The sequence below is a fragment of the Allobosea sp. GW822-FHT05A11 genome, assembly GCF_058800455.1.
In genome coordinates this window covers 611,196-653,850 of record NZ_JBXAMI010000004.1, presented here as the reverse complement: position 1 = coordinate 653,850, position 42,655 = coordinate 611,196, and the positions used below count along the sequence as shown (strand labels likewise).

Here is a 42,655-nt window from a genome sequence, read left to right as displayed (position 1 = left end):
CCGTCGAGCGCGACGGAACGCGCGGAACCGGCGCGGAAGCGATCGTTGAAGATCTCCAGCGAGAGCACGCCGTCATAACCGGTCGCGGCCAGCGCCCGCATGAAGCCGGAGAGGTTGAGGTCGCCCTGGCCGGGCAGGCAGCGCCAGTGCCGGCTCCAGGAGAGCGGGTCCATCTGCAGGAGCGGCGCATCAGCCATCTGCACCATCGCGATCTTGTCGCGCGGAATCGTGCCGATCGCCGAGAGGTCGAGCCCGCGCGCCAGGATGTGGAAGGAATCGAGGATGATCCCAACCTCCGGCCGGTTGGCACGGCGCACGATCTCCCAGGCGTCGCGATAGTCGAAGACATGCCGGCCCCAGGCCAGCGCCTCGTAGCCGACGCGAAGGCCGCGCCGGCTGGCCCGCTCCCCGAGCTCGGCGAAATCGGCGGCGAGCCGGTCGATGCCCGGAAGCGCCTCCGGCGAGACGCTGGAGCAGACGAAGAGCAGGTCCGTTCCCAGTTCCTGCAAGAGATCGAACTTGCGCTCGGCCCGGTCGAAGACGCGTTGGCGGCGCCCCTCCGGCATGCCCTCGAAATCGCGGAAGGGCTGGCAGGTCACGATGGTCAGGCCGAGATCGCCGCAGATGCGCCGGACCTCGGTCGGAGAGCCGGGGAAGGCGATCAGGTCGTTCTCGAAGATCTCCACCGCCTTGAAGCCGGCGGCGGCGATGGCCTCGAGCTTCTCCTGGAGCGTGCCCGAAACGCACACGGTGGCGATCGATGGAATCACGGTGTGCCTCCTCTCAGCCCAGTCGCGCGACGGCGCGCAAATCCTCGGCCGTGGTCGAAGGCAGGCCGAAGAATTCCAGATAGGCGGGTATCTGTTCGAACAGCATGTCGGTGCCGACCTGCACGGCGCAGCCGCGTGCGCGCGCAACCGCGAGGAACGGCGTGATCTCCTGCGCCATCACGACTTCGCCGACGAAGGCGGAAGCGGGCAGGCGGGAGATATCAACCGGCAACGGATCGCCGGGCTTCATGCCAAGAGGAGTCGCATTGACGACGAGGTCGAAGCCATCAGGGTCATTCGAGCCGGTCGTGACGCGAAGGGCAGGGTAGTGCGCGACCAGCCGCTGCCCGAGTTCCGCGGCTGCGGGAGCATGTTTGTCGAACAGACCCAGCTCCGCGACGCCGGCCTTCGCCAGCGAAGCGGCAATCGCCGAGCCGACGCCGCCGGCACCGATCACCAGCGCGCGGGCGCCAGCGAGCTTGTGCCCTTTGCGCAGGACGCCGCGTACGAAACCTTCGCCATCGAACATGTCGCCGGTGAGCCGGCCGTCCGCTTCCAGCCGCACGGCATTGCAGGCGCCGGCAATGGCGGCCGTCGGCGAGAGCACATCGACGAGACCGGTCGTGGTGACCTTGTGCGGCATCGTCACCAGCGCGCCATGGGCGTTGGACAGGCGGAAGAACAGCCTGAGGAAGTCGGGGTAATCCGCGCTGCGGCAACCCATCGGCACGACGACGGCGTCGATCCCCTCGCGCTGGAAATAGGGGTTGTAGATCATCGGCGCCTTGAAGCTCTCGGTCGGATAGCCGAGATGGCCGATCAATCGCGTCGTGCCCTTGATCATGCTTTGGCCCTCGCCGGAGCAGGCTCCGGGGCGATCTCGACCGGTGCGCCAGTGCGCGCCGCTTCCTTCACGGCTGCGATGACGGCGAGCGTCGCAAGGCCTTCGCGGCCGGAGACGAGGGGTTCTTCCTCACCACGGATCACCGCGCAGAAATGCCGGATCTGGGCCTGCAACGGGTCCTCGGTCACAAAGGGGATGCGCTCGCGCCGCAGCGGCTCCCACCAGCCGCGCCTGTCTGAGTGGTTCCAGAGTTCGAGCGCGGGAATCGTCAGCGCACCATGCGTACCGCCGATCTGGTAACAGGACTGGTCCTGCTGCGGATAGGCGGGGTTCTCGCCGGTCGTCAGCTCCCAGCTCCAGGGCGAAACCACGGTGTCGGAGGCGCTGACCGTGCCGAGCGCGCCATTGGCGAAGCGCAGGATGGCAACCGCAGTCTCCTCGGCCGGATTGCCGCGCACGGCGTTCGAGCTCAGCGCCTGCACGCAGACGATCTCGCCGCAGAGATAGCGGAACAGATCGATATCGTGGATCAGGTTGATCAGGACCGGCCCAGCACCCTCCTGCCGGCGCCAGTCGACATCGAAATAATCGTCCGGCTTCACCAGCCAGAACTGGCCGTTGAGCGTCAGGATGCGGCCGAGCCGGCCGGCATCGATCGCCTCGCGCGCTTTCCGGATCATCGGATTGTGGCGGCGGTGATGGCCGACGAGCAGAGGCAAATTGGCTGCCTCGGCGGCATGGACGAGCCTGCGGGCGCTGTCGACGCTGTCGGCCAGCGGCTTCTCGACCAGCATCGGCACGTTGGCTGCAACCAGCTCCAGCCCGTTGGCGACATGAAGCTGGTTCGGCGTCGCGACGATGACGCCGTCCGGATGCTCGCCGGCGGGGAGGGCGTCGAAACCCGGATACCAGGCGACGCCGATCTCCTCGGCAAAGGCCTTGCCGGCCGGGGCGGGATCGATGATCGCCGAGAGGGCGGCGCCGGGCTCGGTCCGGACATGGGCGGCGTGGCGCTTGCCGATCAGGCCCGCTCCCATCACCGCGATCTTCACCGGAGCCATCGGGGGGTCCTCACGCGGCCGCGTCGGCGATCAGCTTGGCGATGCGCCGCAAGCCAAGCTGATACCCTTGCGTTCCGAAACCGGCGATGACGCCGTCGGAGCGCATGGAGACATAGGAGTGGTGGCGGAAGGCCTCGCGCTTATGCACCTGCGAGATGTGGCACTCGATCACCGGTCCCTCGAAGGTGTTGAGCGCGTCGAGCAGCGCGACCGAGGTATGCGTGAAGGCGGCCGGATTGATGACGATGCCGGCCCCGTCCTCGCGCGCCTCGTGGATCCAGTCGATCAATTCGTATTCGCGGTTCGACTGGTGGAAGCGCAGCTCCAGCTTCAGTTCCTCGGCGAGCTTGCGGCAGTCGCGCTCGACATCGGCCAGGGTCTCGTGCCCGTAGATATGAGGCTGGCGCTTGCCGAGCAGGTTCAGGTTCGGGCCGTTCAGGAGATAGACGAGGCGGGACATCGATCGCATTCCGTTGAGGTGTCCGGTCTGGCCGGACGGATTGTTCAGTGCTTGCTGAGGATTTCGCCGAGGAACTTTCGCGTCCGCTCATGGCGCGGATTCTGGAAGAACTCCTCCGGCGGCGCCTCCTCGACGATGGCGCCCTCGGCCATGAAGATGACGCGGTTCGCCACCTGGCGGGCGAAACCCATCTCGTGGGTTACGCAGATCATGGTCATGCCCTCCTCGGCGAGGCCGATCATGGTGTCGAGCACCTCCTTGACCATCTCGGGGTCGAGCGCCGAGGTGGGCTCGTCGAACAGCATGACCTTCGGCTTCATGCAGAGCGCCCGCGCGATCGCGACGCGCTGCTGCTGGCCACCGGAAAGCTGCGCCGGGTATTTCTCGGCCTGCTCCAGAATCTTCACGCGGCCGAGCAATTGGCGGGCGGTGGCCTCGGCCTCCGCCTTGCTGGCACCAAGCGAGCGCATCGGCGCCAGCATGCAGTTCTCCAGCACGGTCATGTGCGGGAACAGGTTGAAATGCTGGAAGACCATGCCGACCTCGCGGCGCACCGCGTCGATGGTCTTCGCATCGTCTCCGAGCCTGGTGCCGCCGACCCGGATCTCGCCCTTCTGGTAAGTCTCCAGATGGTTGATGCAGCGGATCAGCGTCGATTTGCCGGAGCCCGACGGTCCGCAAAGCACGATGCGCTCGCCTTTGCGGACCGTGAGACTGATATCGGTCAGGGCCTTGAACTCGCCATACCATTTCTCGACATGCGTCATGGCAATCATGGCATCCGCCCCGGAAGGCTGTGCGGCTGGCGCGTTCATGGCCCTGGCCCCGTTCTTGGCGATCAGCTCGCGGTGAAGGTGATGCCTTCGAGGCTCTCCGGGAACTTGTGAACCGGCACCTTCATCCACTTGTCGTAGATCTTCTGCAGCTCGCCATTGGCCTTGATCTTGTCGATGAAGCTGTTGATCGCGGCGTTGATCTCCTTCTCGCCGAGACGGGTGCAGGCGCCGTTATAGAGGTTCTGGAATTCGAGCTTGTTCTCGAACTCGCCGGGGCGGGCCTGCTCGATGCGCTGCATGTAGAAGATGTTGCCGCCGATCGCCTGGACCTGGCCGGAGACCAGCGCCTGGATCGAGGGCGCATCGCCGTCATAGCGGCGGATCGTGGTGTTGGCCGGCGCGTTCTTGGTCACCTGCGTGTCCTGCGCCGCGCCCTTGGCGACGCCGATCGTATAGCGGCCCATATCCTCGTTGGTGGTGATCTTGTCCTTCTTCGGGCCGATGAACACGATGGTGTTGGCGACATAGGGCTTCGAGAACTGCACGGCCTTGGCGCGCTCGGGCAGCATCGCCATGGTCGCGAACAGCACGTCGACGCGGCCGGTGGTCAGGGCCGGGATGCGGTTGTTGACCTCGAGCGGCACGAACTCGACCTGCACGCCGAGCTCCTTGGCGAAGAGCGTCGCGATATCGGCATCGAGACCGTCCTGCTTGCCGGCGCTGGTGACGAAGCCCCACGGCGGATTGTCGCCCTGGATGCCGACGACGATCTTGCCCTTGGCCTTGATCTCGGCCGGGGTGACGGCGAGGGCAGGGGCGCTCAGTACGGCCGGCAAGGCCAAAGCAGCGGCGCCCGCGATCAGGACGCTGCGGCGGGTGGTTTTCATCTTTGTCATGTTTCTCTCCCTCTTCGTGTTTGGTGGTTGGTGGTCAGGCGGTGAACGGGTCTGTCAGCGCGCGGCAATGGCCATGCGACGTTCCAGGTGCGAGCCGTAGAGCGAGAGCGGCCAGCACAGCAGGAAGTAGAGGATGCCGACGATCCCGAAGACGAGGAGCGGCTGGAAGATCTGGTTGGAGACGATGTTGCCGGCCCGCGTCAGCTCAGTGAAGCCGACGATCGCGGCGAGCGAAGTGCCCTTGATCAGCTGGACGAGGAAGCCGATCGTCGCCGGCAGCGAGATGCGGATCGCCTGCGGCAGGATCACGTCGCGCATCCGCGAGACATAGCGGAGGCTCAGCGCCTTGGCGGCCTCGGTCTGGCCCTTCGGCACGGCCTCGATCGAGCCGCGCCAGATCTCGCCGAGATAGGCGCTGGCATGGAGCGTGAAGCCGATCGCGACCGCGACCCAGGCATCGAGCTTCAGCCCGACCAGCGCAAGGCCGTAATAGACCACGAAGAGCTGCATCAGCAGCGGCGTGCCCTGGAACAGCGCGATATAGCCGGAGGTGATCCGCTCGATCAGCGGCCGGCCGGACACGCGCAGCAGCGCGATGGCGAGCCCGAACACGCCGCCGCCGATGAAACCGACGATAGAGAGCAGCACGGTCCACTTGAGACCGGTGAGCAGGAAGAGGAATTCGTTCGCTCCCATCGTGCCCTCACTTCACCGGGTAGCTGAAGTAGCGGGTCGAGATCGCGTCGAAGAAGCGCATCATCACCCAGGAGATCACGAGGTAGAACAGCGTGATCGTGCCGTAGACCTCGAACGAGCGGAAACTGTCGGACTCGATCCGCTGCGCCACCGAGGTCAGTTCGTAAGCCGAGATCGCCGAGGCGATGGAGGTGGTCAGCGTCAGCAGCACGAACTGGCTGGTCAGCGAGGGGAAGATCGCCCGGAGCGCCGGCTTGAGCACGATCAGCCGAAAGACCTGCGCCTTGTGCAGGCCGAGTGCGAGCCCTGCCTCGATCTGGCCCTTGCCGATCGACTGGACGCCGCCGCGAATGATCTCGATCGCATAGGCGCCGCCATTGATGCCGAGCGCGATGATCGCGGTCGGCGTCGGGTCGAGCCTGAGGCCCGCCAGTGGCAGCGCGAAATAGATGAAGAAGATCTGGACCAGGAAGGGTGTGTTGCGGATGATTTCGACGAAGGCCTTCACCAGCCAGCGCACCGGGGCGATCTTCGAGTCGCGCAGGATCACGCCGCCGACGCCGATGACGATGGCCAGCGCCATGCCGCAGATCGCGAGCAGGAAGGTGCCGAGGCAGCCCATCAGCAGGGCTGGCATCCCGTCGATCACCGGCGTGAAATCGAGCTTGTAGTTCATGGCGCTCCCTAGATCATCGCGCGCTCCACGGGCGCGGTGATCTATCTCCTTGGTGTTGCATCGGATTCATCCGAAAAGTGGAATCCACTTTTCGGTCCGACGCAGTCGCGGCCGACCTTCTCGAAGGGGTCGATCCGGTTCCCGTCTGCAGTCGCGACACCTCTCCTCGGGTGCCTTGGTCGTCAGGCTCGCCGGCTTGCGCTCTGCCGGTGACATGTTAAATGTACCAGATAGTTCATTTGGTCAAGCGCAATGTACCGTCTTGTCCATTTCAATGCGTGCGACCCGGCTTTCGTGCCGGTTTCCGATGAGGGAAGCATGAGCAAGGCAGCGTCGACGCAGAAGGTGACGGGCCGCAAGCCGGCGTCCTGGACGCAGGACCCGGAGGGCGTCCGCCGCAACATCCTGACCGTCGCGAAGGAGGAATTCGTCGAGAACGGCCTGAGCGGCGCGCGCGTCGACGAGATCGCGGCGCGGACCGCGACCAGCAAGCGGATGATCTACTATTATTTCGGGGACAAGGAGGGGCTCTACCGCGCCGTCCTCGAGGAGATGTACGAGCGCATCCGCGGCTTCGAGCGCAGCCTCGACCTCGCCAGCCTGCCGCCGGTAGAGGCGATGACGTTGCTGGCGGCCTTCACCTTCGACTATCACGCCGAGAACCCGGATTTCGTCCGTCTCGTCATGGTCGAGAACATCCACCATGGCCGCCATCTCGCAAGCTCCGACCGGATCGCTTCGCTCAACCTTTCGGCCATCGACATGATCCGCGAGGCCTATGAGCGCGGCGTGGCGGCGGGGCTGTTCCGGCCGGGGATCGAGGCGCTCGATATCCACCTGACGATCAGCGCGCTCGCCTTCTATAACGTCTCCAACCGCGCCAGCATCCGCCAGGTCTTCGGCCACGACATGGGCGCGCCCGAAGCGTTGGCCCGCCGCCGCGCGGCCGCGATCGACACGCTCCTGCGCATGCTGCATCCCTGAAGCCTTGCCGGGCCGGGAGGGCAGGGGCATCGCCATCAAGCCCTGGCCGCGACCAAGCCGGCCATCGCCTGGATGGCAAGTTCGTAGCCGGCGGCGCCCATCCCGATGATGATGCCGGTCGCGGTCCGCGAGATCAGCGAGTTGTGATAGATGCTCTCACGCGCATGCACATTCGAGATGTGCAGCTCGATCTTCGGGCCGTCGAACATCTTGAGCGCATCGAGCAGCGCAACCGAGGTGAAGGTGTAGCCGGCCGGGTTGATGATGATCCCGCAGGCCTCGAGCCGCGCCTGATGCACGCTCTCGACCAGTTCGCCCTCGAAATTGGTCTGTCGAAACTCGACCGAAAAGCCGAGCGAACCTGCCTTCGCTTCGCAGCTCTCCCTGATCTCGGCCAGCGTGGTCGAGCCGTAGATATGCGGCTCGCGCTGCCCGAGCAGGTTCAGGTTTGGGCCGTTCAGGATGTAGAGGCGGCGCGATGCGGCCGCGCTTCCCGCTGCGGCGCGGGCCGGCCCTTCCTTCTCCGACATGACGATCTCCCAGGGCGAGGTTCTCTGGCCTCGCTCGCGTTTCCTGAGCGAAACGTGATACAAGACGAAACAGAGATCAACTGATAATTCATCGATCATCAGTTGATTTATGAGATTGCTGCCCCCGCGCTTGCAAGCCGCAGCGGCGGCTGGCAGGAAGGCGGCGAGGCGGTACGGAGCATCATGACGGACGCGGCATTCGATCTCGGCAGCGATGACATCCCGGCGCTGTCGACCGGCGAGCAGGCCTATGAGCGCATCCGGCACGACATCGTGTTCGGCGTACTCCAGCCCGGACAGCGCCTGCCGCTCGACCGGCTGAAATCGGTCTATAGCGTCGGCATCAGCACGCTGCGCGAGATCCTGAACCGGTTGGCGCCGCAAGGCCTCGTGGTCGCGGAAGGCCAGCGCGGCTTCCAGGTCTCGCCCTGCTCGGTGACGGACCTCAAGGAACTGGCGGATCTGCGCCTGCTGATCGAGAGCAACGCCCTGGCGCAGTCCTTCCAGGCCGGGGATGTCGAGTGGGAAGGGCGCATCGTCGCCGCCCATCACAAGCTTGCCCGGATGGAGCAGCGCCTGCTCGCCGGCGACGAATCGGGCACGCAAGCCTGGAAACGCTACGATTTCGAGTTCCATCAGGCGCTGGTCTCGGCTTGCGGCTCCAAGGCGCTGCTCGATCTCCATGCCGGTATCTATGACCGCTACCTGCGCTATCAGATGGTCTTCTTCGTCTTCTGGGGACCGACCTCGACCGAGGATCACAAGGCCCTGCTCGATTGCGCCCTGCGCCGCGACGCAGCCGAGGCTCAGCGGCTGCTGCACGGCCATATCCATGGCTGCATCGACATGGCGCTGGAGCGCGGCCTGGTCGACTGAAGCGGCCGGCTGAGAGTTCTCGCCCGTGCTCTGTCGCCAGAGCGTGGGGAGGTGCCTCACTCGACAGGGAAACGCGCCTCCATCAGCGCGAGCGCTTCCAGCAAGGGCTCGGCATGGGGGCCGAGCGCGGTGAGGATGGAGGCCTCGAAAGCCAGCGCGCGCGGCACGATCTCGCGATAGGCATGCAGCCCGGGCGCCGTCAGGGACAGGCTTTCCTCGCGCCTGTCCTGCGCGTTCTCGCGCCGGACTAGCCAGCGCCGCTCCTCCAGCGCCCGCACGGCCCGGCTGACCTTGGTCTTGTGCATCGAGGAATGCTTGCCGATGGCCTTTGCCGTCATCGTGCCGAACTGGGCGAGGGTGGCGAGCACCCGCCATTCCGGCACGGTCAGGTCGTGATGCGGACCGTAGACCGCCCGGAACTGCTGCGAGACCGCCGAACTCAGGCGATTCAGGCGATAGGGCAGGAAGTGCTCGAGCGCGAGTTTCGACATGCCTTGTTAGTTACAAAATCGACAGTTACCAAAGCAACCATCTTGAGCGAAGGCCGTCGCGAGGAGAGGGTGCCCCATGACCGTTCAGAACCCGGCCCATGCCGGCGGCTCAAAGGCCCCGAGCGCGATCCACGCGGGCTACATGTCCGGCTTCGGCAATGGCTTCGAGACCGAGGCGCTGCCCGGCGCCCTGCCGCTCGGGCGCAACTCGCCGCAGAAATGCGCTTACGGTCTCTATGCCGAGCAGCTCTCCGGCTCGCCCTTCACCGCGCCGCGCACCACCAACGAACGCTCCTGGCTCTATCGCATCCGCCCGACCGTCGCGCATTGGAACGAATTCCGGAAGGTCGATGCCGGCTTCTGGCGCACGGCGCCGGCCCGCGAGGTCGACATGCCGATCGCGCCCTTGCGCTGGAGCCCGATCCCGATCCCATCGGGGCCGATCTCCTTCGTCGAGGGCATCCGCAGCATGACGACCGCGGGCGACGCCGGCAGCCAGGGCGGCATGGGCGCGCATGTCTATCTGATCACGCGCTCGATGGTGGACGCGTATTTCTACAATGCCGATGGCGAGATGCTGTTCGTGCCGCAGCAGGGGGCTTTGCGGCTCTGGACCGAATTCGGCATCATCGACATCGAGCCCGGCGAGATCGCGGTGATCCCGCGCGGCGTGAAGATCCGCGTCGAGCTCAGGGACGGGCCGGCGCGTGGCTATATCTGCGAGAACTATGGCGGCGCCTTCACCTTGCCGGAGCGCGGGCCGATCGGCGCGAACTGCCTCGCCAATCCGCGCGACTTCCTGACGCCGGCGGCGGCCTACGAGGACCGCGACGCGCCCTCGAAGATGTATGTGAAATGGGGCGGCAATCTCTGGGCTGCCGATATCGAACATTCACCGCTCGACGTGGTCGCCTGGCATGGCAACTACGCCCCGTACAAGTATGATCTCAGGCGCTTTTCGCCGGTCGGACCGGTCCTCTACGACCATGCTGATCCGTCGATCTTCACGGTGCTGACTTCGCCCTCGGAGACGCCCGGCACAGCCAATATCGACTTCGTCATCTTCTCGGACCGCTGGCTGGTGGCCGAGAACACCTTCCGGCCGCCCTGGTACCATATGAACGTGATGAGCGAGTTCATGGGGCTGGTCTACGGCGTCTACGACGCCAAGACCGGCGGCGGCTTCGTGCCGGGCGGCATCTCGCTGCACAACTCCATGCTGCCACACGGACCGGACGTCGACGCCTTCGAGAAGGCGAGCAATGTCGAGCTGAAGCCGCACAAGCTCGAGGGTACGCTGGCCTTCATGTTCGAGACGCGGTTCCCGCAACAGGTCACGGCCTTCGCGGCAGGCTCGGATTCGCTCCAGCGTGACTATGGCGGCTACGGCCACAAGCTGACCAAGCACTTCGATCCGAACAGGCCTTGAGAGGGCGTTACGGTCGATAGGTCAGATATCGCCAGGTAGAAACGAGAAGGCAGCTGCAGCGTCGTGGCCGCCGGTCCTGATGTCAGTCTCAAGAGTTGTTGCGTAGCCCATTACCTACGACCTATCGCGTCAAATTCTGCAATGATTCCGGCGGCGTTGGCCCCCAATTCATTGCCTGATGTAGCCCAATTGAGCGTCGTACAGGGGGGTGTGTAGCCCAATTGAACGTCGTGCGAGATATAACCTTCAATTGGGCTACACACCTGGACAAGGGGGCGCGGCGAGCCTCAGAACTCAGGCATATATGACCGGCGAGTTGTCCGGCTACCGTGCGTGTCACGCGATTGCTCGCGTGCGGCGACCGCGGCGCTCAAGCTTAAAAGGTGCGCCCGGAGGATCCCCGACCACAGCGACGGGCCGTCCGCTTTTTTTGCTTGCCAGGGGCGTCGACTGGGCATGTGATAACCTCCTTTATCACCCGTTATGTGGCGTGCGTTCATGGCCCGGTTCTCGCCCTTCATCATCGGCGCCTTCGCCGAGGTCATCACCGGCGGCTCGGGGATGGGCAACGACGTGACCGAGCCGGTCGGGATCTATCGATCGGGCACGAGGATCCAGCAGTTCTCCCACCCCTCATGAAAGGACCCGTGGCAGCAATCACTCGCGCCATCCTTCGTGCGACGGAAAGTTCGTACATCGCTCAAGCCATCCTGCGCGCGACGGCGAGTTCTCAAGCCGCGACTGATCTCGCCGGCGAACCTAAACACGGCCATTCCGTCGACCGCGTGATGTCGAAGCTGGCAGGACAGCCAAGAGGATACCAGCCCGATGGATTCTAGAGTTGCCTCCCTCATCCGGGAAGCAGCATTCCGAGGCGATTCGGCAGAGATAGTCGCTGCCGTAATGGAATTGGCTCGAAATGACGACACCCGCCCGATGCCCCGTGCCTCCGCTTCGGCCGACGCAGAACCGGAGGGCGCCAAGCTGATCGTCTTGTCGTCGAGCGACTTGTTGGAGGTGGTCGAGACGATGTTGAAGCCGCTGTCATTCTATGAAGCGCTTCAAATGGAAGGATTCCGTCAGGCGCACAGAGCGATAGTCGATGAGGCCTGGGCCAAAGAATGCGCGGGGATTCAGGAGGAGGCACAACGGTTCCTGGGGCTCGCCTTCGACTTGAGAACGCTTTGTATCGAAGGGAGTCCCGACTCAGAGCTCGTGTCGGCCCCGATACTCGAACGATGGCACGTCACGTCGAGGCCAGCCTTTTGCCTCACCGGCGAGGTGACCGGGCATCCGTTGCTGCCCGGCACGCGACGCAGAATCGCGACCTCCGACCTCGTCATTCTCAGCGAGGAGCGCGGTTGGGCGAGAACCCGGTCCCGATGGTATCGGCTCGGCGCTCCCCGCGGTGTGAGACAGAACGGCTGAAGCTCCGGATTTGTCCGGCCAACCCATGCGCAGTCGAGCATGTGACTTGTCAATCGGGACGTTGGAGCAACGCATGCGCATATTGGAGACGTCCGATATCCATCTCGAATTCGGTCCTTTCTCGCTCCCCGACGACATCACGGATTTCGATGTTGCGGTGTTCGCTGGCGATATCTCGCGCCCGATATCGAGCGCGATCGAGTGGATCGACATTCAGAGGCGTAGCGCGCTCAAGGGTCGACCCGCGATCTTCGTGCCCGGGAACCACGAGTTTTATGGCACCGAGATCGGCGCGGCTTTGCGCGAGGGGAAGGCGCTCGCGCAAACTGCCGGAATCCATCTGCTGGCACCCGGGGCGGTCATCATCGGCGGCGCGCGTTTCGTCGGAGGTACCCTATGGACCGACTACAACCTACTCGGAGACGCCAGGTCCGCGCGCCGAGCGGCGCTCAGTGGAATGAACGATCATCGCAGGATCACCGTGGTCGAAGCCGGAAGGCGAATGCCGTTCCGCCCTGTTCACGCGCTCTCGCTGCACAGGCAAGATTTGGCCTTCATCACGCAAACTCTGGAGGAGCCATTTGACGGACCGACTGTGGTAGTCACTCACCATGCTCCTCATTCGAAATCGGTTCAGCCGCAATATGAAGGCGATCCGCTATCGCCAGCCTTCGCATCCGATCTGTGCAACGTCATCGAGCGCTATCAGCCGGCGTTATGGATTCACGGCCACGATCACGGCTCTCACGATTATCGGGTCGGCCCGACACGCGTCGTCTCGAACCAGGCTGGCTATCCCAAGGGCGAAGGCGCCCGGGAGAATCCCCGCTTTGACCCACGTCTCGTCTTGGACCTGGTGACAAGCTCGCGCTGAGCGTCTCCGGGAGGCGGAGGTCCGCCGCAGCGTCGCTTGGCGAGGAAAGCCAATAGCTGAGGGTCGCGCCCCAAACGATCGAATTCCTCGAAGGAGCTTTCGCACGAGGAAGCGAGCCAATGTTCCGGGTTGAGAATTCCGGCGCGTCTCAAGACATTCTCAAAACGCCCGTCGCGGACGATCTCATAGCCACGCGCCCTGGCATAGGCCGCGTCAACTCCCAGTCCTTCGAAACCCGACCATCGATCGTCGATTCCACGCATGTGAATGACGCCGATGCGTTCCATTATCTCGATCGCGTTTCTAATTCTCAGACCTTCCAGCAGGGAAGGGGAGTCAAGCGGTTGAAGCGAACACTTCGATCAAGGCGGATATGACCCAGGCGATCCAGTCGAATTGCCAGTTCAATCGCCGCCTCCGGCCGCCGGATGGCTGAACCCAATTCGGCGATCGATGAATTGGAGCCCAACTTCGCTACGGCCATGAGGGCCTTCAGCAGCAACGCTTGATCTCCGAAAGGACCGCTGTGCCTATGGATGAGCCGCGCATTATAGAGCATTGGTTCGATACGGATTTCTTGCTCGGTTACGAGCCGGTGGACATATCCAGCCTTGTTTGCGGCTATTTCGCAGGCCTCGAACCGCTGAAGGACCTTCTGACGAGCCTTTTGATCCACAGGACAAACAAGGGTCAGGAACTTTACGTCGACGAGCTCACGCGGTCCTGCTTGCCGTTTGATCATATAATCCGGGATCCAGCGTTGCCGGCGGCCATCCACGAAGATGTCCAGTGTGAGTGGTTGCGAGATCACGTCTTCAACGTCGCTATCCTGCGCGTCTGTCACCAGGATAAAATCTGCTTGGAGCATGTTTTCGGCCGATATGATCTTTCTGCGGAGGCGCGTCATTGGCACGTCGGCCGTGTAGCCAGTTTTTCCCCGCCTGCGGACCTTGCGAACGTCGCTTCCTCGGATGAGCTCCGGGCGCTGCCAATTCGCCTTCTTAGGTTTGGATGGAGAGGCGATATTCGGCTCAACATAACGATCAAATGGAAGCCATCGATCGCTTGCGTCGTCTGCTCGGCTCAAGAGCAATCGCCGCCGAATAGGGTAGCTTTCAACCGCATCGAAACTCATCGTGGTGTCTCCAATGGCGCTGAAACGCCACGTTGATCACAAAATTCGAGAATGGTTGAGGAGCACCGTCAAGTTATTTGTTTCGGCAGATCGTGTGACTGGATTCGGTTTTGTTGTTTTGATCTCAATAGTTGGGGCTTCTTGTTCGATCTCCGCCGAAGATAATGCTGTATTTATTTCGGGATTAAATTTTTAGCCGCTTCGGAGCACGTGACGAGGGAGTATTGTTACGCGCTGCTCCGGCTTCCGTGCCCAACTAAATACCGCAGTCGACTGCGAGCGGGGCTTCTGACACCGGAACACTGCCGATGCGCTCTCCGGCTTGAAGGTCCCATTCTACCAAACCGAGCACGTCGTCCCGAATCGAGTACAACCTTCAATTGGGCTACACCGTGCGATTATATGGGCTAAACGCGCCCAATCGGGCTACACAACAACAAGTGAAGGAAGAGGGCCGAAATCCGCCCAGCATTGATTCGCATAAGGTATATTATGGAACTAATATTGATGCGAGCGTGGCCCGGAGCGTTGGCAGCTCACGCTGGGAGCGAAATCGTCATCCCGTCGAACGCCACCTCTGCAATGCCGGCCAAGCGCTTGGTCAGGCTGGCATAATCCAGATCGACATGAAGGTTGGTCAGGATTGCGCGGCGCGGCTTCAGGCGTGCGATCGCCTCCAGCGACCGCGCCAGGTGGAAATGACTGGGATGCGGCGTCTCGCGCAGGCAGTCGAGGATCAGCACGTCGAGATCGGCCATCGCATCCATGGCCGCCGCCGGGATCAGATTGACATCCGGCAGGTAAGCGAGATCGCCGAAGCGGAAGCCGAGCGCCTCGTAGTTCGGCCCGTGCTCGACGCGGAACGGCAGCGCCGTGATCGGCCCGCCGGCGCCGTCGATGGTCTGCGGCCGGCCGGCGCTGATCTCGTCGAGGTCGAGGATCGGCGGGTAATAGCTGCCGGGCGGCGTCTCGAAGAGATAGCCGAAGCGCGAATGCAGCGAGGCTTGCGTCGTCTTGTCGGCATGGATCCGGATGCGCTGGCGCATATGCAGGACGAGCGCGCGCAGATCATCGATGCCGTGGGTATGGTCGGCATGGTCATGCGTCATCAGCACGCCGTCCAGCGCCGGGACCTCGGCCGAGAGCAGCTGCTCGCGCAGATCCGGCGAGGTATCGACCAGGACCCGCGTCGTGCCGTCCGGGCCGGTGCGCTCGACGAGGATCGAGCAGCGCCGGCGCCGGTTCTTCGGCTCGGCGGGATCGCAGGCGCCCCAGCCGGAGCCCGGCCGCGGCACGCCGCCTGACGATCCGCAGCCGAGGATGGTGACAGTGAGCGTCATGGCGCCGCGTCAGGCCACCTGCGCGACCGGCGCGGCATGGTCCATCTTCCAGTAGCAGCGCCGGGCGTTCTCGGTCGTGATCGCAGCGATCTCGTCGAAGGAAGTGTCGATCGTTTCGCCAAGAACCTTCGCCGTTTCAACGACATAGGACGGCTGGTTGCGCTTGCCCCTGAACGGCACGGGCGCCAGATAGGGCGCATCCGTCTCGACCAGCAGGCGCTCACGCGGGACCATCCGGGCGATCCGACGCAGGTTCTCCGAGGTCTTGAAGGTCAGGATTCCGGAGAACGAAACGTACAATCCGAGCTCGACGCCGGCCATCGCCAGCGCTTCGCCGGCGGTGAAGCAGTGCAGGATGGCAGGGAAGGCGCCCTTCCCCATTTCCTCCCGCAGGATCGCGATCATGTCGTCATCAGCCTCGCGCGAATGGATGACGAGCGGCAGCTGCGTGATCCGCGCCGCGGCGATATGCGTGCGCAATCCTTGAGCCTGTGCGTCGCGCGGACTCGAATCGTAGTGGTAGTCGAGCCCAGCCTCGCCGATGGCGACGCAGCGCGGATGGCGCGACAGTTCGACGAGGCGCTCGGCCGTGACGTCGAGCTCCTCATGCGCCTGATGCGGATGCGTGCCGACCGAGAACCACACCGACGGAAAGCGCTCCGCCAGCGCGACGTAATCGGCATAGCGTGCGACCCGCGTCGAGATCGTCACCATCCGGCCAACGCCGGCTTCTTCAGCCCGCGCGACATAGGCCGGCAGTTCCTCGGCGAAGTCCGGGAAGTCGAGATGGCAATGCGTATCGATCAGCATCACGCGGCCTGGCCGTCCTCGGGCTCGACATAGCGCGGGAAGATCGCGCTCGGCGCCGGCAGGCTTGAGCCGCTGACGAGCCGATGCTCCGCGCCGAGCGCCGCGAAGCTGCGGGCCTCGGGTGCTATGCCAAGCAGGTCGAGCAGCTTGCCTGCAGCCACCGGCATCACCGGCTGCACCAGGATCGCGACCTCGCGCAGCACCTCGATCGTGACATAAAGGATGGTGTCACGGCGGGCCGGATCGGTCTTGGTCAGGCGCCAGGGCTCGTTATTGGCGAAATAGCGGTTCGCCTCGGCAACGACGGCCCAGAGATCGGCCAGCACGGTGTGAAGGGCGAAATCCTTCATCGCCTCGCGCGCCTTCGCGAGCGCCGCATCGGCCATGGCGAGCATGGCCTCGTCGGCCGCGTTCAGCGCGCCGCGCGGCGGCACCCTGCCCTCGCAGTTCTTGGCGATCATCGACAGCGAGCGCTGCGCCAGATTGCCGAGATCATTGGCGAGATCGGCATTGATGCGCCCGACGATGGCATCGTGGCTGTAATTGCCGTCCTGGCCGAACGAGACTTCGCGCAGGAAGAAATAGCGCAACTGGTCGACGCCATAGGCCTCGGCGAGGGCGAACGGATCGACCACGTTGCCGAGCGACTTCGACATCTTCGTGCCCTTGTTCAGCAGGAAGCCGTGGCCGAAGACGCGCTTCGGCAACGGCAACCCCGCCGACATCAGGAAGGCAGGCCAGTAGACCGCATGGAAGCGCACGATGTCCTTGCCGATGATATGGACATCGGCCGGCCAGTAATGCGCGCGCGGGCTTTCCGGATCGGGGAAGCCCGTCCCGGTGACATAGTTGTTGAGCGCGTCGACCCAGACATACATGACGTGCTTCGGGTCGCCCGGCACGGGCAGGCCCCAGTCGAAGGTGGTGCGGCTGATCGAGAGATCCTCGAGCCCGCCCTTCACGAAGGAGACGACCTCGTTCTTGCGCGTCTCCGGCGAGATGAAGTCCGGCACATCCTCGTAGAGCTTCAGCAGCCGGTCCTGATAGGACTTGAGGCGAAAGAAATAGCTCTCCTCCTCGACCCATTCGACCGGAGTGCCCTGCCCGCCCAGGCGCGTGCCGTCGGGCTGGAGGGTGGTCTCCTCCTCGCCGTAGAAGGCCTCGTCGCGCACTGAGTACCAGCCGGAATACTTGGCGAGATAGATGTCGCCATTGGCCTCCATCCGCCGCCAGAGTTCCTGGGTCGAGGGCAGATGATCGGCATCGGTGGTGCGGATGAAGCGGTCGAAGGAACAGCCGAGACGCTGCTCCATCTCCTCGAAGCGCGCCGCGATCTTGTCGACGAAATCCTTTGGCGAGAGGCCGTTCTGCGCCGCCGTGCGTTGCACCTTCTGGCCGTGCTCGTCGGTGCCGGTCATGGCGAAGACATCGTAGCCGTCGAGCCGCTTGAAGCGCGCGATCGCGTCCGACGCCACCATCTCGTAGGCGTGGCCGATATGCGGCGGGCCATTGGTGTAATGGATCGCGGTCGTCAGGTAGAATTTCGGGGCCGTGGCCATCGTCTGTCCGAAAGCTTCGCTTCACGCTGCGCGCGAGCGGGACACCGCAGACGACAGATCATGAAACAGGGTCATCACGAGCGGACGGCGGTCGAGATTATAGGTCTCGACCTCGCGCGCCTGCTGGCCAAGCTTTTCCCATACCTCCGCCAGCGGTGCAAGGCGCGCCGGTTGCGCCGCAGCATGCGCGTGGAGATGGTCCGAGATCCAGCCCTCTATGGTCTCGATCATCACCGCGAAATCACGCTCGCCCGCCTTGCCCGCGACATCCTCGGCCAGCGCCATCAGGGCAGCGAGGTCGATCTGCGGGAGGGCGTCGAGCCGCGCCCTCACCGCCTCCACCAGCGCCAGCGTCTCGGGATCGACATAGGTCAGCGCGCGCCGCACCGAGCCCTCGGATAGGCTCGCGGCGCGGCGCAGGGCCGAGCCGTCAAAGGGCATCTCCATGCGTTCCAGCGCCAGCCGGCCGGCTTCCGCGACATCGGGCTCGGCGAGCGGATCGAAGGTCAGCAACCGGCAGCGCGAGCGGATCGTCGGCAGCATCCGGCCCGGCGCATGGGCAACGATCAGGAACAGCGCCCGCGGCGGCGGCTCCTCCAGGAGCTTGAGCAAGGCGTTGGCGGCGGAACGCTCCATATCCTCGGCCGAGTCGACGATGCAGACGCGCCAGCCTCCCTCGGCCGCGCTCGACCCGAAGCGATCGATCACGCGCCGGATCGAATCGACCGGGATATTGCTGGTGTAGCTCTTGCCATCCGGCTTCGGAATGCGGCGCAGCACATGCAGGTCGGGATGGGACTGCGCCATCACCCGCCGCGTCGCCGGGTCGTGCTCGGGCATCGAGAGATCGGCGCTGCTGGCTGCCCTCGCCTGCGGATCGCCAGAGGCGAGCAGGAAACGCGCGGCGCGATAGGCGAAGCTCGCCTTGCCGATGCCCTCCGGCCCGCCGAGCAGCCAGGCATGGTGCATGCGGCCCGACGCCAGCGCATCGAGGAAGGTCCGTTCGCGCGCGGCATGGCCGACCATGGCGAGCGTCTCGCGTGGATGCGGCGCATTCGGCAGCCGGTCGGGTTCGTCGCTGGTCGCTAGCATCAGGTGTCCGGGTCGATGGGCAGGCGCTCGCGCAGGATATGCCACGCAGCTTCGGCAAGCGCTTCGGGCGGCAGCGTCGCATCGAGCACGGCGCAGCGCTGCGGTTCGGCGCTCGCGATATCCAGATAGGCTTGGCGCAGATTGCGGTGGAAGGCCAGCGTCTCGCCCTCGAAACGGTCGATCGCCTCGCCCGGCCGACGGCGCTTGGCGGCACGGGCCAATCCGATCTCGGGATCGAGGTCGAGGATCAGCGTCAGCTCGGGCATCAGACCCGAGATCGTCACGACCTCCAGCTCGGCCAACACGGCCTTGTCGAGCTTGCCGAGCACGCCCTGATAGACTCGCGTCGAATCGATGAAGCGGTCGCAGATCACCCATTCGCCGCGGTCCAACGCCGGCCGGATCAGGCTGTCGATATGGTCGATCCGGGCGGCCGAGAAGAGAAGCGCCTCGGCGAAGGAACCGTAATCCCGCGCCTGCCCCGCGAGGATCATCTCGCGGATCGCCTCGGCCTTCGGGGAGCCGCCGGGCTCGCGAGTCGTCCGGGCTGTGACGCCGGCCGCATCGAGCCGTTCACTCAGCGCGCGCGCCAGCGTCGATTTGCCGGCGCCCTCCCCGCCTTCGAGCGTGATGAAATGTCCCTTGCCCATGACGGCCTGCTCAGCTCCGGCTCAGCGCCTTGCGAACCCAGCCGGTCGTGGCCTCGAACAACGCATCCAGCGCCCGGCTCTGCAAGGTGCCGGCCTGCACGCTCTCGGCCGCGTAGAGCGGAATGTCCAGCGTCTTGATGTCGCCGCGCGTCACCACGAGCCGCGCCACCTCCGCCCCTTCCTGGACGGGCACGGCAAGCGGGCCGCGATAGACGATCCGGGCCGCGAGCCGCTCCGTGCCGCCCCGCGGCAGCAGCAGGCTGACGGCGCCCTTGCTCCGAAGCGCGACCCGGCCCTTCGCGCCGCCATAGACGCTGGCCTCGCCCACCGTCTCGCCGGCGGCGAAGATCTCGCGCCGCTCGAAAGCGCGAAAGCCCCATTCGAGCAGCTTGCGGGCCTCCGTCGCCCGGTCGCGCCCCGTCTTCAGGCCGTTGACCACCACGATCAATCGCTGGCCGTTCTGCACGGCGGAGCCGACGAGGCCGAAACCGGATTCATCGATATTGCCGGTCTTCAGCCCATCCGCTCCGATATCCATCGCCAGCAGCGGATTGCGGTTCTGCTGGCGGATCTTGTTCCAGGTGAACTCGCGCTGGCCGAAGATCCTGTAGAGCTCGGGGTAGGTCTTGATGATGTGGTCGGCGAGCAAAGCGAGCTCGCGCGCCGTCACCCGCTGCTGCGGATCGGGCATGCCGGTGGCATTGCGGAAGACGGATTTCGTCAGGCCGAGCCCCCTCACCCGCTCGGTCATGATCCGGGCGAAGGTCGCCTCGTCGCCGGCGATGGCCTCGGCCAGCGCGATCGAGGCATCGTTGCCGGACTGGACGATGATGCCCTGTAGGATATCGGAGAGCTTGATCCGGCTGTTGATGATGGCGAACATCGCCGAGCCGCCGGACGGAGCGCCGCCCTTGCGCCAGGCGTTCTCGGAAATGCCGATCTCGCTGTCGAGCGAGAGCCGGCCGGCGCTGAGCTCCTGGAAGGCGACGAGCACCGTCGCGAGTTTGGCCATGCTCGCCGGCACCATCAGTTCGTCGGCCGCCTTCTCGTAGAGCACCGCGCCGGTATCCGAATCGAGCAGGACGGCAAAGGGCGCCTGCGACTGGAAGTTCTGGGCCAGGGCGGCAGGGCCTGACGAGAGCAGTCCCAAGGCCAGAACAAGGCCGGCAGCGAACCGGCTGGCCATCCGGAGCGATGCGGCAATCCCTGACTGACGGCAAAAGGCGCTCATGCCTCGATGTGAAGCAGAGCGCCCGCCATCAGGTCAAGCTGGGGATCAGTTCCGCGCCAGCGGCTGCAGGGTCTGCGGCGCGAGCCTGTTGAGCGGATGGGTCTTGGCGAGGCGCTCGCCCGCGCCCTTCTCCGGCGCAGCGAACAGGCTCGCCACGCTGGCTCGCGTCGGCGGCAAGGTGGTGCGCAGGGCGGCCGGAACCACGACGGGCCTTGCCGCGTTGGCAATGGTGTCGAGATCGAACGGCCGGCTGGGCGGCAGCGGCGCGGCGCGCAGAGGCGCTTCGTCGACCGGCGTGGAGACGGCCGAGGCCAGGGTCGCGACGACCGGTGTCGAGGGCGTGATCGTTCGCGGCTGCTGCGGAGCATAGGCCTGCACGACCGGCGGCAGCGCGGCAGGAGCCGGCTCCGGCTCGGCGGCCGGTTGCGCGTCGAGATCGACGCTGCGGGTGCGCGTGGTAGCCACAGGATCGGCGCTCGCGACCATCGTCCGCGCACTGGTGCCCGGGATCGGCGCGGGCGAGCCATCGGTGCGCAGCGTCGCCAGGAGAAGCTTGTCGTCGGAGCCGGCGAGCGAGGCCTGGCCCAGATATTCCATCTTGATCCGCGCCGTGCCGAGATGGCGGAAAGCGAGCGCGTCGGCGGTCTTCTGGGAGACATCCATCATCCGGCCGCCATGAAAGGGGCCGCGATCATTGACGCGCACGATGATCGAACGATTGTTCATCAGATTGGTGACGCGGGCATAGGCCGGCAGCGGCATGGTCGGATGCGCGGCCGAGACGCTGAAACGGTCATAGACCTCGCCATTGGCGGTGCGGCGGCCATGGAATGCCTCGCCATACCAGGAGGCGGTACCGATCTGCGAATAGCCCACCGGTTTCTGGAAGGGCGTGTAGCGCTTGCCGGCGACCGAATAGGCCTTGCCGACGAGCTGGCGTCCGCCGCCCTTCGGCACGTCCTCGCCTTCGGCGATCACGCGCGGACTGGCCGTACCGTATTTCGCATGCGAAAAGGCGCCGATCTCCTTGGAGCGGCGCCCGGCCGTCTGGTTGCCGGCGCAGTTTGCGGCGAACAAGCCGGCGAGGATGACACAGCCCACACGGGCGACGGTCGGCATGGGAGAAAACGCTGGCGTCGGTCCGGACATCGTGGAAGCGGTCTCCCGGGCCGAAAAGCGAGCGTCTCGAGTCATTCCGCCAATTCCGCTTTCTGCGCCAAAAACATTCTGTCGGCTCGCCGCCATAGGCAGCGGAGCCGAGTTTTCGGCCAATTCCATTAAGGGATCGTTAAGTCGCTAAAATCCGCTGGAAAGCGGACCGCTGAACAGGCCATCCCTGCGCCGTCGGACGGCCACAGAAACGTTCGAAAAGTGATGCATGTCAACCCGAGGCGATCGCCGCCGCCATTTTTCTGTGCAGCGTGACCGACAGGACACGCTCTGGAGCCGGTCCGGATCTCGCATGGAACCGAGCGGTCAGAGGGCCCGGCAGCCGCATCCGCCGGCCTTCCGGGGTATCATCCCTCGAATCGTTCATCCCCATCTTCCACTTGCAAATCCTCTCACCGGGCGGCATTGAACGGCCGCACGGAAGGGTGGCCGAGTGGTTTAAGGCAGCGGTCTTGAAAACCGCCGTGGGTGCAAGCCCACCGTGGGTTCGAATCCCACCCCTTCCGCCAGCACGCCGCCGAACCCATGGCGTCGTTCCAGGCGCTCGCGGCGCGAGAGAAACCCTGCAAGCTGCCAAACCATGATCGCCCGCTTCGCCATGGCGGGCGCGGTTTCATGCGGCCGGCCGGGACGGTGCGGCCTCTTCATGCGGATGCCTAGTTCAGGGCGACGATCAGGAACGTCGACAAGATCACCGCCGACAGGGCGAAGACCGAAAACAGGATGGCCTGGAAGATGCCGGAGCCGAATGCGGCGCCGGCAATCGCCGCAGCCACTCCGGCCAGAATCAGAACGGCCAATATCGCTTTGTTTCGCGTTGCTTCGGACAAAGTCATGATGTGCCCCCTTTGGTCGAGGGAGATGTAGCGGCCCGGCCGGAAGCGTCTTTGCGCTGGAGCAAGGACAGAGATGATCTTCGAACGATCGCCGAGGACGCCCGGTGCAGTGATCGGGGATTGGAACACCTGTCCTGAGGCGGACACGGCGCAACGCGAGCGAATAGGACTGCGCCCCGCGAGACGAAATGCGCTAGCGTCGCCTTTCTCTGGATCGACCGGGCAGGACGACATTGAACAGCCGTCAGATCGAAGTCTTCGCCGCGGTCATGAAAGCGGGAACCGTCTCGCGGGCGGCAGAGATTCTCGGCGTCACGCAGCCCGGCGTCAGTCGCCTGGTCGCCGATCTCGAACGATCGCTGGGTTTCGCCTTGTTCGACCGGGTGCGCAATCGCGTCGTGCCGACGCCGGAAGGGCGAACCTTCTTTGCGGAGGTCGAGGCCAATTTCCGCGGCATGGACCGGCTGCGTGCGAGCGCCGCCCGCATCCGCGACTATGGGGCGGGGCAATTGCGCGTCGCCACGCTGTCGGCGCTGAGCTCCTCGATCATCCCCGGCGCTGTGCGGCGCTTCCGCACGCTGCGGCCGGATGCGACCGTCACGCTGATGGTGCTGCCGTCGCGCGACGTTCGGGACGGCGTCGCCTCCGGCATCTTCGATATCGGCCTCGCCGCCGATGAGATCGACGTGACCGGGGTCGTCCACCAGGCCTTCGTCCAGCCGCGCGCGCTCTGTGCCATCCCGCTCGGCCATCCCCTCGCCGAGCGCGAGACGATCGGCCCGCATGATCTCTCCGGCGTCGATTTCGTCGCCTATGTCCCGGAGGATCGCGCCCGGCAGCGCTTCGACATGATCCTGTCCGAGGCCGGCGCCGCGCCGCCCCGCGTCGTGGTCGAGACGATCTACGCCGCGACCGTCTGCGCGCTGGTGGCTGAGGGGGTGGGCGTGGGGCTGGTCAGCCCCTATGCCATCGCCGGCCATGACCAGAGCCAGCTCGTGCTGCGGCCGTTCGAACCGCCCGTGCAGAGCCGCAGCTTCCTGATCCTGCCGCCGGACCGGCCGAAATCCGAGCTCGTGCGCGACTTCATCGGCTGCCTCATGGAAGCGCGCTGAGATCATAACATCCCGGCATCGAGCCATGCCCCAGCACAAATTGTAAGGCGGCCCTCCCCGGCTATCCTTCCCCGGAAACGCGCCTGAGACGCGATTGCGAGGGACAACGATGAATTCGACCATGAAGCGGGCTGCCTGGCCTGCAAGCGCTGGGGCGCGGCCTCCCCGCATGAATGCACCAGGCTCTTCTTCAGCCAGATCCTCCACTGCGCAGCCCCATCGTTCCCGACCGGAGACCGCCATGACCGCCACCTCGCGCCGCCATCTTCCCATCCTCCTCGCCGGTGCGCTCACGGTGCTTTCCGGCTTCGCGGGACCGGGCGCATCGCAGGCACAGGCCCAATCCTCCGAATGGGCTGGCAAGAAGCTCGTCGTCGGCATCCATAACCGCACGCCCTGGGCCTATCGCGACAAGGACAGCAAGGTCGTCGGCATCCATCCCGACGTGATCCGCGCGGTCTTCGCGCCGCTCGGCGTCAAGGATTTCGAGTTCGTCGTCTCCGATTTCGGGGCGATGATCCCGGGCCTGCTCGCCGGCCGCTTCGACATCATCGCCTCCGGCGTCGCGATCACCCCGCCGCGCTGCGAACAGGTGCTGTTCAGCGAGCCGGATGTCGCGGTGGGCGACAGCCTGCTGGTCAAGAAGGGCAACCCGCTCAAGCTGCATTCCTACGAGGATATCGCCAAGAACCCGAAGGTGCGTCTCGCCGGCGGCCGCGGCTCCGAGAATACGAAGAACGCCATCGCCGCCGGCGTGCCGGAATCGCAGATCTCGCTGTTCCCGAACAACGAAGCCGCCGTCAGCGCCATCCTCGCCGATCGTGCCGATGTCACGACCCTGTCGGTCCCCAGCGCGATCGGCGTGATCGACGAGCAGAAGGTCGAGGGCATCGAGCGCGCCGTGCCGTTCAAGGGCCTGATCAAGCCGAACGGCCAGCCGGCCAAGCTCTATACCGGCACGGTCTTCCCGAAGGGCAGCGCCAAGCTTCGCGACGCCTACAACGCCGAGCTCGCCAAGCTGCGTGCCAGCGGCGGCCTCAAGCCGATCATGGAGAAATACAACTTCACCGCCGACGAGGATGCCGGCCAGGTCACCACGGCGCAGATCTGCGCCGGCAACGGCTGAGCGGCGCAGGCAGCGCCATGAGCTTTCTCGAAGTCCTCTCGGGCATCTTCCAGGGGCTGAACGTCACGCTGACGGTGACGGTGCTCGGCATGCTCTATGCCGTGCCCTTCGCCTTCGCCGCCGGCATCGCCCAGCATAGCTGGCGTGGCCTCGCCTATGGCGCGATTACCACGGTGATCGAGTTCTGGCGTTCGACCTCGGTCGTCATCCTGCTCTACGGCTTCTACTACACGCTGCCCTCCTTCGGCCTGCGGCTCTCGGGGATCACCGTCGGTTCGATGGTGCTCGGCCTGCATATCGGAGCCTATGGCAGCCAGGCCGTGCGCGGCGCCCTGCAGTCGGTCGACAAGGGCCAGAGCGAGGCCGGGCGCTCGCTCGGCCTGCGCGGCTGGCAGATCCTGATGCTGATCGAACTGCCGCAGGCGCTGCTCGCGATGGTCCCGACCTTCATCAACCAGTTCATCCAGCTGGTGAAGGGCACGGCCCTGGTCTCGCTGGTGACGCTGACCGACATGACCTTCCGCGCCAAGGAGATCTCGCAGCTCTTCTACGATCCGCCGAAGGTCTATTTCGCGCTGCTCGTGGCCTATTTCATCCTGTGCTACCCCGCGACGATCATCGGCCGCTGGGTCGAGCGCAAGGTCGGCGCCGGACGGAAGCTCGACCATGCTGTTTGATGCGGGCTTTGCCCTCTCGCTCGTGCCGAAGATCGCCGGCGCGCTCTGGACCTCGATCCTGGTCGCGCTGCTGAGCTGTATCGGGGCATCCGTGCTCGGCTTCGGCCTCGAGATCGCGCGGCGCAGCAACCGCGTGATGCGCTACGCGATGCGCTTCCTGATCGACTTCATCCGCTCGACGCCGCTGCTCGTGCAGCTCTACTTCTTCTACTTCGTGCTGCCGTCCTACGGCATCAAGCTGCCGGCGCTGGCCATCGGCGTCATCGCGATCAGCATCTATTACAGCGGCTATCTCGCCGAGGTCTTCAAGGCCGGCATCGACGGCGTGAAACCCGGCCAGTTCGAGGCGGCGCGCGCGCTCGGCCTAAAACGGTTGCAGACCGTCATCCTGGTGATCGCGCCGCAGATGCTGCGCAATATCGCAGCCCCGATGGGCAATTACTTCATCGGCATCTTCAAATCGACGCCGTATCTGGCCGCCATCGCCGTCTACGAAGCCTTCGGCGCGGCGCTCGACATCGCCTCCGACACCTTCCGCTACACCGAGCCGATGGTCGTCGTCGGCGCGATCTTCCTCGCCATCGCCCTCGTGCTCGCCTGGCTCGTCAGGCGGCTGGAGGAGCACCTGCTGCTCTCCGCGAAACGCTGATCACTGCAGACGGACCGATCATGGATACGACACTTCTTCCGCGGCTGATCGAGTGGCGCCGCCATCTCCACGCTCATCCCGAGCTCTCGGAGCAGGAGACGAAAACCTCTGCCTTCCTCCAGGACCGCCTGCGCGAATTGGGCATCCCCTTCGAGGCCGGCATCGGCGGCGCCGGCATCGTGGCGACGCTGTCACGGCCGGGCTCCAACCGGTCGGTCGGCCTGCGTGGCGATATCGATGCCTTGCCGATCGCGGAGCGCAATGACGTGCCCTATGCCTCGTTGAATCCGGGCGCGATGCATGCCTGCGGCCATGACGGCCACGCGGTCGCCCTGCTGGGCGCAGCCGCGATGCTCGCAGCCGATCCCGACTGGAAAGGCACGATCCAGTTCATCTTCCAGCCGGCGGAGGAGAACGGCGCCGGCGCCAGGGCGATGATCGCCGACGGGCTGTTCGAGCGCTTCCCGATCGAGCGTGTCTTCGCCTTCCATAACTGGCCGGGGCTCGAGGCCGGCACCGTCGCCGTCCATGACGGGCCGGTGATGGCGGCGGGCGGGCGCTGGCAGGTGACGCTGCACGGGCTCGCCGGCCACGCCGCGATCCCGCACCAGACACGCGACCCGATCCTGGCCTCGGCGCATCTGATCATGGGTCTTCACACCATCATCTCGCGCAATGTCGATCCCTGCGATGCCGTCGTGCTCTCGATCGGCCAGATCCAGGGCGGCGTCGTCAGCAACCAGATCCCGGAGAGCGTCACGCTCGTCGGCACGTTGCGCACCTATCGGCAGGAGGTGCGCGAGGCCGTCATCAGGCGCATGGAAAGCCTGATCGCCGGCACCTGCGAAGCCTACGGCATGCGCGCCGATGTCGAGATCCTCTCCACCGGCCGGTCGATCATCAACACCCCGGCTGAGGTGAAGCTCGCGGTCGCGGCCGGCGAGGCGATCGGCGCCAAGGTCCGCACCGACCTTCGCCCCAGCACCACCGGCGACGATTTCTCCTTCCTGATCAAGGACAAGCTCGGCGCCTATGTCTGGATCGGCAACGGCCCGGCGGGACCGGATGGCGAGCTTCACAACGCTCGCTACGACTTCAACGACGCCATCCTGCCCACCGCGATTGACTGGATGCACGAGGTCGCCCGGCGCGCCCTGCAGGACGACGTCCCCACCCCATAACATCCCGGCATCATGCGATGCCCTGGGCCCGATTGCGGCCTGTTTTCAAAGCTTTGAGTATCAGCCCGACAAGGGAATCCGACCATGCACGACCAGACACTTTGCGTTCATCACCCGGCCGTCGACGAGGAGGGCTACGCCTCGCTTGCCGTGCCGACGCACCGCGCCTCGACCATCGTCTACCCGGACGGCGCGAGCTTCATGGCCCGCAAATATCGCGGCTTCGACGGCTATACCTATGGCCTGCACGGCACCCCGACGACCCGTACGCTGGAAGCGCAGTTGACGGCCTTGCACGACGGCGTGCGCACCGTGCTCGTGCCATCCGGGCAGGCAGCCGTGACCACCGTCATGCTCTCCGTGCTGATGCCCGGCGACAAGGTGCTGATTCCCGATCACGCCTATCCGCCGGTCCGCAGCTTCTGCACCGAGTATCTGGCGCCGCGCGGCATCGCCCATGACTTCTACGATCCCCTGATCGGAACGGGCATCGCCGAGCTCATCGACGAAACCGTCAAGCTGGTCTGGGTCGAGTCGCCCGGCTCCAATACGATGGAGGTGCAGGACGTGCCCGCCATCGTGGCGGCCGCCAAGGCGAAGGGCGCCCTCGTCGGCTGCGACAACACCTGGGCGACGCCGCTGATCTTCAAACCGCTGGTGCACGGCGCCGATTTCGCCTGCGAGGCGCTGACCAAATATGTCGGCGGCCATTCCGACCTCCTGCTCGGCTCCATCACCGTCAAGGACATCGCGCTGCGCCAGAAGATGAAGGAGATCCTGCGCGGCTTCGGCATCGGGGTCTCGCCGGACGAATGCCAGCTCGCGCTGCGCGGCATCGAGACTATGGGCCTGCGCGTCGCCCATATGGGCAAGGTGTCCGAGGATTTCGCCCGCCGGCTCGTCGATCATCCCATGGTCGAGCGCGTGCTGCATCCGACCCTGCCCTCCTGCCCGGGGCACGCGATCTGGAAACGCGACATGGGGCGTTCCTCCGGCCTCTTCAGCCTCGTGCTGAAGCCCGTCGACGACGAGGCCATGAGCGCGGCGTTGAGCGCGTTGCGCGTCTTCGCCATCGGCGCCTCCTGGGGCGGCACGCGCAGCCTCGTCGCGCCGCAGGCGATCGCGCAGGACCGGAGCGCGACCGCCTGGACCGCGAAAGGCCCATTGCTGCGCATCAGCATCGGGCTCGAGGAACCGGACGAGCTCTGGGCCGATCTGAGCCGCCTGCTGTCGGTGCTCGGGCGGGCGCCTGCGAACAAGGCCGCCTGACAGAAGGCAAGCTCAAGGCCGCAATGACGACACGGCGCGACGCTCGCGCCGTGAAGGGAGAATTTTGCCCGCAGACAGCTTCTCAACCACAAAAACGAAGGGGACATACCATGAAGACGGTTCTGACCGGACTGGGCGCCCTCGCGGCCGCCTGTCTCGCCGTGGCACCTGCCGACGCGGACACGCTCAAGACCATCCGCGACCGCGGCAAGATCATCTGCGGCACCAGCACCGGCGTCGCCGGCTTCTCCACCCAGGATGCCAATGGCCGCTGGCAGGGCTTCGATATCGACATCTGCCGCGCGCTGGCGGTCGCGATCTTCAACGACACGGAGAAGGCTGCCTTCGTGCCGTTGACCTCGAAGGACCGCCTGATCGCCCTGCAAGCCGGCGAGGTCGACGTGCTGCCGCGCACGACGACATGGACATTGGCGCGCAACACCGGCCAGGGCGTCACTTTCACCGGCGTGAACTATTACGACGGCCAAGGCTTCATGGTGCCGAAGAAGCTCGGCGTCACCAGCGCGAGCAAGCTCGACGGCGCCTCGATCTGTGTCGCGCAGGGCACGACGAGCGAACTCAATCTCGCCGACTACTTCCGCCGGACGAAGATGAAATACGAGGTCGCGGCCTTCGGTACGGCGGAGGATGCGCTGAAAGCCTATGAATCCGGGCGCTGCGACGCCTACACGACCGACGTATCGGCGCTTTCGGCCAATCTGCTCAAGTTCCGCGATCCGAGCGAGCATCTCGTGCTGCCCGAGGTCATCTCGAAGGAGCCGCTCGGTCCCTGGGTGCGCAGCGGCGACGATACCTGGTTCAACCTCGTGCGCTGGACCTTGTACGTGCTGATGAATGCCGAGGAGCTCGGCGTGACCAAGGCCAACGTCAAGGAGCTGGCGGAAACCTCGGCCAATCCTGAAATCCGTCGCTTCCTCGGCAAGGATGGAAACTACGGCGAAGGCCTCGGCGTGACCAATGACTGGGCGGTGCGGATCGTGGCTGCGATCGGCAATTACGGCGAAAGCTTCGAGCGCAATCTCGGCATGAGCTCGCCCATGAAGCTCCAGCGCGGCCCCAATGCGCTCTGGACCGAGGGCGGACTGCAATACTCGCCCCCGTTTCGGTGAGGCGTTCGCGACAGTCCTTACCGGGCCTCAGCCTGCCCGCAGCCACGTCCTCGCGGGCAGCGGGCCGAACCGCTGTCGCACGGCTCCAGCGCCTCCTCCGCACCCACCAGGCTGAACGGCGATACGCTTTGCCGGCATTGCCGGCATGCTCGGTCCATTCGACGACTGGACGCCCGGGCCCGGCCATGCATTGCTGGCGCGCCAATGAAAACACGGCATTCAATGCCGGGCGCCATTTTGCTGAAAAGGTGGAGGAATCCCATGAAGGAAGAGGAAATTCGCGGCCTGGTCGCGGGTGTGAAGGACGGTTCGCTGTCGCGACGATCCTTCATGCAGAGAATGGCGGCGGTCGGCATCATGGCGCCGATCGCCAGCCAGATCCTCGCCTGGAACGACGTCGCGATGGCGGACGCCACGGTCAAGTACAAGCCGACCAAGGCCGGCGGCGGCGGCGCCCTCAAGATTCTGCTCTGGCAGGCGCCGACGCTGCTCAATCCGCATTTCGCCGCGGGCACCAAGGACCAGATCGCCTGCCGCGTGTTCTACGAGCCGCTCGCCGGCTGGGACAAGGAAGGCAACCTGATCCCGCAGCTCGCGGCCGAAATCCCGAGCAAGGCCAATGGCGGCCTGTCCGCCGACGGCAAGACCGTGACCTGGAAGCTGAAGCAGGGCGTGAAGTGGCATGACGGCAAGCCGTTCACGGCCGACGACGTGGTCTTCAACTGGGAATACGCCGCCGATCCGGCGACCGCCGCCTACACCACCGGCTCCTACAAGGACATCAAGGTCGAGAAGGTCGATGACCATACGATCAAGGTGATCTTCAAGGAGCCGACGCCATTCTGGGCCGACCCGTTCGTCGGCGTGGTCGGGATGATGGTCCCGAAGCATCTCTTTGCCGAATACAAGGGCGCCAAGTCGCGCGAGGCTCCGGCCAACCTGAAGCCCGTCGGCACCGGCCCCTACAAGTTCGTCGAGTTCAAGCCGGGCGATATCCTGACCGGCGAGCGCAATACCGACTATCACGTCAAGAACCAGCCCCAATTCGACACGATCGAGGCCAAGGGCGGTGGTGACGCAGTCTCGGCGGCCCGTGCCGTCCTGCAGACCGGCGAATACGATTATGCCTGGAACCTGCAGGTCGAGGACGAGGTCCTCAAGCGCATGGAGACCGGCGGACGCGGCAAGGTGGTCGCCGTTCCGGCGGGTGACCTGGAGTTCATCACGCTGAACACGACCGATCCGTGGACCGAGGTCGACGGCGAGCGTTCCAGCGCGAAGACCAAGCACCCGACCCTGAGCGATCCCAAGGTGCGCGCGGCGTTGAACCTGTTGATCGACCGCGATTCGATCGAGAAGTTCATCTATGGCCGCGGCGGCACCGCCACGGCGAGCTTCGTCAACGAACCCAAGCAGTTCAAGTCGACCAAGCTCAAATACGAGTTCAGCATCGAGAAGGCCAACAAGATCCTCGACGAGGCCGGCTGGAAGAAGGGCGCCGACGGCATCCGCGAAAAGGATGGCAAGAAGCTCAAATATGTCTTCCAGACCTCGATCAACGCCCCGCGCCAGAAGACCCAGGCCATCATCAAGCAGGCCTGCCAGCGTGCCGGCATCGAACTCGAGCTGAAGTCGGTCACGGCCTCGGTGTTCTTCTCGTCGGATGTGGCCAATCCCGACACCTACACCAAGCTCTATGTCGACATGGAGATGTATACCCAGACGCAGCCACAGCCCGATCCGGAGCGCTTCCTCAACCAGTGCGTCTCCTGGGAAATCGCCAGCAAGGAGAACAAGTGGTTGGGCCGCAACGTCTCGCGCTATACCGACCCCGAGGCCGACAAGGCCTACAAGGCGGCGCAGACCGAACTCGACCCGGCCAAGCGCGCCGCCCTCCTGATCAAGGTCAACGAGATCTTCTGCGAGGCCAACGTGCTTCTGCCGATCATCTCGCGCACCGTTGTCGGCGCCGCCGCCAATAACCTGACGGCGGATATTTCGGGCTGGGAGGTGACCACCTGGAACCTCGCCGCCTGGTATCGCAGCTGAGCCCGGCCTGCTCTGCCCGGAGGCCGGAGCTTCTCCGGCCTTCCGTTCCAACCTTGCCTCGGCCCGAACCGGGCCGGGGCTGCTTTCGCTCATTCGGGCTGTATCGGCCGCGTCTGGCATGAAGCCGCGTCGCGGCTCGATCGACATCCCTTCCTGTTCTTCCGCACCCCGCCCGCCTCGAAGGCGGGGGCCGACGAACGCCGCACCCAGGGAGACGCATCGACAATGACGACGAAACGAGATCTGATCCTTGCAACCGCAGCCTTCTCGCTGCTGGCAGCCGCGCCGGCACTGGCGGAGACCTGGCCAACCCGCCCGATCACTTTCATCGTGCCATTCCCGGCCGGCGGCGGCACCGATGCCTTCGCACGGCCGCTCGCCGCCCAGCTCGACCAGCAGCTCAGCCAGCGCATCATCATCGAAAATCGCGGTGGCGCCGGCGGCACGGTCGGCGCATCGGCCGCCGCGAAGGCCAAGCCCGACGGCTACACCTTCTTTGTCGGCGCCGCCCATCACGCCATCGCGCCGGCGCTCTATCCGAAACTCGACTACAGCATCCAGACCGACTTCATCCCGATCGCGGTCATCGCCCAGCCGCCCCAGGTCATCGTCGTCCATCCCGGCAAGGTCCAGGCCAAGACGGTGGCGGAGCTGGTCGATTTCGCCCAGAAGAACCCCGAGAAGCTGAACTACGCCTCTGCCGGCAACGGCACGACGCATCACCTGGCCGGCGAGCTCTTCCAGATCTCGACCAAGACCAAGCTTGTCCATGTGCCCTATCGCGGCGCCGGCCCTGCCCTGCAGGACACGGTCGCCGGCCAGGTCGACCTGCTGTTCGACGGTCTCGGCTCCTCGGCCGCCCAGATCCAGAGCGGCGCGCTGCGCGCGCTTGCGGTCGCTGCCGCGACCCGCTCCGAGGCCGTGCCCGATGTGCCGACCGCCAAAGAGGCGGGTCTGGAGGGTTTCGAGGTCTCGACCTGGTACGCTCTCTGGGCGCCAAAGGGCACGCCCCCCGAGATCGTGACCAGGATGCGCGACGAGGTACAAAAGTCCCTCAAGACCCCGGCCATCGAAGCCGCCTGGAAGAAGAACGGCTCACCGATGCCGACCCTATCCGGCGACGATTTCGGCAAGTTCGTCACGGCCGAGGTCGACCGCTGGGGCAAGGTCGTCAAGGAGGCGCAGGTCAAGCTGGAGTGAGATCGGCGGTTGCCCTCATTCCTCCCTTGTTGAATCGACCCGCACAAGGGGCCTGATGCGAGAGGGACGGAGCATGATGAGGCTGGCCGTCATCGGCTTGGCGATCGCGCTGGCCGCTTTTGCCGCGCTGCTGGCCGTGGGCCTCCTCACAGACTTCGCGACCGTGCCCTGCCAGGACGGGGTGTGGGATGCGACCAGGCAACGTTGCATCCCGACCTGAGACAACGGACGCATCGTTCTATCAGGTAAGCGCGCCGCCGTTCGTCTCGTCGTCGCCCGTGCCGTCGATCGCGGCACGGGCAACCGTGATCGTGAAGCCGGCTCGCGCCATCGCTGCGAGATCCTTCTGGCGGTTCGCTGCCCGGTCACCGCGCGACCACGGGCCGAGTCGCTTGCGCCGCGCGGCTTTCCGGGCCGCAGCCAATTCCTCCTCGTCGCCGACGCTGCTGGCCTGTTCGGCGAGTTCGCGGCCAACGCCCTTCGCGGCGAGCGTGGCGGCGACGGCCCGCGCCGAACGGCCACGGCGCCTGAGCGTCGCAGCCCTCGCCTCGGCGAAACGCCGGTCGTCGACCAACCCGGAGGTGATGCAACGCGAGACGACATCATCGAGCGCAGCCGCATGCACAGCTGGGTCCTCGCCATGGTGTCGGCAGCTCAGGGCGACCTTGCGCGCCAGCACCCGGCGCAGTTGCGCAGCCGGCGCGGAATAGCGTTCGAGATAGTGCATCGCCGCGCGCTGGAGGTAATCGGGCGTGATGCGCCGCGGTGCTCGGGCGGGGCGGGCACCCTGCCCTCGCCTATCCCCTTGATCCGTCATACTAATCGTTTGCCGGCTTCTGCCGGCCGGCCTTGACGCCGGAGCGCTTCTCCTTCGAGGCGAGCCGGCGTTCCTTCGAGGCCTTGGTCGGCTTCGTCGCGCGTCGGACCTGCGGGCGCACGGCGGCCGCCCGGATCAGCTCCAGCAGCCGCTCCAGCGCCTCCTCGCGATTGCGCTTCTGGCTGCGATGCGCCTGGGCGACGATGACGATCACGCCGTCCTGGGTCAGCCGACTGCCGGCGAGCTTCATCAAGCGGATCGCGACATCGTTGGGCAGGGACGGCGAGCCGCGGGCGTCGAAGCGGATCTGCACCGCGCTCGACACCTTGTTGACGTGCTGGCCGCCTGGGCCCGAGGCGCGCACAAAACTTTCCTCGATCTCGCTCTCGTCGATCGCGATGGACGGGGTGGCTTGAATCATGGGAGGAGCGTAGCCGAATTCACGGAGACATGCAGCGTTGAAGCCCTCTCGCGACATTGCCGGCCTGATCGAGATCATGGCCGCGCTGCGCACGCCCGGAACCGGCTGCCCCTGGGATCTGGAACAGGATTTCGCCTCTGTCTCGCCCTACACCGTCGAGGAGGCCTATGAGGTCGCCGATGCGATCGCCCGCGGCGACAGGCTCGATCTCAAGGACGAGCTCGGCGACCTGCTGCTCCAGGTCGCGTTCCATGCGCGCATGGCCGAGGAGGAGGGTTCCTTCGCCTTCCCCGACGTCGTCGAGGCGATCACGAGCAAGCTGATCCGCCGGCATCCGCATGTCTTCGGCGATGCGCGTGATCTCTCGCCTGCCGAGGTGAAAGTGCTCTGGCACCGGATCAAGGCGCAGGAGAAGGCGGCCAAAGCTGCGGCGCGCGAGGCCGCCGGCCTGCCGCCGCAGACGGAGGAGCGCGGCGTGCTCGCCGGAGTGCCGCATACGCTGCCCGCCCTCACCCGCGCCTGGAAGCTGCAGGCCCGCGCCTCGACCGTGGGCTTCGACTGGAACGATGCCCGCCTCGTGCTCGACAAGATCCGCGAGGAAACCGCCGAGATCGACGAGGCGCTTGCCGGCGGCGACAAGGCCGCGATCCATGAGGAGATCGGCGACCTGCTCTTCGTCGTCGCCAATCTCGCCCGCCATGTCGATGCCGACCCGGAAGGCTGCCTCGCCGCCGCCAACGCCAAGTTCGAGCGCCGCTTCAAGGGCATCGAGGAGGCGCTGGAAGCCGAAGGGCGGACGGCGAAAGAGGCCAGCCTCGACGAGATGGAGGCGCTTTGGCAGGCCGTGAAGAAGCGGGAGAAGAGCGCCCGTTAGCGCCTGCCGCGCTTGTTATCCCTGCCGCTCAGCCTCGGGAAAACGCGCCGTGAACGCCCCTTCCCGCTCGAGCGGCAGGCGCACGACGAGCTTCAGCCCGCCATCCTCGCCATCCTCGCGCTGGAGGATTTCGCCATTGGCATGCAGCCAGGCGAGCGACTTGCCGTCTCCGGGCACGAGATCCAGCGTGTAGACCGGGCGGCTCGACGCGATCCGCGCTTCGATCGCGCGTGTCAGGCGTTCGATGCCCTCCCCGGTCAGCGCCGAGACAAGCACCGGGCGCGATCCGTCCGGCCGGAGCGTGGCGATGCCGAGCTGGCGCTCGCGTTCGGCCGGATCGAGCAGGTCGGCCTTGTTCCAGACCTCGATGACCCGCTGGCCATCGTCCGGATTGATCCCGAGATCGCGCAGGATCGCCTGCACGTCGGCGGCCTGCGCCTGCGTGTCCTCATGGGCGACGTCGCGGACATGCAGCAGCACATCGGCCTCGATCGCGTCCTCCAGCGTGGCGCGGAAGGCGGCGACGAGCTGCGTCGGCAGGTCGGAGATGAAGCCGACCGTGTCGGAGAGCATGATCCGCGCCCCGTGCGGCAGCTTGATCGCACGCGCCGTCGGGTCGAGCGTGGCGAACAGCATGTCCTGCGCCAGCACCTCGGCCGAGGTCAGCCGGTTGAACAGCGTCGACTTGCCGGCATTGGTGTAGCCGACCAGCGCAACGATCGGATAAGGCACGCGTTTCCGGCTGGCACGATGCAGCGAGCGCGTGCGCTTCACGCTGTCGAGATCGCGCTCGATCTTGGTCATCCGCTCCTGGATGATGCGCCGATCCGCCTCGATCTGAGTCTCGCCGGGGCCGCCGAGGAAGCCGAAGCCGCCGCGCTGGCGTTCGAGATGGGTCCAGGACCGCACCAGGCGGCTCTTCTGGTAATTGAGATGCGCGAGCTCGACCTGGAGCGCGCCTTCCTTGGTGCGGGCGCGCCGGCCGAAGATTTCGAGGATCAGCCCGGTGCGGTCGATGACCTTGCAACCGAAGGCCTTTTCGAGATTGCGCTGCTGCACCGGCGACAGGGCGCAATCCATCACGACGAGGCTGATCTCCTCGAGCTTGATGCGCTCGGCCAGTTCCTCGACCTTGCCCTTGCCGAGATAGGTCGCGGGTCGGAGTGCCGTCAGCAGCACCTGCACCGGCTCGACGACCGTCAGGTCGATCGCGGCCGCAAGGCCGACGGCCTCGTCCAGCCGCGCCGCGAAGGAACGCAGATTGGCATCGACCGCGACGCCGCGCTTCTGCGAATAGGGGCCAACGACAAAGGCGCGCGTATTCGCCGCGATGTCGCGTTCGATTTCGTCGAGCGGCTTCGCGCCTGTGACCCGCGTGGCCGCCCGATCCTTGTCGTCCTTGTGGCTTGTCGCCAAATCAGTTCTTGTCCGTTTCCTCGGGCTCGAACAATTGCACCGGATGTCCGGGCATGATGGTCGAGATCGCGTGCTTGTAGACGAGCTGCGAATGACCGTCGCGGCGCAGCAGCACGCAGAAATTGTCGAACCAGGTGACGACGCCCTGCAGCTTGACGCCGTTGACGAGGAAGATCGTCAGCGGGATCTTCTGCTTGCGCACATGGTTGAGGAAGGTGTCCTGGAGGTTCTGTGCCCGCTCGGCGGCCATGGGTAGTCCCTGTTGTTGGGATCGCCGATCGGATTAAATCCAGCGATCCAATTCGTTCCGTTTCAGGCCGGGGGCGCATTCCACCAGCGTCGGAACACCGATGTTCCATTAGATCGTCGTCTTCGCCCACAACGCAAGTGCAGCAATGCCGACTTTAGATGCATGCCGCCTGCGTGGCGTGCAACTGGGCATGCGTGACGCGCCTGACGCGTCTCAACCGACGCCGAGCGACTTCAGTTTCCGGTGCAGCGCCGAGCGCTCCATGCCGATGAACTCCGCCGTGCGCGAGATGTTGCCGGAGAAGCGCGCGATCTGCGCGATCAGGTATTCGCGCTCGAAGATCTCGCGCGCATCGCGCAGCGGCAGGCTCATCAGGCGCTCGCCGCCCGAGCCGGACGGCGTCGTCGGCACCATCGCGCCGACTTCGGCCGGCAACATCTCGATCGTCACCTCGGCCGTCGGATCGCCCTTGGTCAGGATCATCAGGCGTTCGACATTGTTGCGCAGCTCGCGGACGTTGCCCGGCCATTCATGCGATTGCAGCACGGCCATCGCGTCGCTGCCGATCTGGCGCTTCGGCAGGCCGCTCGCGATCGAGATCTGCTCCATGAAGAACTCGATCAGCTCGGGCACGTCCTCGCGCCGCTCCGACAGCGGCGGCACCTTGATCGGCACGACGCCGAGGCGGTGATAGAGATCCTCACGGAAATGCCCGTCGGCGATGAGCTGCGCCAGGTCGCGGCTCGACGAGGAGATGACGCGGACATCGACATGGACCCGCGTCGCGCCGCCGACGCGCTGGAAGTTCTGGTCGACGAGCACGCGCAGGATGCGGTTCTGCGTCTCGCGCGGCATGTCGCCGATCTCGTCGATATAGAGCGAGCCGCCATGGGCCTCCTCGAGCGCGCCGATCCGGCGCGACCGCCCGTCGCCACCTTCGACGCCGAACAGCTCCTCCTCCATGGTCTCGGGCGTGATCGTCGCCGCGTTGATGACGACGAAGGGCCCGCTCGAACGGGTCGAGGCCTCGTGCAGCGTGCGCGCCGCCAGTTCCTTGCCGCAGCCGGGCTCGCCGGTGATCAGCACCCGCGCATTGGTCGGCGCGACGCGATCGATCGTCTGGCGGAGCTGGTTCACGACCGTGGTGCGGCCGACGATGCGGTCCGCCTGGACCGAGCGGGTCTTGAGCTCGCGGACTTCGCGGCGCAGGCGCGATGCCTCCAGCGCCCGCTCGGCGACCAGCACCAGCCGATCGGCCTTGAACGGCTTCTCGATGAAGTCGTAGGCGCCACTCTTGATCGCGGAAACCGCCGTCTCGATGTTGCCGTGGCCGGAGATCATCACCACCGCGAGATCGGGGTTGCTCTCCTTGATCAACTCCAGGACCTGCAAGCCGTCGAGCCGGCTGCCCTGCAGCCAGATATCAAGGAAGACGAGGTTCGGCCGGCGCGACGCGATCGCGGCCAGCGCTTCGTCGGCGGAGCCGGCCTTGCGGGTCCGGTAGCCCTCGTCTTCCAGAAGGCCGGCGACCAGATCGCGGATATCGACTTCGTCGTCCACTACCAGGATGTCAGCGCTCATAGGCGTATCCCATTCCTTGAATCCGTGTTGCGCGAGCCGTTTTCCGGCTGGGCGGCCGCATCGCCGCCCTCTGTGTCCTGCGCCGGGCCTGTTTCGGGGAACCAGAGGCGGATGCGCGCGCCCCGTGCACCGCTGGCGGCATCCGGACGGTCGAGCAGTTCGATGCCGCCGCCATGGTCCTCCAGGATCTTGCCGACAATGGCGAGGCCCAGGCCGGTTCCGCCTTCCCGCGTCGTCATATAGGGCTCGAGCAGCTTCTGGCGCTGGTCCGCAGGCAGGCCCTTGCCGTTGTCGATCACGTCGATGACGACCCGGCCGTCGTCAAGGCGGGCCACCTGGACGTCGATACGCCCCTGCCCGCGCTCATCGGCCGGCACGGCCTCGATCGCCTCGGTCGCATTCTTGATGACATTGGTCAGCGCCTGCGAGATCAGGCGCCGGTCGAAGCGCGCCGGCACGGGGTCCGGAGGCAGCGTCTCGGCGATCGTCGTCTCGGGATTGCCGACCCGCCAGAGGAAGACGATCTGCCGGACGGTCTCGACGATGTCCTCGCGAGCAAGCGACGGCTTCGGCATGCGGGCGAAGGAGGAGAACTCGTCGACCATGCGCCGGATATCCTCGACCTGCCGCACGATCGTGTCGGTGCACTGGTCGAAGACGTCCTTGCCCTCGACGATGACGCGCCCGAACCGGCGCTTGATGCGCTCGGCCGAGAGCTGGATCGGCGTCAGCGGGTTCTTGATCTCATGCGCGATGCGGCGGGCGACGTCGGCCCAGGCGGCGGTGCGCTGCGCGGAGACGAGGTCGGTGATGTCGTCGAGCGTCACCACGAGCCCGGCTCCCATCCCCTCGCCTTCCCGCACGGCCCGGATATTGACCATCCGGTCCTGCCCGGCGCGCGTAAAGGCGACCTGGCCGGAGCTCTGGCGCTGGCGGTTCTGCAGCGCTTCCGCGACGAAGCCGGCCACCTCCGGCGCGATCTCGGCGATCGGCTTGCCGAGCAGGCGCCCGCCAGTCCCGAGCAGGATCTCGGCCGAGCGGTTGATCGTCGTGACATGGCCGTCGCCATCGAGGCTGAGCACGCCGGAGGAAACGCCGGAGAGGACCGTTTCGGTGAAGCGCCGGCGCCGGTCGATCACCTCGCTCGCCGTGACCAGGCTGTCGCGCTGGCGGCGCAGCTCCGCCGTCATCTTGTTGAAGGTCTCGCCCAGATGGGCAAGGTCGCCCTCGGATCGTCGGATCGGCACCTGGACGTAGAAGTTGCCGCTCGACACCTGGTCGGTCGCATCGATCATCCGCCGGATCGGCGCGACGAGCCCGTTGGCAAAGCTCAGGCCCAGCCAGATCGCCGAGAGCAGCAGAATCAGCGCGATCAACCCGTACATCGAGGCGAAGGCGATCTGGACGCCCTTCCGGCGCGCATCGATCGAGAGGTATTCGACGGCGGCCCCGCGTGCGACCGACGGGAACTCGACCGCGAGCGGGTCGACCTCCCGCGCGACATGCAGGAAGCTGTTGTCATAGGCCGGCAGCTTCATCACGGCGCCGAAGACGGTGCCCGTCCGCGGTATCACGCAGATCGGCTCCGGCGCGGATTTCGCATCGTCGAAGGCGGCCTGGTCCGGCATTGGCGGATCGCGCAGCACATTGATATTGGCGCGCACGATCACCTTGTCCGGCGGCTGCATGACCGCAGCGACCGGAAGGCCGAGCGCCGTCGCGCGGGAGGTCAGGAAATTCTCGAACCATTTGCGATCGACGTCGAAAGCGGGCTTCGCCCGGCTCAGGTCGTCGGCCAGCACCCGGATCTCGCGCCCGAGCGAACGGCACTGGCTCGCGGCATAGGCGTCGGCGACCTCAACCGATTTGAAGACGGCATCGCGCATCCGGTCGGAGAACCATGGCTCCAGCCCGCGCTCGATCGTGACGGTGGCGATGATGGCGACGAGCACCGCCGGCAGGGCGGCGATGATGCTGAACAGGCCGACGATGCGGACATGCAGCCCCGCAGCAGCCGCGCCAGCCTTGCGGGCGCGGATCAGCACCGCGGCCTCGAAAGCGACGATGACGACCAGAACCAGAATCAGCAGCGCGTTGAGCACGAAGACGCCGACCACGACCTCGTGCACGGGTGCGATCGGCGTCGCACCGGACAGCACGAGGAAGGTGAGCAGCGCCGAGATCAGCGCGAGCGCGACGACGATTCCGCCGACCCAGCCCGAGACGCGGCGGGATTTCTCCTCGCCACGCGGCATCATTCTGGCTTCGTTGACAGAAGCGGACACGTTTCGCGACAACTCCGATAGGGGCAGGGATCGCAAACCGATCACGCCTGCGGGCGCCACTGATGCGCCGCCGCAACGGTGTTGTCAAAATATGACATTCACAAGGCGGGATGGCCCCGTTTCAGCGTGGCGAGCGCACCACCTGCATGTCGAGTTCGCGAATCTTCTTGCGCAGCGTATTGCGATTGAGGCCGAGGAGCTCCGCGGCACGAATCTGGTTGCCGCGGGTCGCGGCCAGCGCCGCGGCGATCAGGGGCGGCTCGATCTCGCGCAGAATGCGATGATACAGCCCCGGCGGCGGAATATTGTCGCCGAACCCACCGAAATACTGGCCAAGATGGCGCTCGACCGAACCGGACAGCGTCTCGGTGCGCTCGGACGTCGCCGGGCTATTGGTAAATCCCGGCCCCACCGCTGCAGGCTGCAACTCCGCCTCGATGATCGGCGCGGTGATCGTCTCCTGCGGATAGAGCGCCGCCAGGCGCCGGACCAGGTTCTCCAGCTCCCGGACATTCCCCGGCCAGCGATACTGCCGCATCACGTCCATCGCTTCCGAATCGACCTGCTTGCGCGGCAGCCCCTCCTTCTCGACCAGCGTGAAGAAATGGCGGACGAGGTCCGGGATGTCCTCGATGCGCTCGCGCAGCGGCGGCAACCGGATCGGCACGACGTTCAGCCGGAAGAACAGGTCCTCGCGGAACAGGCCCTGCGCGATCGAGATGCGCAGGTCCTTGTTGGTCGCCGCGACGATGCGGACATTGGTCCTGATCGGGGTGCGCCCGCCGACCGTGGTGTATTCGCCCTGCTGGAGCACCCGCAGCAGGCGGGTCTGCGCCTCCATCGGCATGTCGCCGATCTCGTCGAGGAACAGCGTGCCGCCCTCCGCCTGCTCGAAGCGTCCCGACGAGCGCGTCAGCGCCCCGGTGAAGGCGCCCTTCTCATGGCCGAAGAGCTCGGATTCGATCAGGTCCTTCGGGATCGCGGCCATGTTGATCGCGACGAAGGGGCCGTTCTTGCGCTTGCCGTAATCGTGCAGGGCGCGGGCCACCAGCTCCTTGCCGGTGCCGGACTCGCCGTTGATCATCACGGTCAGGTCGATCGGCATCAGGCGTGCCAGGGCGCGGTAGACGTCCTGCATCGCCGGCGAGCGACCGATCAGCGGGATGTCCTCGGGCTCGGTTGCATGACCGCGAACCGCCTCGCCCCGCGGCCGCGACAGGGCGCGCCCGACGATGGCGACGAGTTCCTTCAGGTCGAAGGGTTTCGGCAGATATTCGTAGGCGCCCCGCTCCGACGCCTTGATCGCCGTCATGAAGGTGTTCTGCGCACTCATCACGATGATCGGCAGTTCCGGCCGCACTCGCTTGATGCGTGGCAGCAGGTCGAAGGCGTTCCCGTCCGGCATCACGACATCGGTGATGATGAGGTCGCCCAGTCCCTGCGCGGCCCAGGTCCAGAGGGTCGCGGCCTGGCCGGTGGTCCTGACTTCATAGCCCGCCCGGGCGAGCGCCTGGTTGAGGACGGTGCGGATCGCGGCGTCGTCGTCGGCGACGAGGATATGACCGGTCGGCATGGGTTGCTTGAGGCCTCTACGTTGCCTGCCCTGACCGGAGTTGGTGCAGGGGCAGGAGTATCCTGAAATGCGTCCGACGCGGAACGGACTCGCATTCGACGATTCCGCCGTGATCGCCGATCACCTTGGCGACAAGTGCAAGTCCAAGGCCACTTCCCTGGGCCTTGGTCGTGACGAAGGGATCGAACAGGTGCTGCACCAGGTCGGCCGGCACGCCCGGCCCGTTGTCGCGCACCCCGATTTCGAGCGGCAGCGCGATCCGTTCCGAAGAGCCGGGAACCTGCAGGCGGATGCCGGGGCGATAGGCCGTCGTCAGCGTGATCTCGCCATCGATCGCATCTTCGCCGATCGCCTCGGCGGCGTTCTTGACGAGATTGAGCAGGACCTGGACGAGCTGGTCGCGATTGCCGGCGACCGGCGGCAGCGAGGGA

At 65.6% G+C, this 42,655-nt stretch carries 44 protein-coding genes and 1 tRNA gene (1 of these 45 running past the window's edge); 18 read left to right on the top strand and 27 right to left on the bottom strand.

The window, feature by feature from the left end:
• The 8 genes from AC1RLU_RS17065 to AC1RLU_RS17030 all read right to left on the bottom strand — a co-directional run.
• On the bottom strand, positions 1-770 hold a 770-nt coding region (locus AC1RLU_RS17065; RefSeq protein ID WP_492796942.1), incomplete at its 3' end, for a sugar phosphate isomerase/epimerase family protein.
• A gap of 13 nt (positions 771-783) precedes the next feature.
• Positions 784-1,614, bottom strand: a complete 831-nt coding sequence (locus AC1RLU_RS17060; RefSeq protein WP_492796940.1) for a shikimate dehydrogenase family protein — start codon at positions 1,612-1,614, stop codon at positions 784-786.
• Positions 1,611-2,675, bottom strand: a complete 1,065-nt coding sequence (locus AC1RLU_RS17055) for a Gfo/Idh/MocA family protein (protein WP_492796938.1) — start codon at positions 2,673-2,675, stop codon at positions 1,611-1,613. The genes AC1RLU_RS17060 and AC1RLU_RS17055 overlap by 4 nt, the downstream gene beginning before the upstream one ends.
• Positions 2,676-2,685: 10 nt before the next feature.
• The gene (aroQ, locus tag AC1RLU_RS17050) at positions 2,686-3,135 is read right to left on the bottom strand and encodes a type II 3-dehydroquinate dehydratase (RefSeq protein WP_492796936.1); all 450 of its coding nucleotides are present in this window, start codon (positions 3,133-3,135) and stop codon (positions 2,686-2,688) included.
• A gap of 44 nt (positions 3,136-3,179) precedes the next feature.
• Positions 3,180-3,911, bottom strand: a complete 732-nt coding sequence (locus AC1RLU_RS17045) for an amino acid ABC transporter ATP-binding protein (RefSeq protein ID WP_492796934.1) — start codon at positions 3,909-3,911, stop codon at positions 3,180-3,182.
• Between the two features lie 62 nt (positions 3,912-3,973).
• On the bottom strand, positions 3,974-4,807 hold the full coding sequence (locus AC1RLU_RS17040; RefSeq protein WP_492796932.1) for a transporter substrate-binding domain-containing protein: 834 nt from the start codon (positions 4,805-4,807) through the stop codon (positions 3,974-3,976).
• A 54-nt stretch (positions 4,808-4,861) separates the two neighbouring features.
• On the bottom strand, positions 4,862-5,503 hold the full coding sequence (locus tag AC1RLU_RS17035; protein WP_492796931.1) for an amino acid ABC transporter permease: 642 nt from the start codon (positions 5,501-5,503) through the stop codon (positions 4,862-4,864).
• 7 nt (positions 5,504-5,510) lie between these two features.
• Positions 5,511-6,179: an amino acid ABC transporter permease gene (locus AC1RLU_RS17030; RefSeq protein WP_061967879.1), complete on the bottom strand. Its 669-nt coding sequence runs from the start codon at positions 6,177-6,179 to the stop codon at positions 5,511-5,513.
• Between the two features lie 318 nt (positions 6,180-6,497).
• On the opposite strand from AC1RLU_RS17030, the gene AC1RLU_RS17025 reads away from it, so the two are divergent.
• Positions 6,498-7,163: a TetR/AcrR family transcriptional regulator gene (locus tag AC1RLU_RS17025; RefSeq protein WP_492796929.1), complete on the top strand. Its 666-nt coding sequence runs from the start codon at positions 6,498-6,500 to the stop codon at positions 7,161-7,163.
• Positions 7,164-7,198: 35 nt separating this feature from the next.
• Here AC1RLU_RS17025 and aroQ (AC1RLU_RS17020) read toward each other — a convergent pair whose 3' ends face one another.
• Entirely contained in the window at positions 7,199-7,693 is a 495-nt protein-coding gene (aroQ, locus tag AC1RLU_RS17020; RefSeq protein WP_091859407.1) for a type II 3-dehydroquinate dehydratase, read from the bottom strand.
• A gap of 183 nt (positions 7,694-7,876) precedes the next feature.
• Here aroQ (AC1RLU_RS17020) and AC1RLU_RS17015 point away from each other — a divergent pair, with 183 nt between their 5' ends.
• On the top strand, positions 7,877-8,569 hold the full coding sequence (locus tag AC1RLU_RS17015; RefSeq protein WP_492796928.1) for a GntR family transcriptional regulator: 693 nt from the start codon (positions 7,877-7,879) through the stop codon (positions 8,567-8,569).
• Positions 8,570-8,625: 56 nt separating this feature from the next.
• On the opposite strand, the gene AC1RLU_RS17010 is transcribed toward AC1RLU_RS17015, so the two are convergent.
• Complete coding sequence (locus AC1RLU_RS17010) at positions 8,626-9,060, bottom strand: MarR family winged helix-turn-helix transcriptional regulator (RefSeq protein ID WP_091859410.1); 435 nt, start codon at positions 9,058-9,060, stop codon at positions 8,626-8,628.
• A 76-nt stretch (positions 9,061-9,136) separates the two neighbouring features.
• Between AC1RLU_RS17010 and hmgA the strand changes: the two genes are divergently transcribed.
• The 4 genes from hmgA to AC1RLU_RS16990 all read left to right on the top strand — a co-directional run bounded on the left by hmgA (position 9,137) and on the right by AC1RLU_RS16990 (position 12,791).
• Entirely contained in the window at positions 9,137-10,489 is a 1,353-nt protein-coding gene (hmgA, locus tag AC1RLU_RS17005) for a homogentisate 1,2-dioxygenase (protein WP_492796925.1), read from the top strand.
• Between the two features lie 498 nt (positions 10,490-10,987).
• Entirely contained in the window at positions 10,988-11,128 is a 141-nt protein-coding gene (locus AC1RLU_RS17000) for a hypothetical protein (protein WP_492796924.1), read from the top strand.
• Between the two features lie 264 nt (positions 11,129-11,392).
• Positions 11,393-11,917 (top strand): DUF6634 family protein, encoded by a 525-nt coding sequence (locus tag AC1RLU_RS16995; protein ID WP_492796922.1) that lies wholly within the window; start codon positions 11,393-11,395, stop codon positions 11,915-11,917.
• Between the two features lie 73 nt (positions 11,918-11,990).
• Positions 11,991-12,791 carry a metallophosphoesterase gene (locus AC1RLU_RS16990; RefSeq protein ID WP_492796920.1) on the top strand — a complete coding sequence of 267 codons (801 nt, stop codon included), beginning with the start codon at positions 11,991-11,993 and terminating at the stop codon, positions 12,789-12,791.
• 310 nt (positions 12,792-13,101) lie between these two features.
• Here AC1RLU_RS16990 and AC1RLU_RS16985 read toward each other — a convergent pair whose 3' ends face one another.
• The 8 genes from AC1RLU_RS16985 to AC1RLU_RS16950 form a co-directional block, all read right to left on the bottom strand.
• Entirely contained in the window at positions 13,102-13,926 is an 825-nt protein-coding gene (locus AC1RLU_RS16985) for a hypothetical protein (RefSeq protein ID WP_492796918.1), read from the bottom strand.
• A gap of 536 nt (positions 13,927-14,462) precedes the next feature.
• The gene (locus AC1RLU_RS16980; protein ID WP_492796917.1) at positions 14,463-15,266 is read right to left on the bottom strand and encodes an MBL fold metallo-hydrolase; all 804 of its coding nucleotides are present in this window, start codon (positions 15,264-15,266) and stop codon (positions 14,463-14,465) included.
• A 9-nt stretch (positions 15,267-15,275) separates the two neighbouring features.
• Positions 15,276-16,076: a TatD family hydrolase gene (locus tag AC1RLU_RS16975; protein ID WP_492796973.1), complete on the bottom strand. Its 801-nt coding sequence runs from the start codon at positions 16,074-16,076 to the stop codon at positions 15,276-15,278.
• Positions 16,076-17,635, bottom strand: coding sequence for a methionine--tRNA ligase (gene metG / locus AC1RLU_RS16970; RefSeq protein WP_492796916.1), 1,560 nt, complete (start codon positions 17,633-17,635; stop codon positions 16,076-16,078). The genes AC1RLU_RS16975 and metG overlap by 1 nt, the downstream gene beginning before the upstream one ends.
• Positions 17,636-17,656: 21 nt before the next feature.
• Positions 17,657-18,727: a DNA polymerase III subunit delta' gene (locus AC1RLU_RS16965; protein WP_492796914.1), complete on the bottom strand. Its 1,071-nt coding sequence runs from the start codon at positions 18,725-18,727 to the stop codon at positions 17,657-17,659.
• Positions 18,727-19,377, bottom strand: coding sequence for a dTMP kinase (tmk, locus tag AC1RLU_RS16960; protein WP_492796913.1), 651 nt, complete (start codon positions 19,375-19,377; stop codon positions 18,727-18,729). Before tmk ends, AC1RLU_RS16965 begins: the two co-directional genes overlap by 1 nt.
• Positions 19,378-19,387: 10 nt before the next feature.
• A complete protein-coding gene (locus AC1RLU_RS16955) occupies positions 19,388-20,563 on the bottom strand; it encodes a D-alanyl-D-alanine carboxypeptidase family protein (protein ID WP_492796911.1) in 1,176 nt (391 codons plus the stop codon).
• 90 nt (positions 20,564-20,653) lie between these two features.
• Entirely contained in the window at positions 20,654-21,757 is a 1,104-nt protein-coding gene (locus AC1RLU_RS16950; protein ID WP_492796910.1) for a septal ring lytic transglycosylase RlpA family protein, read from the bottom strand.
• Positions 21,758-22,197: 440 nt separating this feature from the next.
• Here AC1RLU_RS16950 and AC1RLU_RS16945 point away from each other — a divergent pair.
• A tRNA-Ser gene (locus AC1RLU_RS16945) sits at positions 22,198-22,287 on the top strand.
• Between the two features lie 147 nt (positions 22,288-22,434).
• Here AC1RLU_RS16945 and AC1RLU_RS16940 read toward each other — a convergent pair.
• Positions 22,435-22,614 (bottom strand): hypothetical protein, encoded by a 180-nt coding sequence (locus tag AC1RLU_RS16940; RefSeq protein ID WP_142115578.1) that lies wholly within the window; start codon positions 22,612-22,614, stop codon positions 22,435-22,437.
• Between the two features lie 233 nt (positions 22,615-22,847).
• Between AC1RLU_RS16940 and AC1RLU_RS16935 the strand changes: the two genes are divergently transcribed.
• The 10 genes from AC1RLU_RS16935 (at position 22,848) to AC1RLU_RS16890 (ending at position 33,227) form a co-directional block, all read left to right on the top strand.
• Positions 22,848-23,726, top strand: a complete 879-nt coding sequence (locus tag AC1RLU_RS16935; protein WP_492796908.1) for a LysR substrate-binding domain-containing protein — start codon at positions 22,848-22,850, stop codon at positions 23,724-23,726.
• A gap of 241 nt (positions 23,727-23,967) precedes the next feature.
• The gene (gene ehuB, locus AC1RLU_RS16930; protein ID WP_492796906.1) at positions 23,968-24,852 is read left to right on the top strand and encodes an ectoine/hydroxyectoine ABC transporter substrate-binding protein EhuB; all 885 of its coding nucleotides are present in this window, start codon (positions 23,968-23,970) and stop codon (positions 24,850-24,852) included.
• A 17-nt stretch (positions 24,853-24,869) separates the two neighbouring features.
• Complete coding sequence (locus AC1RLU_RS16925) at positions 24,870-25,529, top strand: amino acid ABC transporter permease (protein ID WP_061967852.1); 660 nt, start codon at positions 24,870-24,872, stop codon at positions 25,527-25,529.
• Positions 25,519-26,178, top strand: a complete 660-nt coding sequence (ehuD, locus tag AC1RLU_RS16920; protein ID WP_492796905.1) for an ectoine/hydroxyectoine ABC transporter permease subunit EhuD — start codon at positions 25,519-25,521, stop codon at positions 26,176-26,178. Before AC1RLU_RS16925 ends, ehuD begins: the two co-directional genes overlap by 11 nt.
• 20 nt (positions 26,179-26,198) lie before the next feature.
• Positions 26,199-27,359: an amidohydrolase gene (locus AC1RLU_RS16915; RefSeq protein ID WP_492796903.1), complete on the top strand. Its 1,161-nt coding sequence runs from the start codon at positions 26,199-26,201 to the stop codon at positions 27,357-27,359.
• 84 nt (positions 27,360-27,443) lie between these two features.
• Positions 27,444-28,628: a trans-sulfuration enzyme family protein gene (locus AC1RLU_RS16910; RefSeq protein ID WP_492796902.1), complete on the top strand. Its 1,185-nt coding sequence runs from the start codon at positions 27,444-27,446 to the stop codon at positions 28,626-28,628.
• A 110-nt stretch (positions 28,629-28,738) separates the two neighbouring features.
• Positions 28,739-29,758 carry an amino acid ABC transporter substrate-binding protein gene (locus AC1RLU_RS16905; RefSeq protein WP_492796901.1) on the top strand — a complete coding sequence of 340 codons (1,020 nt, stop codon included), beginning with the start codon at positions 28,739-28,741 and terminating at the stop codon, positions 29,756-29,758.
• A 261-nt stretch (positions 29,759-30,019) separates the two neighbouring features.
• Positions 30,020-31,807 carry a peptide ABC transporter substrate-binding protein gene (locus AC1RLU_RS16900; RefSeq protein ID WP_492796900.1) on the top strand — a complete coding sequence of 596 codons (1,788 nt, stop codon included), beginning with the start codon at positions 30,020-30,022 and terminating at the stop codon, positions 31,805-31,807.
• A 225-nt stretch (positions 31,808-32,032) separates the two neighbouring features.
• Positions 32,033-33,007: a Bug family tripartite tricarboxylate transporter substrate binding protein gene (locus AC1RLU_RS16895; protein ID WP_492796898.1), complete on the top strand. Its 975-nt coding sequence runs from the start codon at positions 32,033-32,035 to the stop codon at positions 33,005-33,007.
• A gap of 73 nt (positions 33,008-33,080) precedes the next feature.
• Complete coding sequence (locus tag AC1RLU_RS16890) at positions 33,081-33,227, top strand: hypothetical protein (RefSeq protein WP_170843455.1); 147 nt, start codon at positions 33,081-33,083, stop codon at positions 33,225-33,227.
• 21 nt (positions 33,228-33,248) lie between these two features.
• Here the strand turns inward: AC1RLU_RS16890 and AC1RLU_RS16885 are convergent, their stop codons facing one another.
• Positions 33,249-33,734, bottom strand: coding sequence for a regulatory protein RecX (locus AC1RLU_RS16885; RefSeq protein WP_492796897.1), 486 nt, complete (start codon positions 33,732-33,734; stop codon positions 33,249-33,251).
• A gap of 91 nt (positions 33,735-33,825) precedes the next feature.
• A complete protein-coding gene (arfB, locus tag AC1RLU_RS16880) occupies positions 33,826-34,245 on the bottom strand; it encodes an alternative ribosome rescue aminoacyl-tRNA hydrolase ArfB (protein WP_061967840.1) in 420 nt (139 codons plus the stop codon).
• A 37-nt stretch (positions 34,246-34,282) separates the two neighbouring features.
• Here arfB and mazG point away from each other — a divergent pair, with 37 nt between their 5' ends.
• On the top strand, positions 34,283-35,119 hold the full coding sequence (gene mazG / locus AC1RLU_RS16875; protein WP_492796895.1) for a nucleoside triphosphate pyrophosphohydrolase: 837 nt from the start codon (positions 34,283-34,285) through the stop codon (positions 35,117-35,119).
• Positions 35,120-35,134: 15 nt separating this feature from the next.
• On the opposite strand, the gene hflX is transcribed toward mazG, so the two are convergent.
• From hflX to AC1RLU_RS16845, 6 genes are all read right to left on the bottom strand, one after another.
• Positions 35,135-36,463, bottom strand: a complete 1,329-nt coding sequence (gene hflX / locus AC1RLU_RS16870; RefSeq protein WP_200959643.1) for a GTPase HflX — start codon at positions 36,461-36,463, stop codon at positions 35,135-35,137.
• A gap of 73 nt (positions 36,464-36,536) precedes the next feature.
• Positions 36,537-36,785, bottom strand: coding sequence for an RNA chaperone Hfq (gene hfq, locus AC1RLU_RS16865; protein ID WP_038365847.1), 249 nt, complete (start codon positions 36,783-36,785; stop codon positions 36,537-36,539).
• A 213-nt stretch (positions 36,786-36,998) separates the two neighbouring features.
• On the bottom strand, positions 36,999-38,366 hold the full coding sequence (gene ntrX / locus AC1RLU_RS16860) for a nitrogen assimilation response regulator NtrX (RefSeq protein ID WP_061967836.1): 1,368 nt from the start codon (positions 38,364-38,366) through the stop codon (positions 36,999-37,001).
• The gene (locus AC1RLU_RS16855) at positions 38,363-40,651 is read right to left on the bottom strand and encodes a sensor histidine kinase NtrY-like (RefSeq protein ID WP_492796893.1); all 2,289 of its coding nucleotides are present in this window, start codon (positions 40,649-40,651) and stop codon (positions 38,363-38,365) included. The genes ntrX and AC1RLU_RS16855 overlap by 4 nt, the downstream gene beginning before the upstream one ends.
• 121 nt (positions 40,652-40,772) lie before the next feature.
• Entirely contained in the window at positions 40,773-42,224 is a 1,452-nt protein-coding gene (ntrC, locus tag AC1RLU_RS16850) for a nitrogen regulation protein NR(I) (protein WP_492796892.1), read from the bottom strand.
• Positions 42,225-42,240: 16 nt separating this feature from the next.
• Positions 42,241-42,655 carry the end of a two-component system sensor histidine kinase NtrB gene (locus AC1RLU_RS16845; protein WP_082617450.1) on the bottom strand. Its footprint extends 719 nt past the window's final position, so only the last 415 of its 1,134 coding nucleotides appear in the window; the start codon falls outside the window, past its right edge; its stop codon occupies positions 42,241-42,243.

Excerpts from the sequence above, each read along its gene's own strand:
- metG (WP_492796916.1), bottom strand. The coding sequence starts at position 17,635 with ATGGCCACGGCCCCGAAATTCTACCTGACGACCGCGATCCATTACACC.
- AC1RLU_RS17055 (WP_492796938.1), bottom strand. The coding sequence starts at position 2,675 with ATGGCTCCGGTGAAGATCGCGGTGATGGGAGCGGGCCTGATCGGCAAG.
- AC1RLU_RS16905 (WP_492796901.1), top strand. The coding sequence starts at position 28,739 with ATGAAGACGGTTCTGACCGGACTGGGCGCCCTCGCGGCCGCCTGTCTC.
- AC1RLU_RS16890 (WP_170843455.1), top strand. The coding sequence starts at position 33,081 with ATGATGAGGCTGGCCGTCATCGGCTTGGCGATCGCGCTGGCCGCTTTT.
- AC1RLU_RS16985 (WP_492796918.1), bottom strand. The coding sequence starts at position 13,926 with ATGAGTTTCGATGCGGTTGAAAGCTACCCTATTCGGCGGCGATTGCTC.
- AC1RLU_RS17060 (WP_492796940.1), bottom strand. The coding sequence starts at position 1,614 with ATGATCAAGGGCACGACGCGATTGATCGGCCATCTCGGCTATCCGACC.
- AC1RLU_RS17010 (WP_091859410.1), bottom strand. The coding sequence starts at position 9,060 with ATGTCGAAACTCGCGCTCGAGCACTTCCTGCCCTATCGCCTGAATCGC.
- AC1RLU_RS17040 (WP_492796932.1), bottom strand. The coding sequence starts at position 4,807 with ATGACAAAGATGAAAACCACCCGCCGCAGCGTCCTGATCGCGGGCGCC.
- AC1RLU_RS17030 (WP_061967879.1), bottom strand. The coding sequence starts at position 6,179 with ATGAACTACAAGCTCGATTTCACGCCGGTGATCGACGGGATGCCAGCC.
- ntrX (WP_061967836.1), bottom strand. The coding sequence starts at position 38,366 with ATGAGCGCTGACATCCTGGTAGTGGACGACGAAGTCGATATCCGCGAT.
- AC1RLU_RS16980 (WP_492796917.1), bottom strand. The coding sequence starts at position 15,266 with ATGACGCTCACTGTCACCATCCTCGGCTGCGGATCGTCAGGCGGCGTG.
- AC1RLU_RS17000 (WP_492796924.1), top strand. The coding sequence starts at position 10,988 with ATGGCCCGGTTCTCGCCCTTCATCATCGGCGCCTTCGCCGAGGTCATC.
- AC1RLU_RS16955 (WP_492796911.1), bottom strand. The coding sequence starts at position 20,563 with ATGGCCAGCCGGTTCGCTGCCGGCCTTGTTCTGGCCTTGGGACTGCTC.
- aroQ (WP_492796936.1), bottom strand. The coding sequence starts at position 3,135 with ATGTCCCGCCTCGTCTATCTCCTGAACGGCCCGAACCTGAACCTGCTC.
- aroQ (WP_091859407.1), bottom strand. The coding sequence starts at position 7,693 with ATGTCGGAGAAGGAAGGGCCGGCCCGCGCCGCAGCGGGAAGCGCGGCC.
- hmgA (WP_492796925.1), top strand. The coding sequence starts at position 9,137 with ATGACCGTTCAGAACCCGGCCCATGCCGGCGGCTCAAAGGCCCCGAGC.
- hfq (WP_038365847.1), bottom strand. The coding sequence starts at position 36,785 with ATGGCCGCCGAGCGGGCACAGAACCTCCAGGACACCTTCCTCAACCAT.
- AC1RLU_RS17045 (WP_492796934.1), bottom strand. The coding sequence starts at position 3,911 with ATGATTGCCATGACGCATGTCGAGAAATGGTATGGCGAGTTCAAGGCC.
- AC1RLU_RS16995 (WP_492796922.1), top strand. The coding sequence starts at position 11,393 with ATGGAATTGGCTCGAAATGACGACACCCGCCCGATGCCCCGTGCCTCC.
- AC1RLU_RS17035 (WP_492796931.1), bottom strand. The coding sequence starts at position 5,503 with ATGGGAGCGAACGAATTCCTCTTCCTGCTCACCGGTCTCAAGTGGACC.
- AC1RLU_RS16925 (WP_061967852.1), top strand. The coding sequence starts at position 24,870 with ATGAGCTTTCTCGAAGTCCTCTCGGGCATCTTCCAGGGGCTGAACGTC.
- tmk (WP_492796913.1), bottom strand. The coding sequence starts at position 19,377 with ATGGGCAAGGGACATTTCATCACGCTCGAAGGCGGGGAGGGCGCCGGC.
- AC1RLU_RS17015 (WP_492796928.1), top strand. The coding sequence starts at position 7,877 with ATGACGGACGCGGCATTCGATCTCGGCAGCGATGACATCCCGGCGCTG.
- AC1RLU_RS16915 (WP_492796903.1), top strand. The coding sequence starts at position 26,199 with ATGGATACGACACTTCTTCCGCGGCTGATCGAGTGGCGCCGCCATCTC.
- arfB (WP_061967840.1), bottom strand. The coding sequence starts at position 34,245 with ATGATTCAAGCCACCCCGTCCATCGCGATCGACGAGAGCGAGATCGAG.
- ntrC (WP_492796892.1), bottom strand. The coding sequence starts at position 42,224 with ATGCCGACCGGTCATATCCTCGTCGCCGACGACGACGCCGCGATCCGC.
- AC1RLU_RS16900 (WP_492796900.1), top strand. The coding sequence starts at position 30,020 with ATGAAGGAAGAGGAAATTCGCGGCCTGGTCGCGGGTGTGAAGGACGGT.
- ehuD (WP_492796905.1), top strand. The coding sequence starts at position 25,519 with ATGCTGTTTGATGCGGGCTTTGCCCTCTCGCTCGTGCCGAAGATCGCC.
- AC1RLU_RS16895 (WP_492796898.1), top strand. The coding sequence starts at position 32,033 with ATGACGACGAAACGAGATCTGATCCTTGCAACCGCAGCCTTCTCGCTG.
- AC1RLU_RS16990 (WP_492796920.1), top strand. The coding sequence starts at position 11,991 with ATGCGCATATTGGAGACGTCCGATATCCATCTCGAATTCGGTCCTTTC.
- AC1RLU_RS17025 (WP_492796929.1), top strand. The coding sequence starts at position 6,498 with ATGAGCAAGGCAGCGTCGACGCAGAAGGTGACGGGCCGCAAGCCGGCG.
- AC1RLU_RS16885 (WP_492796897.1), bottom strand. The coding sequence starts at position 33,734 with ATGCACTATCTCGAACGCTATTCCGCGCCGGCTGCGCAACTGCGCCGG.
- AC1RLU_RS16940 (WP_142115578.1), bottom strand. The coding sequence starts at position 22,614 with ATGACTTTGTCCGAAGCAACGCGAAACAAAGCGATATTGGCCGTTCTG.
- ehuB (WP_492796906.1), top strand. The coding sequence starts at position 23,968 with ATGACCGCCACCTCGCGCCGCCATCTTCCCATCCTCCTCGCCGGTGCG.
- AC1RLU_RS16975 (WP_492796973.1), bottom strand. The coding sequence starts at position 16,076 with ATGCTGATCGATACGCATTGCCATCTCGACTTCCCGGACTTCGCCGAG.
- AC1RLU_RS16910 (WP_492796902.1), top strand. The coding sequence starts at position 27,444 with ATGCACGACCAGACACTTTGCGTTCATCACCCGGCCGTCGACGAGGAG.
- AC1RLU_RS16950 (WP_492796910.1), bottom strand. The coding sequence starts at position 21,757 with ATGTCCGGACCGACGCCAGCGTTTTCTCCCATGCCGACCGTCGCCCGT.
- AC1RLU_RS16965 (WP_492796914.1), bottom strand. The coding sequence starts at position 18,727 with ATGCTAGCGACCAGCGACGAACCCGACCGGCTGCCGAATGCGCCGCAT.